Source organism: Janthinobacterium sp. SUN073, assembly GCF_030397665.1.
Classification (GTDB): domain Bacteria; phylum Pseudomonadota; class Gammaproteobacteria; order Burkholderiales; family Burkholderiaceae_D; genus Janthinobacterium.
On the sequence record NZ_JAPUBT010000012.1, the window covers coordinates 55,477 to 112,476 of the forward strand.

52 protein-coding genes and 1 riboswitch (1 of these 53 only partly in view) are annotated in these 57,000 nt (G+C 61.9%); of the genes, 16 read left to right on the forward strand and 36 right to left on the reverse strand.

Annotated features, from left to right (window positions below):
- Positions 1-56, forward strand: the final stretch of a protein-coding gene (locus tag O0882_RS24590) for a hypothetical protein (protein WP_289952309.1). 433 nt of this gene lie to the left of the window's left edge; only the last 56 of its 489 coding nucleotides appear in the window; its start codon lies off the left edge, out of view; it ends in the stop codon at positions 54-56.
- 64 nt (positions 57-120) lie between these two features.
- Here the strand turns inward: O0882_RS24590 and dxs are convergent, their stop codons facing one another.
- From dxs to O0882_RS24605, 3 genes are read right to left on the reverse strand one after another with little or no spacing between them, the layout of a single operon-like run.
- A complete protein-coding gene (gene dxs, locus O0882_RS24595) occupies positions 121-1,989 on the reverse strand; it encodes a 1-deoxy-D-xylulose-5-phosphate synthase (protein ID WP_289952310.1) in 1,869 nt (622 codons plus the stop codon).
- Positions 1,990-2,901 carry a polyprenyl synthetase family protein gene (locus tag O0882_RS24600; RefSeq protein WP_289952311.1) on the reverse strand — a complete coding sequence of 304 codons (912 nt, stop codon included), beginning with the start codon at positions 2,899-2,901 and terminating at the stop codon, positions 1,990-1,992.
- Complete coding sequence (locus tag O0882_RS24605; RefSeq protein ID WP_046683420.1) at positions 2,898-3,149, reverse strand: exodeoxyribonuclease VII small subunit; 252 nt, start codon at positions 3,147-3,149, stop codon at positions 2,898-2,900. Before O0882_RS24605 ends, O0882_RS24600 begins: the two co-directional genes overlap by 4 nt.
- A gap of 407 nt (positions 3,150-3,556) precedes the next feature.
- On the opposite strand from O0882_RS24605, the gene O0882_RS24610 reads away from it, so the two are divergent.
- The 3 genes from O0882_RS24610 to O0882_RS24620 are packed head-to-tail and all read left to right on the forward strand — an operon-like array spanning position 3,557 to position 6,505.
- Positions 3,557-4,657, forward strand: coding sequence for an aromatic ring-hydroxylating dioxygenase subunit alpha (locus O0882_RS24610; protein WP_289952312.1), 1,101 nt, complete (start codon positions 3,557-3,559; stop codon positions 4,655-4,657).
- 59 nt (positions 4,658-4,716) lie between these two features.
- Positions 4,717-5,640: a DMT family transporter gene (locus tag O0882_RS24615; RefSeq protein WP_289952313.1), complete on the forward strand. Its 924-nt coding sequence runs from the start codon at positions 4,717-4,719 to the stop codon at positions 5,638-5,640.
- A 13-nt stretch (positions 5,641-5,653) separates the two neighbouring features.
- Positions 5,654-6,505, forward strand: a complete 852-nt coding sequence (locus O0882_RS24620) for a sulfurtransferase (RefSeq protein ID WP_289952314.1) — start codon at positions 5,654-5,656, stop codon at positions 6,503-6,505.
- A 42-nt stretch (positions 6,506-6,547) separates the two neighbouring features.
- On the opposite strand, the gene O0882_RS24625 is transcribed toward O0882_RS24620, so the two are convergent.
- The 4 genes from O0882_RS24625 to polA form a co-directional block, all read right to left on the reverse strand.
- Complete coding sequence (locus O0882_RS24625; RefSeq protein WP_289952315.1) at positions 6,548-8,284, reverse strand: ATP-binding cassette domain-containing protein; 1,737 nt, start codon at positions 8,282-8,284, stop codon at positions 6,548-6,550.
- 284 nt (positions 8,285-8,568) lie between these two features.
- Complete coding sequence (locus O0882_RS24630) at positions 8,569-9,327, reverse strand: ZIP family metal transporter (RefSeq protein WP_052140365.1); 759 nt, start codon at positions 9,325-9,327, stop codon at positions 8,569-8,571.
- 242 nt (positions 9,328-9,569) lie between these two features.
- Positions 9,570-10,454: a dienelactone hydrolase family protein gene (locus tag O0882_RS24635; protein ID WP_289952316.1), complete on the reverse strand. Its 885-nt coding sequence runs from the start codon at positions 10,452-10,454 to the stop codon at positions 9,570-9,572.
- Positions 10,455-10,485: 31 nt separating this feature from the next.
- Positions 10,486-13,245 (reverse strand): DNA polymerase I, encoded by a 2,760-nt coding sequence (gene polA, locus O0882_RS24640; RefSeq protein WP_289952317.1) that lies wholly within the window; start codon positions 13,243-13,245, stop codon positions 10,486-10,488.
- A 292-nt stretch (positions 13,246-13,537) separates the two neighbouring features.
- On the opposite strand from polA, the gene O0882_RS24645 reads away from it, so the two are divergent.
- From O0882_RS24645 to O0882_RS24655, 3 genes are all read left to right on the forward strand, one after another.
- Entirely contained in the window at positions 13,538-13,933 is a 396-nt protein-coding gene (locus O0882_RS24645) for a hypothetical protein (protein ID WP_096233830.1), read from the forward strand.
- 83 nt (positions 13,934-14,016) lie between these two features.
- On the forward strand, positions 14,017-14,973 hold the full coding sequence (locus tag O0882_RS24650) for a homoserine kinase (RefSeq protein ID WP_289952318.1): 957 nt from the start codon (positions 14,017-14,019) through the stop codon (positions 14,971-14,973).
- 2 nt (positions 14,974-14,975) lie between these two features.
- On the forward strand, positions 14,976-15,761 hold the full coding sequence (locus O0882_RS24655) for a BPSS1780 family membrane protein (RefSeq protein WP_289952319.1): 786 nt from the start codon (positions 14,976-14,978) through the stop codon (positions 15,759-15,761).
- A gap of 87 nt (positions 15,762-15,848) precedes the next feature.
- Here the strand turns inward: O0882_RS24655 and O0882_RS24660 are convergent, their stop codons facing one another.
- Positions 15,849-18,158: a UvrD-helicase domain-containing protein gene (locus O0882_RS24660; protein ID WP_289952320.1), complete on the reverse strand. Its 2,310-nt coding sequence runs from the start codon at positions 18,156-18,158 to the stop codon at positions 15,849-15,851.
- A 109-nt stretch (positions 18,159-18,267) separates the two neighbouring features.
- On the opposite strand from O0882_RS24660, the gene O0882_RS24665 reads away from it, so the two are divergent.
- Positions 18,268-18,543, forward strand: coding sequence for a hypothetical protein (locus O0882_RS24665; RefSeq protein ID WP_289952321.1), 276 nt, complete (start codon positions 18,268-18,270; stop codon positions 18,541-18,543).
- Here the strand turns inward: O0882_RS24665 and O0882_RS24670 are convergent.
- The 12 genes from O0882_RS24670 to O0882_RS24725 all read right to left on the reverse strand — a co-directional run bounded on the left by O0882_RS24670 (position 18,540) and on the right by O0882_RS24725 (position 30,231).
- A complete protein-coding gene (locus tag O0882_RS24670; protein ID WP_289952322.1) occupies positions 18,540-19,394 on the reverse strand; it encodes a hypothetical protein in 855 nt (284 codons plus the stop codon). The genes O0882_RS24665 and O0882_RS24670 overlap by 4 nt on opposite strands.
- A 185-nt stretch (positions 19,395-19,579) precedes the next feature.
- Positions 19,580-20,686 (reverse strand): S-(hydroxymethyl)glutathione dehydrogenase/class III alcohol dehydrogenase, encoded by a 1,107-nt coding sequence (locus O0882_RS24675; protein WP_096233823.1) that lies wholly within the window; start codon positions 20,684-20,686, stop codon positions 19,580-19,582.
- A 26-nt stretch (positions 20,687-20,712) separates the two neighbouring features.
- A complete protein-coding gene (locus O0882_RS24680; protein WP_096233822.1) occupies positions 20,713-21,345 on the reverse strand; it encodes a response regulator in 633 nt (210 codons plus the stop codon).
- Between the two features lie 78 nt (positions 21,346-21,423).
- A complete protein-coding gene (gene thiE / locus O0882_RS24685; RefSeq protein ID WP_289952323.1) occupies positions 21,424-22,035 on the reverse strand; it encodes a thiamine phosphate synthase in 612 nt (203 codons plus the stop codon).
- Between the two features lie 10 nt (positions 22,036-22,045).
- Positions 22,046-22,813, reverse strand: coding sequence for a hydroxymethylpyrimidine/phosphomethylpyrimidine kinase (locus O0882_RS24690; protein WP_289952324.1), 768 nt, complete (start codon positions 22,811-22,813; stop codon positions 22,046-22,048).
- A gap of 8 nt (positions 22,814-22,821) precedes the next feature.
- The gene (locus tag O0882_RS24695; protein ID WP_289952325.1) at positions 22,822-23,616 is read right to left on the reverse strand and encodes a thiazole synthase; all 795 of its coding nucleotides are present in this window, start codon (positions 23,614-23,616) and stop codon (positions 22,822-22,824) included.
- A 15-nt stretch (positions 23,617-23,631) separates the two neighbouring features.
- Positions 23,632-23,844 (reverse strand): sulfur carrier protein ThiS, encoded by a 213-nt coding sequence (gene thiS, locus O0882_RS24700; RefSeq protein ID WP_170840567.1) that lies wholly within the window; start codon positions 23,842-23,844, stop codon positions 23,632-23,634.
- Positions 23,845-23,855: 11 nt separating this feature from the next.
- Positions 23,856-25,769, reverse strand: coding sequence for a phosphomethylpyrimidine synthase ThiC (gene thiC / locus O0882_RS24705; RefSeq protein ID WP_289952326.1), 1,914 nt, complete (start codon positions 25,767-25,769; stop codon positions 23,856-23,858).
- Positions 25,770-25,848: 79 nt separating this feature from the next.
- A riboswitch (TPP riboswitch) is annotated at positions 25,849-25,964 on the reverse strand.
- A 108-nt stretch (positions 25,965-26,072) separates the two neighbouring features.
- A complete protein-coding gene (locus O0882_RS24710) occupies positions 26,073-26,327 on the reverse strand; it encodes a hypothetical protein (protein ID WP_289952327.1) in 255 nt (84 codons plus the stop codon).
- Positions 26,328-26,366: 39 nt separating this feature from the next.
- The gene (locus O0882_RS24715; RefSeq protein WP_289952328.1) at positions 26,367-27,173 is read right to left on the reverse strand and encodes a response regulator; all 807 of its coding nucleotides are present in this window, start codon (positions 27,171-27,173) and stop codon (positions 26,367-26,369) included.
- A 28-nt stretch (positions 27,174-27,201) separates the two neighbouring features.
- Positions 27,202-29,445: a PAS domain-containing hybrid sensor histidine kinase/response regulator gene (locus O0882_RS24720; protein WP_289952329.1), complete on the reverse strand. Its 2,244-nt coding sequence runs from the start codon at positions 29,443-29,445 to the stop codon at positions 27,202-27,204.
- A gap of 45 nt (positions 29,446-29,490) precedes the next feature.
- Positions 29,491-30,231 (reverse strand): Crp/Fnr family transcriptional regulator, encoded by a 741-nt coding sequence (locus O0882_RS24725; RefSeq protein WP_289952330.1) that lies wholly within the window; start codon positions 30,229-30,231, stop codon positions 29,491-29,493.
- Positions 30,232-30,468: 237 nt separating this feature from the next.
- Here O0882_RS24725 and O0882_RS24730 point away from each other — a divergent pair, with 237 nt between their 5' ends.
- Positions 30,469-31,854 carry a diguanylate cyclase gene (locus tag O0882_RS24730; RefSeq protein WP_289952331.1) on the forward strand — a complete coding sequence of 462 codons (1,386 nt, stop codon included), beginning with the start codon at positions 30,469-30,471 and terminating at the stop codon, positions 31,852-31,854.
- The gene (locus tag O0882_RS24735) at positions 31,794-32,552 is read left to right on the forward strand and encodes an EAL domain-containing protein (RefSeq protein ID WP_289952332.1); all 759 of its coding nucleotides are present in this window, start codon (positions 31,794-31,796) and stop codon (positions 32,550-32,552) included. Before O0882_RS24730 ends, O0882_RS24735 begins: the two co-directional genes overlap by 61 nt.
- Here O0882_RS24735 and O0882_RS24740 read toward each other — a convergent pair.
- Both O0882_RS24740 and O0882_RS24745 read right to left on the reverse strand, forming a co-directional pair.
- Positions 32,549-33,619: a porin gene (locus O0882_RS24740; protein ID WP_289952333.1), complete on the reverse strand. Its 1,071-nt coding sequence runs from the start codon at positions 33,617-33,619 to the stop codon at positions 32,549-32,551. The genes O0882_RS24735 and O0882_RS24740 overlap by 4 nt on opposite strands.
- A 470-nt stretch (positions 33,620-34,089) precedes the next feature.
- The gene (locus O0882_RS24745) at positions 34,090-36,474 is read right to left on the reverse strand and encodes an ankyrin repeat domain-containing protein (protein WP_289952334.1); all 2,385 of its coding nucleotides are present in this window, start codon (positions 36,472-36,474) and stop codon (positions 34,090-34,092) included.
- Positions 36,475-36,644: 170 nt separating this feature from the next.
- Here O0882_RS24745 and O0882_RS24750 point away from each other — a divergent pair, with 170 nt between their 5' ends.
- The 4 genes from O0882_RS24750 (at position 36,645) to O0882_RS24765 (ending at position 42,980) form a co-directional block, all read left to right on the forward strand.
- Entirely contained in the window at positions 36,645-39,452 is a 2,808-nt protein-coding gene (locus O0882_RS24750; RefSeq protein WP_289952335.1) for a valine--tRNA ligase, read from the forward strand.
- Between the two features lie 113 nt (positions 39,453-39,565).
- Entirely contained in the window at positions 39,566-40,033 is a 468-nt protein-coding gene (locus O0882_RS24755) for a DUF2147 domain-containing protein (RefSeq protein ID WP_289952336.1), read from the forward strand.
- A gap of 276 nt (positions 40,034-40,309) precedes the next feature.
- Complete coding sequence (locus O0882_RS24760) at positions 40,310-41,827, forward strand: ice-binding family protein (protein WP_289952337.1); 1,518 nt, start codon at positions 40,310-40,312, stop codon at positions 41,825-41,827.
- Between the two features lie 13 nt (positions 41,828-41,840).
- A complete protein-coding gene (locus O0882_RS24765) occupies positions 41,841-42,980 on the forward strand; it encodes an OmpA family protein (RefSeq protein ID WP_289952338.1) in 1,140 nt (379 codons plus the stop codon).
- Positions 42,981-43,033: 53 nt separating this feature from the next.
- On the opposite strand, the gene O0882_RS24770 is transcribed toward O0882_RS24765, so the two are convergent.
- The 11 genes from O0882_RS24770 to tyrS form a co-directional block, all read right to left on the reverse strand.
- On the reverse strand, positions 43,034-43,501 hold the full coding sequence (locus O0882_RS24770; protein WP_102123182.1) for a YaiI/YqxD family protein: 468 nt from the start codon (positions 43,499-43,501) through the stop codon (positions 43,034-43,036).
- Between the two features lie 14 nt (positions 43,502-43,515).
- Positions 43,516-44,571, reverse strand: coding sequence for a Holliday junction branch migration DNA helicase RuvB (gene ruvB, locus O0882_RS24775; RefSeq protein ID WP_071079481.1), 1,056 nt, complete (start codon positions 44,569-44,571; stop codon positions 43,516-43,518).
- Positions 44,572-44,577: 6 nt separating this feature from the next.
- Positions 44,578-45,156, reverse strand: coding sequence for a Holliday junction branch migration protein RuvA (ruvA, locus tag O0882_RS24780; RefSeq protein ID WP_071079482.1), 579 nt, complete (start codon positions 45,154-45,156; stop codon positions 44,578-44,580).
- A gap of 31 nt (positions 45,157-45,187) precedes the next feature.
- The gene (ruvC, locus tag O0882_RS24785; RefSeq protein ID WP_289952339.1) at positions 45,188-45,727 is read right to left on the reverse strand and encodes a crossover junction endodeoxyribonuclease RuvC; all 540 of its coding nucleotides are present in this window, start codon (positions 45,725-45,727) and stop codon (positions 45,188-45,190) included.
- Between the two features lie 108 nt (positions 45,728-45,835).
- Positions 45,836-47,422, reverse strand: coding sequence for a bifunctional phosphoribosylaminoimidazolecarboxamide formyltransferase/IMP cyclohydrolase (gene purH / locus O0882_RS24790; RefSeq protein ID WP_102123178.1), 1,587 nt, complete (start codon positions 47,420-47,422; stop codon positions 45,836-45,838).
- 102 nt (positions 47,423-47,524) lie between these two features.
- On the reverse strand, positions 47,525-47,758 hold the full coding sequence (locus O0882_RS24795; protein ID WP_008445162.1) for a helix-turn-helix domain-containing protein: 234 nt from the start codon (positions 47,756-47,758) through the stop codon (positions 47,525-47,527).
- Between the two features lie 170 nt (positions 47,759-47,928).
- Positions 47,929-48,981: a tRNA dihydrouridine synthase DusB gene (gene dusB / locus O0882_RS24800; protein ID WP_289952340.1), complete on the reverse strand. Its 1,053-nt coding sequence runs from the start codon at positions 48,979-48,981 to the stop codon at positions 47,929-47,931.
- A 106-nt stretch (positions 48,982-49,087) separates the two neighbouring features.
- Complete coding sequence (locus O0882_RS24805; RefSeq protein ID WP_289952341.1) at positions 49,088-49,732, reverse strand: histidine phosphatase family protein; 645 nt, start codon at positions 49,730-49,732, stop codon at positions 49,088-49,090.
- A 3-nt stretch (positions 49,733-49,735) separates the two neighbouring features.
- Complete coding sequence (locus O0882_RS24810) at positions 49,736-50,374, reverse strand: YbhB/YbcL family Raf kinase inhibitor-like protein (RefSeq protein WP_289952342.1); 639 nt, start codon at positions 50,372-50,374, stop codon at positions 49,736-49,738.
- Between the two features lie 19 nt (positions 50,375-50,393).
- Positions 50,394-50,843: a D-aminoacyl-tRNA deacylase gene (dtd, locus tag O0882_RS24815; protein ID WP_141171706.1), complete on the reverse strand. Its 450-nt coding sequence runs from the start codon at positions 50,841-50,843 to the stop codon at positions 50,394-50,396.
- Positions 50,840-52,105, reverse strand: a complete 1,266-nt coding sequence (gene tyrS, locus O0882_RS24820; protein ID WP_289952343.1) for a tyrosine--tRNA ligase — start codon at positions 52,103-52,105, stop codon at positions 50,840-50,842. The genes dtd and tyrS overlap by 4 nt, the downstream gene beginning before the upstream one ends.
- 154 nt (positions 52,106-52,259) lie before the next feature.
- Between tyrS and O0882_RS24825 the strand changes: the two genes are divergently transcribed.
- Entirely contained in the window at positions 52,260-53,627 is a 1,368-nt protein-coding gene (locus O0882_RS24825; RefSeq protein WP_289952344.1) for a M23 family metallopeptidase, read from the forward strand.
- Positions 53,628-53,715: 88 nt separating this feature from the next.
- Complete coding sequence (locus tag O0882_RS24830) at positions 53,716-54,846, forward strand: anhydro-N-acetylmuramic acid kinase (protein WP_289952345.1); 1,131 nt, start codon at positions 53,716-53,718, stop codon at positions 54,844-54,846.
- Between the two features lie 67 nt (positions 54,847-54,913).
- On the opposite strand, the gene erpA is transcribed toward O0882_RS24830, so the two are convergent.
- The 3 genes from erpA to argC form a co-directional block, all read right to left on the reverse strand.
- Positions 54,914-55,276: an iron-sulfur cluster insertion protein ErpA gene (gene erpA, locus O0882_RS24835; RefSeq protein ID WP_029496047.1), complete on the reverse strand. Its 363-nt coding sequence runs from the start codon at positions 55,274-55,276 to the stop codon at positions 54,914-54,916.
- 94 nt (positions 55,277-55,370) lie between these two features.
- A complete protein-coding gene (locus tag O0882_RS24840) occupies positions 55,371-55,760 on the reverse strand; it encodes a polymer-forming cytoskeletal protein (RefSeq protein ID WP_289952346.1) in 390 nt (129 codons plus the stop codon).
- A 90-nt stretch (positions 55,761-55,850) separates the two neighbouring features.
- Positions 55,851-56,888, reverse strand: a complete 1,038-nt coding sequence (gene argC, locus O0882_RS24845; RefSeq protein ID WP_289952347.1) for an N-acetyl-gamma-glutamyl-phosphate reductase — start codon at positions 56,886-56,888, stop codon at positions 55,851-55,853.
- Positions 56,889-57,000 lie beyond the last annotated feature (112 nt).

Here is a 57,000-nt window from a genome sequence, read left to right on the forward strand (position 1 = left end):
CAGCGCATATTTACACGATTTACCTCTTACTCAAGTGTAAGCCGATGCGCAAATAGCAGGCCAACAGCCCAATGAAAAAGCGACGCATGGCGTCGCTTTTTCATTGGGGCAATATCAAGATCAACTGACCATGGCCAGGCGTGGCCCGGCGGACGGGAAACGCTGCTCGATCGAGGCGGCGATGCCGGTGGCGTCGAGGCCCACGCTTTTCAGCAGTTGCACGGGGTCGCCATGGTCGATGAAGACGTCCGGCAAGCCCAGCATCAAAATCGGCTTGACGATACCTTCGGCAGCCAGGGCCTCGGCCACGGCCGAACCGGCGCCGCCCATGATGCAGCCCTCTTCCACCGTCACCAGATAATCGTGGTCAAACGCCAGTTGTTTCACCAGCGCCACATCGAGCGGCTTGACGAAGCGCATGTTGGCGACCGTCGCGTCGAGCTTCTCGCCCGCCGCCACGCTCGGTGCCACCATGGAGCCAAAGGCCAGGATGGCGATGCGCTTGCCGTGGCGCTTGAGTTCGCCCTTGCCGATCTCGATGCTGGTCAGTTCCGGCACGATGGCCACGCCGGCGCCGGCGCCGCGCGGATAGCGAATGGCGGCCGGGCCCGGATAGTGGTAACCCGTCGTCAACATTTGACGGCATTCGTTTTCGTCGGACGCGGCCATGATGACCATGTTCGGGATGCAACGCAGGAACGCCATGTCGTAATTTCCCGCGTGCGTGGCGCCGTCGGCGCCCACCAGGCCGGCGCGGTCCAGCGCGAACGTCACGTCCAGGTTTTGCAGGGCCACGTCGTGGATCAGCTGATCGTAGGCGCGCTGCAGGAAGGTGGAATAAATGGCCACGACGGGTTTCAATCCCTCGCAAGCCAGGCCGGCGGCGAAGGTCACGGAATGCTGCTCGGCAATGCCCACGTCAAAGTAACGGTTCGGGAACTGCTGTTCGAACTTGACCATGCCCGAGCCTTCGCGCATGGCGGGCGTGATGCCCACCAGGCGCTTGTCGTGCGCGGCCATGTCGCACAGCCAGTTGCCAAACACTTCCGTGTAGGTCATCTTGCCCGGCGCCGTGGCCGGCTTGATGCCTTCGAGTGGATTGAACTTCGGCGTGCCGTGGTACAGGATCGGTTCGGCCTCGGCCAGCTTGTAGCCTTGCCCCTTCTTGGTGACCACATGCAGGAATTGCGGACCCTTCAATTGCTTGATATTTTGCAAGGTCGGGATCAGCGAATCGAGGTCGTGGCCATCGATGGGGCCGATGTAATTGAAACCGAATTCCTCGAACATGGTGGCGGGCACGACCATGCCCTTGGCGTGCTCTTCGAAGCGCTTCGCCAGTTCCAGCACGGGGCCGGGCAAGACAGATTTGCCGACATTTTTCGCCGCCGCATAGAACTGACCCGACATCAGCCGCGCCAGGTGGCGGTTCAGCGCGCCCACGGGCGGCGAGATCGACATGTCGTTGTCGTTCAAAATCACCAGCAGGTTGATGTCTTCTTGCACGCCCGCATTGTTCATCGCCTCGAACGCCATGCCGGCCGTCATTGAACCGTCGCCGATCACGGCGATCGCATGCAGCGGGTCGCCCTTGATCTTGGCGGCCTGCGCCATGCCCAGCGCTGCGGAAATGGACGTCGACGAGTGCGCCGTGCCGAAGGTGTCGTATTCGCTCTCGTCGCGCTTCGGGAAGCCGGAAATGCCATCCTTCTGGCGCAGGGTATGCATGCGCTCGCGCCGGCCCGTCAAAATCTTGTGCGAATAGGTCTGGTGGCCCACGTCCCAGACGATGCGGTCGTGCGGCGTGTTGAACACGTAGTGCAGCGCGACGGTCAGCTCGACCGTGCCCAGGTTGGACGACAGGTGGCCGCCCGTCTTGGAGACGGAATCGAGCAGGAAGCTGCGCAATTCCTGCGCCAGCGGCACCAGTTGCGAGCGGGCCAGCTTGCGCACTTGCGCTGGTTCATTGATAGTTTCTAACAGTTTCATTTATGCCTTCCGCTGCACGACCAGGTCTGCCAGCTCGCGCAGACGGCGTGCCTTGTCCCCGAATGGCGCCAGCGCCGCATGGGCGTCGCACCGCAATTGTTCTGCCAGGGCTCTCGATGGTTCCAGCCCCAGTATCGATACGTAAGTGGGCTTGTTGGCGGCCGCATCCTTGCCCGCCGTCTTGCCCAGGGTGGCCGAATCGGCCGTGGCGTCGAGCACGTCGTCAACCACCTGGAACGCCAGGCCGACGGCGCGCGCATACGCGTTCAGCGCCGTCATCTCGTCTGGCGTCAAGTCCTTGCCCGCCAGCGCTCCCAGGATCACGGCCGCGCGCAGCAAGGCGCCCGTTTTGAGTTGATGCATCTGTTCCAGCTGCGGCAAGGTCAAGGCCAGGCCGACGCTGTCGAGATCGATCGCCTGGCCGCCGCACATGCCGCTTGACCCGGAAGCGTGCGCCAGCAGCTTGATCATCGCCATTTGCCGCGCCGGCGGAATGGCCGCGCCGTCGGCCAGCAGCATGAACGCCTGCGATTGCAGCGCGTCGCCGACCAGCAGGGCCGTCGCTTCATCGTAGGCGATGTGCACGGTGGGCTTGCCACGGCGCAAGGCATCGTCATCCATGCACGGCATGTCGTCATGCACCAGCGAATACACGTGAATCATTTCCAGCGCGCAAGCGGCGCGCGCGAGGGTATCTTGATCGGCATCAAACAATTCACCGGCCGCCATCACCAGCAGCGGACGCACGCGCTTGCCGCCGCCCAGCAACGCATAGCGCATGGCCGCGTGCAACTTGTGCGGTACGGCGCCCGCCGCCGGCAGAAATTGCTCGAGCCGGCCTTCCACGCCGGACTGGGTCGCTTGCATCCAGTCGCCGAAGGTGACGCCGTCTTGTTGCACGCTGGCCATCATTGAGCGGCCTCGCCGGCATCCACGAACGGTTTCAACATGTCGCCTTCCAGTACTTTCACCTGAGCCTCGACGCTATCGAGCTGCGTGGCGCAATACTTGACCAGTTCCGAGCCGCGCTGATACGCCGCGACCGATGCTTCCAGCGGCAACTGGCCCGCTTCCATTTGCGTTACCAGCTGCGCCAGTTCCGCCATTGCCTCTTCAAACGAGGCCGGCGCTGCGGCAGCGGCAGTTAATTTCTTCGACATAGACTCAGATCTCTTCGTGGCACGAGGGGTATGTAGGGAGACGCCGGGGACTCCCGGCCAGCATAGAAGCGTTATTTTAGAACAAACCACACTATTAAGTGAAAACTAAAGCGCAATCGGCGTGCTCAAAGGGAAAGACGTTACCAGCTTGACAGTGAATTCTAGCGCAATCGCCCCCATCGGTCGGAAATTGCACGGTAAATGACAATGTTTATCATTAAAGTAGCCTATTTGCCGAAGGGGTTTGGCAATGCCGAGGCCGATACGCGCTATAATCGCCGGTTCTGTCCGAAATACCGTTTCAACAAATTTGAATTCAGGTCTTTGCGGATTCTTTCTCTCTGTAGCGGTTGCCCAGGGAATGGCCTGGGGCACTGCTGACCGTTGTACATTTATGGGGGGTTGGGATGTCCGATCTGGCTACTCACGCCAAGCTGGCGCGTTCAAACGCGCAACTTCCGGTCCACGTCTATTTTGACGAAACGCTGTTGCAGCGTGAAATGCAGCAATTGTTCCAAGCCGGCCCACGTTATGTCGGGCATGCGCTGATGGTGCCGGAAACCGGCGATTTTGCGACCCTGGCGTCTGAGAACGAAGGGCGTATGCTCGTGCGCAACGCCAATGGCATCGAAGTGCTGTCCAACGTGTGCCGCCACCGGCAGGCGCTGATGTTCAATGGCCGCGGCAATGCCAATAACATCGTCTGCCCGCTGCACCGCTGGACCTACGACCTCAAAGGTGAATTGATCGGCGCGCCGCATTTCCCCGAGACGCCGTGCCTGAACCTGTCGAAAACGCCGCTGCAAAGCTGGAATGGCTTGCTGTTCGAGCAAAATGGCTACAACGTGATGGAAAAATTGAAAGATTTGTCCGTCTCGAAAGACCTCGATTTTTCCGGCTATATGTTCGACCACGTGGAAATCCACGAGTGCGACTACAACTGGAAGACCTTCATCGAAGTCTACCTCGAGGATTATCACGTGGAACCGTTCCACCCGGGCCTGGGCAGCTTTGTCAGCTGCGACGACCTGCGCTGGGAATTCGGCAAGGATTACAGCGTGCAAACGGTGGGCGTGCACCGCGGCCTGCAGCAGGCCGGTTCGCCCGCCTACAAAAAATGGCAGGAGCAGGTGCTGCAATTCCGTGGCGGCGAAGCACCGCCGTATGGCGCCATCTGGCTGACCTTGTATCCGAACATCATGGTCGAATGGTATCCGCACGTGCTGATCGTCTCGACCCTGTGGCCCGACGGTCCGCAAAAGACGCGCAACGTGGTGGAGTTCTATTACCCAGAGGAAATCGTGCTGTTCGAGCGCGACTTCGTCGAAGCGGAACGGGCTGCGTACATGGAAACCTGCGTCGAGGACGATGAAATCGCCCTGCGCATGGATGCGGGTCGCAAGGCCCTGATGGCGCGAGGCGAGAACGAAGTGGGTCCTTACCAGTCACCCATGGAAGACGGCATGCAGCACTTCCACGAGTGGTACCGCAACAATATCGAACTGTAATTAGCAGAAGGGCCGCATTGCGCGGCCCTTTTTTTATCCCCGCGTTTTTCAGGAATCAAATGCAATCTTTGTGGATGCTGTTTGCCAGCTTTATGTTCGCCATCATGGGCGTGTGCGTGAAACTGGCGTCGGAGATGTATTCGACGTCCGAAATCGTCATGTACCGCGGCATCATCGGCATGACCGTCATGAGCTGCACGATTTTGTACCAGGGCGGCAGCTTTAAAACGACGATGCCGGGCCAGCATCTGTGGCGCGGCGTGGTAGGCGTGATCGCCCTGTGGCTGTGGTTTTATGCCATCGCCATCCTGCCGCTGGCCACGGCCATGACGCTCAATTACATGGCGCCCATCTGGATCGCCGTCATCCTGCTGGCCGGTGGCTGGTGGAAAGGCATGCAACAGGTCGAGTGGCCGCTGGTGGCGGCCATTGCCATGAGCTTTGTCGGCGTGACCCTGCTGCTGCAACCCGTGTTCGAGACGGACCAGCTGGGCGGCGCCATCACGGCATTGATTTCCGGCATGCTGTCGGCCCTCGCCTACCTGCAGGTGCGCAAGCTGGGCTTGCTGGGCGAACCCGAATACCGGGTCGTGTTTTATTTCTCGGTCGTCAACTTCCTCGCCGGCGTGATCGGCCACGTGGCCAGCGCCGGCGGCGGCCCCGTCGTCTGGCATGCGCACACGAGCGCCTATGGCATCGGCTTGCTGGCCGCCATCGGCCTGTGCGCCACCATGGCGCAGATGGCCATGACGCGCGCCTATCGCCTGGGCAAGACCCTCGTTGTAGCGAATTTGCAATACACGGGCATTATCTTTTCCAGCTTCTGGGGCGTGGTGATCTTTGGCGACCTGTTCGACTGGCACGGCTGGGCCGGCATCGGCATCATTCTCGCTTCCGGCATCGCGGCCACCTATTACAATACCCGCAACACGACCCGTGGCGCCGCCATCGCGCGCACGGATCCCATCGCCAGCGAAGTGTAAAGGAGCGTTCCTGATGTACACCACCTTGATCCAGGCCAGCGAACTGGCCAGCCACCTGAATGACAGCGACTGGGTCATCCTCGATTGCCGCCACGACTTGCTCAACGCCACGGCCGGCAGCGACGCGTTTGCCGCCGGCCACATCCAGAATGCGCAGTTCGCCGACATCGACACGGCCCTGTCCGGCCCCAAGACGGCGCGCGGCCCCCAATTTACCGGACGGCATCCCTTGCCCGACCGCAACGCCCTGCTGGCCACCCTGCGCGGCTGGGGCATCGACGACGACACGCAAGTGGTCGCCTATGACGGCCAGGGCGGCATGTTCGCCGCCCGTTTGTGGTGGCTGCTGCGCTGGCTCGGCCATCCAGCCGTCGCCGTGCTCGACGGCGGCCTGGCCGCCTGGCAGGCGCAAGGTTTGCCGCTGGTCACGCCCGTGGCGCCCCGCGCAATGGGCAAGCTCACGGAAAAAGCCAGCCTGACGCGCACGGTCAGCGTGCAGGACGTCATCGCCAACCTGGAAACACAGGCGCTGACCGTCATCGACGCGCGCGCCCCCGACCGGTATCGCGGTGAAAACGAAACCATCGACCCCGTGGGCGGCCATATCCCCGGCGCGAAAAACCGTTTCTTCAAGGATAACTTGCAGGCGGATGGCCGTTTCAAGAGCGCCGAGGAACTGCAGCGCGACTTCAGCGCCTTGATCACCTCACCGCAAGCAGCCATCCTGCAGTGCGGCTCCGGCGTGACGGCGTGCCACAACCTGCTGGCCCTGGAAGTGGCCGGCTTGCCTGGCGCGGCCCTGTATCCGGGCTCGTGGAGCGAATGGTGCGCCGACCCGGCGCGGCCCGTGGCGACGGGGAGTTAAAAAATGGCGGACCAACTGGTCCGCCATCTCACCTGTGGGTAACTACGACGTTATCCCCAGCGCCTGACTCAACTGTTCCAGTTCCGCCAGCCACGCCTGCTGGCTGGCCGGTTTCTGGTGGCGCGGTTTTCTCGCCAGGTCTTCCGCCAGCAATTGCTCCAGTTCGCACAAACGCTCCAGCTGCACGTCGATGTCCGTCAGCACCGCAGACACATGCTCCACGCGCGGCGCGGGCGTCAACGCCGGCCCATCCTCGGCGCTCAGCCGTGCATACGCGCTGGCCGCATCCGGCCACTCTTCCAGCTGGCCATCGGCCACCACCCAAAAACGGTTGCAGGCCGTCTCGATCAGGTCGCGGTCGTGCGACACCAGCAGGCAGCCGCCCGCAAAGCCGCGCAGCGCTTGCCCCAGCTCCCCCTTGCCCTGCATGTCCAGGTGGTTGCTGGGCTCGTCGAGCAGCAATAAATGATAGCTGGCCAGCGACAGCCCCAAGAACAGCAGCCGCGCCCGCTCGCCGCCGCTCAGAGTCGCCACCGTCTGGCCATGGCGCGCATATGGAAAACCGGCTGAAATCAAGGCTTGCTTGCGCGCCACCTGGCTGCGCGCCGCCTCGTTTTGCACGGCAAACGGGTACAGGGCGTCGGACAAATCCGCCTCGTCGGCCAGTTGCTTGAGCGACTGGTCGTAGTAACCGATGTTGGCCGCGTGGTGGTAGCGCAAGTCGCTGCGTTCCTCCTGTGCCTGGATCGCTTGCCAGCACAGGCGCAGCAAGGACGACTTGCCACTGCCGTTGGCGCCCAGCAAGGCGACCCGGTCACCCGGTTTCAGCCACAGCTGGCCCACCTGGAACAGCACGGGAGATTGCGGCACGGCGCGCACGTCCAGCCCGTCCAGCGCCAGCAACTGGTCGGCCGCCAGCGCCTTGCCGCGCAGACTCAAGCGCCAGGGCGCGCCATCGCTGACGAAGGACTGTTCATCCTGCAGCTTGTCGATGCGCCGCTGCATGCTCTTGGCCTTGCGCGCCATGCCGACGTTATCGTAGATCTTGCCCCACAAGGCCAGGCGGGTGCTGCTGACGGCCAGGCGGTCGATTTCCTTCTGTTCGGCCGCATGCCGGGCGGCAGCGGCCACGTCCGCCTCGGCCAGCGCCGCCAGCGCGGGGCCGCACGGCAAGTCGAAATCGTACAGGCGGCTATCGCGCAAGACCCAGCTGCGCGTGGCCACGTTGTCGAGCAGGCGCTGGTCGTGCGAGACGAGGACGAAGGCGCCGCGCCAGCTCAACAGGAATTGCTCCAGCCACAGCAGCGATGGCAAATCCAGGTGATTGCTCGGTTCATCGAGCAGCAGCACGTTCGGCTCCTGCAGCAGGGCACGCCCCAGCAGCAGCCGCGTGTGCTGGCCGCCGGACAAGGAATGCACGGGCACTTGCGCCGTCTCCAGGTCAAAACCCAGCTCGGCCAGCAGGCTGTCGATCCGCCAATGCAGTTCCGGCTGCTCCAGCACGGGCGCCAGCAAGGCGTCGTACAGGCTCAGGCTGGCAAGTTCGGCCGGCAAGTGCTGTTCCACGTGCTGCAAACGGCAGGCACGAGCGACATGGATGGTGCCGGACGTGGCTTCCCGCGTACCGCTGAGCAAGCCCAGCAAGGTGGATTTGCCGCAGCCATTGTGGCCAATCAGGCCGATGCGGTCGCCCTGGCGCAAGGTAAAGGCGAGTTCATTGAAGAGGAAACCGTCGTGGGTGTCCAGCTGTAAAGCTTGGGTAGAGATAAGGGTAGTCATGGCTCTTGTCTTTGTTCGGGATGCAAGCATCCGCGTTAACAGGAGCGCTAACGAAAACCGTGAGCCGAGAAAGGACTCTAGAGAAAAACTCTATTTATGAGGGTGGCTTTGCTCTGGCCAGGTTATCGCAGCGCGATAGAACGTGGGCAAGAGCGGGAAAATGCGCTTAAAGAACGCGCATCCCATAGGGCGAGCATAAAAATTTCCATATTTTCCTCCTTTCTGTTCAAGTTAGTCAAAAAGGCAATATAGCATAGGTGGCACTGCGCCGGTAAAACGGCGCCTCAACCGCCGTGGCGCTTATGCGTCAGGAACAGCACGATACACACGCCCAATGCGATCAGCAGCACTTGCGGAATCGTTTCGCGCAGGGTGGCGCGGCGCTGCATCTGCGGCATCAGGTCGCTCAAGGCGATATAGATGAAGCCGGACGAGGCGAACACGAGCACATAAGGAATCAGATTGCTGGCGCGGTCCAGGGTGAAATAGCCGAGCAAACCACCGGCCACCGCCATCAGGCTGCACAGCAGGTTGAAGATGTAGGCACGCAGGCGCGAAAAGCCGGCATTGAGCAGTACGATAAAATCGCCGATTTCCTGCGGGATTTCATGCGCGATGATGGCCAGGCCCGTGACCAGACCCAGCTTCGGGTCGGCCAGGAAGGCGGCGGCGATCAGGATGCCGTCCGTAAAATTGTGCATGCCGTCGCCGACCAGGATCATCCAGCCGGCCTTGCCCGCCTCGTGCTTGTCGTGGCCGTGGGCATGGTGGTGGCCATCGCCTTCGTGGTGGTGCGAATGGCGCAGAATGGCGAATTTTTCCAGCATGAAGAAGGCCAGCAAGCCCGCCAACAGCGTGGCAAACAGGCTGCGCGGGTCCGCTTGCGACTCGAACGCTTCCGGCAAGGCATGCAGCAATGACGTCGACAGCATGATGCCGACGGACAAGCTGACCATGCGCTCGACCACCTTGGACAGGAATGCAAACGAAAAGATCGCCGCCGCGGTAATGCTGAACACGCCCGCGATCGTGGTCGCGAGCAAAATGGATATAAGGACGGGATCGATGATTTTCTTACCTCAAAATGGCGCCGGGTCACTGGCGCCGCGATGCTGGCGTCTGGCCTGATGAATGCGTTGTTATCTATTATTTACATTTGCGCGTTTGGCGGCAGCGTAGCGCGATGAAGATGCAATTGTACTGCATTGACGCGAACCGGGCATTTTACAGCCCGGTGCGCCTTTCGCGTTAACTTCTGGGAAATGCGGTGTTTTTCTGCTGCAGATCACGCCACACCGTGGCTCCTGAACCAAGCTAAACAACGCGCATAGCCGTCTTTTGCATCGGCCGCCACATAGCTGGGGCGGTAATCGGCGTTGAAGGCGTGGCCCGCATCGGGATACACGACGAATTCCGACTTGTTGCCGCCCTTGGCCAGCGCGTCCTTCATCTTGGCGATCGATTCCTGCGTGATGCCCGTATCCTTGCCGCCATACAAGCCCAGCACGGGGACCTTCAAGGTCGGGGCGATATCGATGGGGTTGCTCGGCTGCAAGGCAGTCGCTTCGCCCACCAGGCGGCCATACCAGGCCACGCCCGCCTTGACGGCCGGATTGTGCGCCGCGTACAGCCAGGTGATGCGCCCGCCCCAGCAAAAGCCCGTGATGCCCAGGCGGCTCGTGTCGCCGCCATTCTGTTTCGCCCACGCAACAACCGCATCGAGGTCCGCCATCACTTGCGCGTCCGGCGTCCTGGCGATGATGCCTTTCATCAACTCCGGGATGCTGGCCACCTTGGTGGGATCGCCCTGACGCACGAACAGGTCGGGCGCCAGCGCCAGGTAGCCCTGCTTGGCGAAGCGGCGCGCCATGTCGGCGATATGTTCATGCACGCCAAAGATTTCCGAAATGACCAACACGACGGGCAAACCCGTCTTGCCCTCCGGCTGGGCCGCATACACGGGCACGGCCTGGCCATCGACCATCACCGACATGCTGCCCGTGACGAGCCCGGCGGCATCCGTCTTGATGACGTTTTGCGCCGCCACGGGCAGCACGGCCACGGCAAAACCCGTGCCTAGCGCCACCTTCAGGAAACCACGCCGGCCGTCCGGCCCGGACAAGCTGCTCTGGCCCAGCAAACTCTCACAATCGGTGATCATGTCGCTCATGCGCTTCTCCTGAAAATGTTGCGTTTATAAATTAGTGCGCTTCGTCCCAATTTTTTCCAATTCCTACCTCGGCCGTCAGCGGCACCTTCAACGCGGCCACGCCCGCCATCAGTTCCGGCAGCTTGCGCTTGACCAGTTCCAGTTCCGCGTCCGGCACTTCCAGCACCAGTTCATCGTGCACCTGCATGATCATTTTTGTTTGCAAGCCGTCCGTTTCCAGCCAGCCTTGCACGGCAATCATGGCCAGCTTGATCAGGTCGGCGGCCGTGCCCTGCATGGGCGCATTGATCGCAGCCCGTTCCGCGCCCTGGCGGCGCGGGCCGTTCGGCGAATTGATTTCCGGCAGCCATAAACGGCGGCCGAACACGGTTTCCACGTAGCCGCGCGCCTTGGCTTGCTGGCGCGTGTCTTCCATATACTGTTTCACGCCCGAGAAACGGGCAAAGTAGCGGTCGATATAGCTTTGCGCTGCCGTGCGGTCCACACCCAGGTTACCGGCCAGGCCGAATGCGCTCATGCCGTAGATCAAACCGAAGTTGATGACCTTGGCGTAGCGGCGCTGCTCGCTCTGCACTTCTGCGGCCGGCACGCCGAAGATCTCGGCGGCCGTGGCGCGGTGAATGTCGATACCGTCGGCAAATGCGCGCAACATGGCTTCATCGCCCGAGATGTGCGCCATGATGCGCAATTCGATCTGCGAATAGTCGGCCGAGACGATATGGCTGCCCGGAGGCGCGATGAACGCTTCGCGGATGCGGCGGCCTTCCGCGCTGCGGATGGGAATATTCTGCAGATTCGGATCGTTCGACGCCAAACGCCCCGTCACGGCCACGGCTTGCGCATAGTTCGTGTGCACCCGGCCCGTCGTGACGTTGATCATCTTTGGCAATTTGTCCGTGTAGGTCGATTTCAGCTTGGCCATGCCGCGGTATTCCAGCAGCACTTTGGGCAGCGGATAATCCTCGGCCAGCTTTTGCAGCACTTCTTCATCCGTCGAGGGCGCTCCCGTCGGGGTTTTTTTAATTACCGGCAACTTCAACTTTTCAAAGAAGATTTCGCCGATCTGCTTGGGCGAGCCTAAATTAAACGGCTGCTCGGCCAGTTCATACGCCTTCTTTTCCAGCTCGAGTATCTTCACGGCCAGTTCGGCCGACTGGATGTTGAGCAACTCGTCGTCGATCAGCACGCCGTTGCGCTCGATCTTTTGCAAGACCACGGCCGTCGGCATCTCGATCTTTTCATAGATGAAGGTGAGTTTTTCATCATTCGCCACATTGCCCCACATGGCATTGTGCAAGCGCAAGGTGACGTCGGCATCCTCGGCCGCATACCTGGCCGCCTGCTCTACCTCGACTTGATTGAACGTGATCTGCTTGACGCCCTTGCCGCACACATCCTCGAACGGGATCGTCGTATAGTTCAGGTGGCGCAGGGCCAGGCCGTCCATGTCGTGCTTCTTGTGCGACTCGAACACATACGATTCGAGCAAGGTATCGTGGGCGATGCCGCGCAACGTCACGCCATGGTTGGCGAAGATGTGGCTGTCATATTTCAGGTTCTGGCCCAGCTTGGGTTTAGTCTCGTCTTCCAGCCACGGGCGCAGTTTCGCCAGCACGTGCTCGCGGGTCAGCTGATCCGGCGCGCCCGCGTAGTCGTGGGCCAGCGGGATGTAGCAGGCGGCGTGCTCGGCCACGGAAAGGGAAATGCCAACCATTTTCGCCGTCATCGGTTCCAGCGAGGTGGTTTCCGTGTCGACGGCCGTCAACGGCGCCGCATCGATCAGGGCAATCCATTTATCCAGCTGTACGTCGGTCAGGACGGTTTCATACTCGGCTTCCACCGCTGGTGCGGCATCGGCAAACATGTCGCCTGTCGTGTTGGCAGCGGCGCCACCGGCCACAGGTGCACCGACGGGCGACATCGGCGGCGGCGCCGCACCCAGTTCGCGCAGCAGGGCCTTGAAGCCGTAGCGGTTGAAGAAGGCCAGCAGCGCTTCCTTGTCTTCGTGTTTCGCCACCAGCGAATCGGCGATCGTTGTCATATGCTCGGACAAATCGCAATCGGTCTTGACGGTGATCAAGGCGCGCGCCTGCGGCAGCCAAGGCAGGGCCGTGCGCAGGTTTTCCCCCACGGCGCCACCCACATTGGCCGCGTTTTGCATCACGCCTTCCAGGCTGTCGTACAGGGTCAGCCACTTGACGGCCGTCTTCGGGCCGCATTTCGATACGCCCGGCACGTTGTCGACCGTATCGCCGATCAGCGACAAATAATCGATGATGCGGTTCGGCGGCACGCCGAACTTGGCCAGCACGGCCGCTTCGTCGAGCTTTTCATTGCTCATGGTATTGATCAGGGTCACCTGGCTGTTGACCAGCTGCGCCAGGTCCTTGTCGCCGGTGGACACCACCACGTTCATGCCGGCGCTAGCGGCCTGCACGGCCAGGGTGCCGATCACGTCATCGGCTTCCACGCCGTCGACCATCAAAATGGGCCAGCCCATGGCCCGCACGGCTTCGTGGATCGGTTCGATCTGCAGGCGCAGGTCGTCCGGCATCGAGGCGCGCGTGGCCTTGTACTCGGGATACATATCATCGCGGAAAGTTTTACCCTTGGCATCGAACACGCAGGCGATGTAGGCGGCCGGATAATCGGCGCGCAGGCGGCGCAGCATGTTGACCATGCCGTGCATGGCGCCCGTGGGATAACCGTCCGGGCTGCGCAGGTCGGGCAGCGCATGGAAGGCGCGATAAAGGTAACTGGAACCGTCGACTAACAGCAGGGTGTTTTGCATAATGCCAATAAAATAAGGTGAGCCGCGCCAGCCGGGAAGAAACAGCGGCGGGCGGGTGGAAGTTCGCCCAATTATCGCAGAGTTTAGGCCCACGCCACCGGCCGCAACGCGTCTCGTTCCTGGCGTTTTTGCCACTCTGGCGGCCCCGTGCGGGCGCGCGGGCTGCCGCTGCCAGCCATTTCGCCTCATTTAAACAGCATTGCCTACCAGTTTGTTACAATGCCTTATAGATAAATTGACGGCAATACAGCACTGCACGCGCTGCAGTCCCACACATGGAAGCGAACCCATCATGATGCGTACATCGACACTCTGGACATTCCTCGCCCTGCCCCTGCTGGCATGTTCGGCCATCGCCAGCGCCCAGACGCCGGCCAAACCGAGCGAAGCGCCGCCACAGCTCGAACGTATCGAGGAAATGGGCGAAGCGCCCATCACCGTGGCGCCGGCCGCCGCCAAGCAGCAGATTACCGAAAAACGCGAAGCGGGTGTCACCAGCGAAGTGAAAGTCACCACGGGCGGCAGCACCTATTACATGAAGCCGGCCGCCGGCGCCGACCAGGCCAACGGCAATGCCCTGCGCGGCCCGCAATGGAAAGTGCTGGAATTCGACCTGGGCAAGAAGAAACAGAAACAACGCGACGAAGAGGCAGCAGACGCGCCAGCACCACCCGCAGCAGCGAAGTAAGCAGCCACTCTCTTCTGCCCTGCCCCGGCCACCTGCGGGGCAGCCGGCTTTTTTTGACCTTTTAGACCATTTCTCCCTTTCCCATGGCAGTTTTTACCGCGCTACACCTGGACGATATCGGCCAGTGGCTCACGCAGTTTCCACTCGGCAAACCTCTGGCGCTCAAGGGCATCGCGTCCGGCATCGAAAACAGCAATTTCTTCCTGAGCACGGAGCGCGGCGAGTACGTGCTGACGATCTTTGAAAACCTCAGCTTCGAGCAATTGCCGTTCTATCTGCAACTGATGCGCCATTTGGCGGACCGGGGCATCCTGGTGCCCGCGCCGATCGCCAATGCGGACGGCGAACTGGTGACGGCCCTGCAAGGCAAGCCGGCCGCCATCGTCAGCAAACTCGACGGCAGCTCGCAGATGGCGCCGCAAGCCGTGCATTGCGCGGCTGTCGGCGCCATGCTGGCGAAGATGCACCTGGCGGCGCAGGACTTCCCCCTGCAGCAGCCGAATTTGCGGGGACTGCAGTGGTGGAACGCCACCACGCCGCTGGTCTTGCACCACCTCGACGATGCCAGGGCGCATTTGCTGCGTGCGGAAATCCATTTCCAGGATGCCTTTGCTGCCTGCGATACCTATAAAGCCATCCCGCGCGGTCCCGTGCATGCCGACTTGTTCCGCAACAACGTCATGTTTGACGGCGAGCAACTGACGGGCTTTTTCGACTTTTACTTTGCCGGCTGCGACACCTGGCTGTTCGATGTGGCCGTCACCGTCAACGACTGGTGCGTGGACCTGGCCACGGGCGTGCTCGACAAGGCGAGAGTGCGCGCCCTGCTGGACGCCTACCGGGCCGTACGCCCGTTCACGCACGAAGAACAAACGGCATGGCAAGCAATGCTGCGCGCCGCCGCACTGCGCTTCTGGCTGTCGCGTCTGTATGATTATTACCAGCCGCGCGAAGCGGAAATGCTGACCCCGCACGATCCCACGCATTTCGAACGCATTCTGCGCGAACGTATCGCCACACCTGCCCCGGAACTGTTTTAAACATGGAAAAATTACCTGCAAGTACAGGTTGGCAATGGGTGAAACAGGGCTTCTCCCTGTTTCGCCAGCAACCTGGCGGCATGTCGATGCTGTTTCTCGGCTATATGTTCTGCATGCTGGCCGTCAGCATCGTGCCCGTACTGGGTCAGATGCTGCCCGTCATCCTCGTGCCCGTGTTTTCCATCGCCTTCGTGCAAGGCTGCCTGCATATCGACCAGGGCAAGCGCGTACTGCCCAGCCTGTTGATTTCGGGCTTCCGCAAGCCCGCGCTTCCTTCCCTGCTGGGCCTGGGCGTGCTGTACATCCTGATGGCCATCGTTGCCATCGGCGCCTCGAGCCTGGTGGACGACGGCTTGCTGTGGCAACTGGTCACGGGGCAATTGACGGAAGAAGCGGCGCGCGCCGCCATCCCCGAATCGCGCCTGGGTTTGGGCATCCTGCTGGCCATCGTGCTGTATGTGCCGGCCGCCATGGCCTTCTGCTTTGCCGCGCCGCTGATCTACTGGCAGCAAGTCAGCCTGGGCAAGGCGCTGTTCTTCAGCTTTTTCGCCGTCTGGCGCTCGCTGTCGGCCTTCATCGTCTTCGCTTCCACCTGGTTCGCCATCAGCGTCGTCACCAGCCAGTTGCTGGCCGTCATCTTTGGCCGCACGCCGCTGATGATGCAGCTGATGATGCCGCTGTCGATGATACTCACCATCATCATGCATTGCTCGTTTTACGCCGCCTACCGCCAGATCTTCGGCGTGCCCGCCGATGAGAGCAAGACGGTGTCGCTGGACAAAAATTGAAGCTGGGGTCAGACCCTCAACACCGCTAACGCAAAGCTTGGCGCCAACATGACCGGGGGTCTGACCCCGGTATTTTGACCCCGGCAATCAACGCCCTAATCTCTCCAGCTTGGCAATCCCCAGGTCCAGCACCTTCATGCCATGCTGTCCGAAGTTGATTTGCGCGCGCGCATTGCCGCCGCCGCCTTCGATATTGACGATCACGCCTTCGCCGAACTTGGCGTGCGCCACCGATTCGCCGATGCGCCAGCCACCGCCCGTGGCTTTTTGCGCGATCTTTTGTGCAATCGCATTATCCGAACCCAGACTGGCCACCTTGGGCGCCTCGTCCCAGGCCGACTTGCGGTTGCCGAACCAGTTGGCCTGCACCTTTGGCGACAGCCATTTCAGGGCTTCTTCCGGCAATTCATCGAAGAAGCGCGACTTCATGTTGTAGCGCGTCTGGCCATGCAGCATGCGCGTCTGCGCAAAGCTCATGTACAGCCGCTTGCGCGCGCGCGTGATGGCCACGTACATCAGACGGCGTTCTTCTTCCACGCCATTGTCTTCCTTCGAGCTGCTTTCGTGCGGGAACAAGCCTTCTTCCAGGCCGGTAATGAACACGTTGTCGAATTCCAGGCCCTTGGCCGAGTGCACCGTCATCATCTGCAACGCATCCTGGCCCGCCTGCGCCTGGTTGTCACCCGCTTCCAGCGACGCGTGCGATAAAAACGCGGAGAGCGGCGACATGACGGCAGGCAACGGCGCATCGGCATCGAGTATCTCGATGCCATCCTGGTTCACGACGGGCGCGCCCGACTGCGCCTGGGCGGCTGGCCCCAGATGGGCCGGTGCCGCCTGGCCGAAACCCTCCTCGGAAACGAACTGGCTGGCCGCGCTGACCATCTGCTCCAAGTTTTCGATGCGGTCGGCGCCCTCTTTTTCATTTTGATAGTGTTGCAGCAAGGTACTCGCTTCCAGCACCACCCGCACCATTTCCGGCAGCGACAATTGCTGCGTTTCGAAACGCACGCCTTCGATCAGCTTGACGAAGCCGGCCAGCACGCTGCCCGCCTTGCCTGCCACATACGGCACGGAGGCGTACAGCGAAATACCGTATTGCTCGGACGCTGCCTGCAATTGCTCGATCGAGCGCATGCCGATGCCGCGCGTGGGGAAGTTCACCACGCGCAAGAAAGCGGAGTCATTGTGCGGATTGTCCATCAATTGTAAATAGGCAATCGCGTGCTTGACCTCGGCGCGCTGGAAGTAGCGCTGGCCGCCGTACACGTGGTACGGAATGTTGGCTGAAAACAGCGCATGTTCGATCACGCGCGACTGGGCATTCGAGCGGTACAGAATCGCGATTTCGCTGCGCGAGGCGCCATCGGCGATCAGGCTTTTCGCCTCTTCGATGATCCACTGCGCTTCCTGCAAGTCGGAACTGGCTTCATACACGCGCACCTGCTCGCCATGGCCCGCATCCGTGCGCAAATTCTTGCCCAGGCGCTTGCTATTGTTCGCGATCAACACGTTAGCGCTGTCGAGGATGTGGCCGTGCGAGCGGTAGTTCTGCTCCAGCTTGATCAAGTTCTTCACCTGGAACTCATGCTCGAAGGCGCTCATATTGCCGACATTCGCGCCGCGAAACGCGTAGATGCTCTGGTCATCGTCACCGACGGCAAACAGGGCGCCGCCATCGCGGCTGCCGTGGCCGGCCAGCAATTTCAACCAGTTGTATTGCAGATTATTCGTATCCTGGAACTCGTCCACGAGGATGTGGCGGAAGCGCGCCTGGTAGTGTTCGCGCAGGGGCTGGTTGCGGCTGAGCAATTCATACGTGCGCAACAGCAATTCGGCAAAATCGACGACGCCTTCGCGCTGGCACTGGTCGTCGTACAGCTGGTACAGCTCGACCATCTTGCGCTCGTGCGCATCGTACGCTTCCACGTCCGTGGCGCGCAAGCCCTGGTCCTTGGCGTTGTTGATGAAATACATCACCGTCTTCGGCGGGAATTTTTCATCATCGATATTATTCGCCTTCAACAAGCGCTTGATCACGGACAATTGATCCTGCGAGTCGAGGATCTGGAACGTTTGCGGCAAGGCCGCGTCGCGGTAATGCGTGCGCAGCAAGCGGTTGCACAGGCCGTGGAAGGTGCCGATCCACATGCCGCGCGTGTTGATTGGCAGCATGGCCGACAGGCGCGTGAGCATTTCCTTGGCGGCTTTATTCGTAAACGTCACGGCCAGGATGCCGGGCGGCGATACCTGCTGGGTCTGGATCAGCCACGCGATGCGGGTGGTCAGCACGCGGGTCTTGCCCGAACCGGCGCCCGCCAGGATCAGCGCATGCTGGGCCGGCAAGGTGACGGCGGCGTATTGTTCGGGATTGAGGTTGTGAAGAAGATTTTGCATCCCGTGATTATACCGGCATGGCTAAAAATACTGTGCATTTGTCCAGCGGTCGCGCCAGTTTTCCATGTGCGCGCTACAATCGGCATCCCGACACAGCGGCCTGTATCCCATGACACCACCCACTCACCTCGACGGCGCCCGCGTACTGGCCTGGGCCTGGTCCGACCTGCCGTTCGGCCACGTCACCGACGAGCATGGCGCCGCCCCCGTCGCCATCCACGGCCTGGCCGTATGCCGCTACGGCGACGAGGCGCGCGTGTACCGTTTCAGCTGCGACTCTCGCTGGGAAACCGTGCAGGATGAGGTATATGCCGGCGAGGACGAGGCCAGAGGGCAACTGCCGGCGCAATACCGCGCCGTGGCTGCCGTGTGGAACCAGGCCTAGCGCACCAGCCTGGCCTTGCCTTCGCTGAGCGCCTGGGCGATCACCTGGCGCGTGGTCTTGTCGGCCGCTTTCGATGCCTTTTCCTGCCGGCGTCCCAGTGCTTCCATTTGCTTGCCCAGCGTTTCCATCGGCTTGCCGCGCTGATCCATCTGGCGCGACAGCACATCCACCTTGTCCGCCTCGCGCTCGTGCGCGGCGGCAATGCGATCGTTAACCTCTTCCATCGCGTCCTGCGCATCTTCCATCTGCTGCTGCAGGCGTTCCACCTCGCGCCCGGCCGCGCGGCGCGCCGTCTCCGTGGTCGCCTGCGCCTGGCGGCGTGCCGCCTCGCCCATCTTGCGGCCCAGTTCCTGCTGCTGGCGGCCCAGCGCCTGCAGTTGCGCCACATCGCGCGCGCCGACGTTCGCCTGCGCTGCGCCATGGGCGCCCATCTTGCTGCCCAGTTCGCCCATCGCCTTGCCATGCTCGCTCATCTGCTTGCCCAGGCCACTCATCTGAAAACCCAGATCTTGCGACGGCTTCCAGGCGTCGCGCACGCGGGCCAGCAGCGCGGCGTCCTGCGTCACATAGCCCTTGCCCTGGTCGCGGAACCACAGGAACTGCCCCTTGAGCGAGCGCTGCAGATGCTTGATCTGCTGGCCATCGACATCGGTGCCGGCCATGGTGACGCTATCCTCGCTGCTGTCGACGAGCGCATAGCCATCGCCGCTGCCCATGGAAATATTAATCTGCTTGCTCGGTGCGGCCGGTGTGGCCGGTGGCGCGGGCGGCTGCGGCGGCTGCACGGCCAGCGCGCTGCCGCCAAGCAGGATACCGGCCAGGCTGAGGATCAAACGGTGGGAAATGGACATGGCTGCCTCGTCGCAAAAGTAGTGGAGCGTTGACTGTAGCGGCAACCGAACCTGGCCTCCAGCGCGCTGCGACAGGCCGCAAAAAGCCCTGCCTGGACGGCAAGCATGGACGATGGATGGAAGCAGGGCAAAAAAAAACGGAGGCCGCAACCTCCGCAAAAACGCCGTGGTACGGCGTATTTCAATTAATACAGCACGACGGAGCGGATCGATTCGCCGCTCTTCATCAAGTCGAAACCCTGGTTGATATCGTCCAGTTTCAAACGGTGCGTGATCAAATCATCGATATTGAGCTTGCCTTCCATATACCAGTCAACGATCTTCGGCACGTCCGTGCGTCCCCGCGCGCCACCGAAGGCGGAACCTTTCCATACGCGCCCCGTCACCAGCTGGAATGGACGTGTGGAAATCTCCTGGCCGGCCGCCGCCACGCCGATGATGATGGACTGGCCCCAGCCCTTGTGGCAGCACTCGAGCGCCTGGCGCATGGTGGTGGTGTTGCCGATGCATTCGAAACTGTAATCGGCGCCGCCATCGGTCAGTTGCACGATGGTGTCGACCACGTTGTCCACTTCGTTGGCGTTGACGAAATGCGTCATGCCGAACTTGCGCGCGATGGCCTGGCGCGCCGGATTGATATCAACGCCGATGATTTTATCGGCGCCGACCATCTTGGCCGCCTGGATCACGTTCAGGCCGATGCCGCCCAGGCCGAAGACCACCACGTTGGCGCCCGCCTCGACCTTGGCCGTAAACAGCACGGCGCCCACGCCCGTCGTCACCCCGCAGCCGATATAGCAGACCTTGTCGAAAGGCGCGTCTTCGCGGATCTTGGCCAGGGCGATTTCCGGCACGACGATGTAGTTCGAGAAGGTGGACGTGCCCATGTAGTGGAAGATGGGTTTACCGTCGATGGAAAAACGCGAGGTGGCGTCCGGCATCAGGCCGCGGCCCTGGGTCGAGCGGATCGACTGGCACAAGTTCGTTTTTTGCGACAGGCAGAATTTGCACTGGCGGCATTCCGGCGTGTACAGGGGAATGACGTGGTCATCCTTTTTCAGGCTTTTCACGCCCGGCCCCACGTCAACGACGATGCCGGCGCCTTCATGGCCGAGGATGGACGGGAAGATGCCTTCCGGGTCGGCGCCCGACAGGGTGTAGTAATCGGTGTGGCAAATGCCCGTGGCCTTGATCTCGACCAGCACCTCGCCCTCGCGCGGGCCGGCCAGGTCGACTTCTTCAATCGTCAGCGGTGCGCCCGCCTTCCATGCAATCGCTGCTTTGGTTTTCATGTATGTCCTGTGTATGGTTGAAACGCTTACTTGGTTTTCGCCCGGTTCAAAAAGGCGCCGTGCAGGCCATTCAGGGTTTCCTCGGCCAGCAGCAACTGGCTGGCGATTTCATTGATCTTGCGGCGGCTGGAGCGGGCGTGGTCGCGCAGCACTTCGAACGCCGTGTTGCGGTCCGTCTGGAACTTGCCCATCAGCAAGCCGACGGCCAAACTCGTTTCGCGTCCCGCAGCCAGGGCCGCGTTCAGGTTCAGCTCGGTACGCCGCAACTGGCGGATCTCGTCGGCACGCGCCAGGCCCGCTTCGAAGGCGGGCATCAAGCGGCCTTCATCGACGGGTTTCACCACATAGCCGACGGCGCCGTAGGCGGCCGCCTGCTTGCCCGATTCGCTGTCACCGCTGCCGGACAGGAACATGAATGGCACGCCCGTCTCGCCATGCAGGCGCTTGGCCAGTTCCAGGCCGGACATGCCCGGCATGTGGATGTCGAGCAAGGCCAGGTCCGGCTCGCGCTGGGCGACCATTTGCAGCGCCACTTCGGCCGAATTGGCCAGGGCCGTCTCGTAGCCGGCATGGCGCAGGATTTCGCCGAGGAATTCCAACAGGAGCTGGTCATCGTCAACGATCAGGATAAGGCGTTTCGCGGCGGCTGGCTGACTCATGGGTGGGGGACCTCGGTAATGAATGATGTTCTTATTATATGCCGATTATTCCCCCAAATCAGCCTTCCATTCCCGTGCTCATGCCGCAAACAATTGATTGAATTGCTGCACTGCAATATCTATATCGTCCGCTTGATAGACGCTCGTGATGGCTGCCACCATGTCGGCGCCGCGCGCCACCAGCGGCGCCGCGTTTTCCGGCGTCATGCCGCCGATCACCACGCACGGCAAGCTGATCTCGCGTTTGGCTTGCAGCACGATATCGAGCGGCGTGGTAACCGGGTACTTTTTCACCTGCGACGGATAAAAGCCGCCGAAGGCCACATAGCTGGCGCCGCCCGCCTCGGCCGTCCGTGCCAGGGCCATGTCGCCATAACAGGAAGCGCCGACGATCTTGTCCTTGCCCAGGCGCGCGCGCACCTGCGCCACGGAGGCGTCCGTACCGCCCACGTGCACGCCGTCCGCGTCGAGCTCTTCGCACAGCTCGATAAAATCGTTGATGATGAAGGGCACGCCATACTTGCGGGCCAGCGCCAGCAAGGCGCCGGCCTGTTCGCGCCGTTGCTCCGCCTCGGCGCTCTTGTGGCGGTATTGCAGCAGGGCCACGCCTTCCTGCAGGGCTTGCTCGCTCACGTCGAGCAGGCGGTCGGTGTCGTCCCAGTTCGGGGTGACCAGATACAGTCCACGCATGATGATTTCCTTATTGAATGAATCGTTGCGGCATGAGTTGACCTGGCGCAATCGCATACGCATCGGCCAGGGCCGCATGGCAATAGCTTTGCGCCAGATCCAGCGCTTCGGGCAGTGCCTGGCCCAGTGCCAGGCGCGCCGCGATGGCCGAGGCCAGAGTGCAGCCGCTGCCGTGGAAGGCGCCCGGCAAACGGGGCCAGCGCCACTCGCGCTCGCCGCCCTCGGCATCAAACCAACGGTTGAGCACTTCCTCACCGTCGCCATGCCCGCCCGTCACCAGCACGTGCTGGCAGCCTTGCGCGCGCAGGTTTTCTGCGCCACCGAGGGCCAGCGCTTCCGGCCCGTTCGGCACGATCACGGTCGTCAGCGGCAGCAAGGGCGCCAGCGCCAGCACGGCGTCGTCCCGGCTGAGCACGTCGCCATGGCCGCTGGCCAGTACGGGGTCGAGCACCACGGGCAAATCGGGCCGCGCCTGCCGCAATTGCGCGATCAGTTGCGCGATGACGGCCGCATTCGCGGCGCTGCCAGGGATGCCGATCTTCACGGCATGAATCTCCATTTTGTCGCTCAGGGCCAGCGCCTGGCGGCGCAGCAATGCCGGCGCCACCGGTTCGACAGCAAACACGCGGTCATTGTCCTGCACCGTCAGCGCCGTGATCACGGGCAGCGCATGCGCACCCTGCGCCGCAATGGATAAAATATCGGCGGCCAGGCCGGCGCCGCCCGAAGGATCGAGGCCGGCAAACACCAGCACAACCGGACGACACGGCGGACGCATCGGCACCATCACGCCAGGCGGCCCGCCATCGGCGACGAAGGCGAGGCGGAAAATTTGCGCGGCATGCGCCCCGCCAGGAACGCTTCGCGCCCGGCCCGCACGGCCAGCTTCATCGCACGCGCCATGCGCACGGGGTCGCGCGCGCCGGCAATCGCCGTATTCATCAGTACGCCATCGCAACCGAGTTCCATGGCAATGGCCGCATCCGACGCCGTGCCCACGCCCGCATCCACCAGCACGGGCACCTTGGCTTGATCGATGATCAGCGACAGATTCCACGGATTCAAAATGCCCATGCCCGAGCCAATCAAAGAGGCCAGCGGCATGACGGCCACGCAGCCGATGTCTTCCAAAATCTTTGCCTGGATGGGGTCGTCGCTGCAGTAGACCATCACGTCAAAGCCATCCTTGACCAGGGCTTCGGCCGCGATCAGGGTTTCTGGCATGTGCGGAAACAGGGTCTTCTCGTCGCCCAGCACTTCCAGTTTCACCAGATTGCGTCCGCCCAGCAGCTCGCGCGCCAGCTGCAGGGTGTAGACGGCATCTTTCGCGTTGTAGCAGCCGGCCGTGTTCGGCAAAATCGTGTACTGGTCCGGCGGCACGAAGTCGAGCAGGCTGGGCGCGTTCGGGTCTTGCCCGATGTTGACCCTGCGGATGGCCACCGTGATGATTTGCGCCTCGGCCGCGTCCGTCGCTTCGCGCGTCTGCGGCAAGTCCTTGTACTTGCCGCTACCGACCAGCAAGCGCGATTGATACTGTTTGCCTGCGATGGTCAGCAGGTCGTCGTTGTTATTACTTGTCATTGCTTTTTCCTTAGTCTAGCCGCCGCCGATGGCGCGTACGATTTCCACTTGGTCTTGCACCTGCAAGACCTGTCCCGGCCACGCCTTGCGCGGCACCACATTGCGGTTGACGGCCAGCGCCAGCGCCTGGTTTTCCAGCGACAGCGCGGCGATCAATTGATCGAGGGTTTGCCCCGGCGGCACCTGGTGCGGTGCGCCGTTGAGCGTGATGGATATCAATGCAGGCATCACGCTCTCCTTCAGACCTTGCGGTACAGCTCGGCGCCGTTCTTGACGAATTCGATGGCTTTCACCTCCATTCCCTGCTGGAGCGCCTTGTCTTCCGCGATGCCCATGCCGGCCGCGTATTCACGCACTTCCTGCGTGATCTTCATCGAACAGAAATGCGGGCCGCACATGGAGCAAAAATGCGCCACCTTGGCCGAATCCTTGGGCAAGGTTTCATCGTGGAATTCGCGCGCCTTGTCCGGATCCAGGCCGATGTTGAACTGGTCATCCCAGCGGAATTCGAAACGCGCTTTCGACAGGGCGTTGTCGCGGATTTGCGCGCCCGGATGGCCTTTCGCCAGGTCGGCCGCATGCGCCGCAATCTTGTAGGTGATGATGCCGTCCTTGACGTCCGCCTTGTTGGGCAGGCCCAGGTGTTCCTTCGGCGTCACGTAACACAGCATGGCCGTGCCATACCAGCCGATCATGGCCGCGCCGATGCCGGACGTGATGTGGTCGTAGCCGGGCGCGATGTCCGTCGTCAACGGTCCCAGGGTGTAGAACGGCGCTTCGCCGCACTGTTCCAGCTGCAAGTCCATGTTTTCCTTGATCAGCTGCATGGGCACGTGGCCTGGCCCCTCGATCATCACCTGTACATCGTGCTTCCAGGCAACTTGCGTCAGCTCGCCCAGGGTTTTCAGTTCACCCAGCTGCGCTTCGTCGTTGGCATCATAGATGGAACCGGGGCGCAAGCCGTCGCCCAACGAAAACGACACGTCATACGCTTTCATGATTTCGCAGATGTCTTTGAAATGCGTGTACAGGAACGATTCCTGGTGATGCGCCAGACACCATTTCGCCATGATCGAGCCGCCGCGCGAGACGATGCCCGTCAAGCGCTTGGCCGTCATCGGCACGTAGCGCAACAACACGCCCGCATGGATGGTGAAGTAGTCGACGCCCTGCTCGGCCTGCTCGATGAGGGTATCGCGGAAGATTTCCCAAGTTAAATCTTCGGCCTTGCCGTTGACCTTTTCCAGCGCCTGGTAGATGGGCACGGTACCGATGGGCACGGGGCTGTTGCGCACGATCCATTCGCGCGTTTCATGGATATGCTTGCCGGTAGACAAGTCCATCACGTTGTCGCCGCCCCAGCGGATGGCCCAGGTCATCTTCTCCACTTCCTCGCCGATGGAAGACGTGACGGCCGAATTGCCGATGTTGGCATTGATTTTCACCAGGAAATTGCGGCCGATGATCATCGGTTCCACTTCCGGGTGGTTGATGTTGGCGGGAATGATGGCGCGGCCACGCGCGATTTCCTCGCGCACGAATTCCGGCGTGATTTCGGCCGGGATGCTGGCGCCAAACGACTGGCCCGGGTGCTGGCGGCCCATCAGGTCGGCCAGGCGTTCGCCCATGGGGCCGGAAGCTTGCAGTTCGCGCAAATACTCCTGGCGGCGCATGTTTTCGCGGATGGCGACGAATTCCATTTCCGGCGTGATGATGCCGCGCTTCGCGTAATGCATTTGCGTGACGTTCTTGCCGGCAATGGCGCGGCGCGGCTTGCGGTGCAAGTTGAAACGCAGCTCGGCCAGTTTCGGGTCCGCCAGGCGGGCGATGCCGTAATCGGAGGTAGGGCCAGGCAATTCTTCCGTGTCGGCACGCTCCATGATCCACGGCAGGCGCGGCGTATCGAGGCCCGAGCGGATGTCGATCTGCACGTCCGGGTCCGTGTAGGGGCCGGAGGTGTCGTACACGTAGATCGGTGGATTCTTTTCGCCGCCGAACGACGCTTCCGTGTCGGACTGGCTGATTCTGCGCATGGGCACGCGGATGTCGGGGCGGCTGCCTTCGACATAGATCTTGCGCGAATTGGGCAGCGGCGCGATGGCGGCTTCGTCGACCGTGGCGGTGGCGGAGAGGAATTTCGGGTTGGCGTTCATTTTGGCTCCTTGGCTAGACTATTTTTAAGCCTGGAGCCAGCTAAGGAGGTTCGGCTGTGCGCACGTGGAAAGGCGGGGTGCGTTCATCCTAAAGCTTCCCTTCGCTGGCATTATCCAGATCAGGTTCGGAGGGTATTTCTCACCCGCGCTTGCACTGTATTTCCACAGTGAAAGGCAGGACCCCTAGCGTTTGCCGCCTTGCGGCAGCGAGCCAATTATACGCGGTTCACGCCGCGTGGCCAGATGATTTCTTGCAGCTGTCGTCTTTGCGCATCTGCTGCAATGCAGCAGATACCGTCACGCTTATTTCTTCTTGCCCCAGCGCCAGGCGGTCGGTTCGCCCTTCAGCTGGCAGATGAAAATGAGCGCGGCAACGATGGCCACTTCATACACGATGTAGCCGACCAGCATGGTTTGCGGCGGGAACAGGAAGGCGCCGCAGGCGAACAGCGCCAGCGCGGCCAGAAACACCAGCCAGCCTTGCCAGGTGATGGGCAAACCCCAGCCCCAGCCATAGGTCTTGGCGGGAAACCAATAAGAGGGAGATTTTTCAGCCATGATGCATTCCTTGTCGATGTCGATGACACCAAGTATAAATCACGCTCCCCGCAAGCGCTCCGTGACATCAAGGCCGATGCCGCGGTAGCCGATGAAGCGGCTGCCATTGTCGAACATCGGTTCGCCGCTGACCTGCAGATACTGCGTGCTGCCGTCCAGGTTGGCGCGGCTGTAGATGAAGTCAAGAAACGGTTCGCGCGCGGCGATCTTGGCGTCGAGCAAGGCGCGCTCGGTGGCGTTCCAGCGCTGCGGTTCGTCCTCGCTGCCGATGCCCAGCATTTCAGCCACGGGGCCGGAAAAGCGCGTCAGCTTGCCCTGTGCATCCTGTTCCCAGTACCAGTCGGACGACAGTTCCGTGAAACGCTGGAAGCGCGCTTCGCTTTCGCGCAACTCCGCCGTGCGTTCTTCCACCATCTGTTCCAGCGACTTGTTGTATTCGGCCAGCTTCTGGTACAGCAAACGCACTTCCAGCATGTTGTGGATGCGTGTTTTGACTTCCACCAGGTCGAAAGGCTTGCTGACGAAGTCCTTGGCGCCCGCTTGCAGCGCGCGCAGCTTGTGGCCGGGCTGGGCCGTGATTACCAGCACCGGCAGATAGCTGCCCGCCTCGATGTCGCGCAAGCCTTCCATGACTTCGAAGCCATCCATTTCCGGCATTTGCAAGTCGAGCAGGATCAGGTCGTAGCGGTGCTGCTGGTGCAGCGCGTGCACGGCTTGCGGGTCCATGGTGGAGGTGATGCGCGTATAGCCGGCATTGCGCAGCACCTGCTCCAGCAACATGACGTTGGCCTCCTGGTCATCGACGATGAGGATGCTGGCGTTCAGGATCTCGGTGGCTTGAAGCATGGCGGTATTCCTAAAATTAAATGCTGAATTAGCGTACTGTGTGAGTGTCGTCGGCCAGGCCGTGCGCGGCCGCATGGTGCAGGGCCACGTCGAGCGCGTCCATGAATTCGACGACCTTGATGGGCTTGGTCAGATAGCGGAAGAAGCCCGCTTCCAGGCCCTTCTCGATGTCGCGCGGCACGGCGTTGGCGGACAGGGCCATCACGGGAATATGGCTGGTGAGCGGGTCGTCGTGCAGGATGTGCAGGGCGCCATAGCCGCTGATGCCGGGCAGGTTGATATCCATCAAGATCACGTCCGGCTGATACGTGCGCGCCAGGTCGATGCCCAGGTGCGCATCGATGGCCGTCAGCAGTTTCAAATCGCTGCGACGGGCGATCAATTGCTCTACCAGTGCCAGGTTGGCGGGATTGTCTTCCACGTACAGCAAGGTGCGCTGGCTTTCCTGGTCTTCCTGCACCACGGGCAGCACTTCCCCCTGTTCCAGGTGCAGTTCGGGTGCGCGCGACGCCTTGAATTCCACCCAGAAGGTGGTGCCCACGCCCACCGTGCTGTCGACGCCGATGGTGCCACCCATCAGTTCGACCAGCTGCTTGGTGACGACCAGGCCGATGCCCGTGCCCTCTTCCGTGCTGCTTTCCTGGCCCAGGCGGTTGAAGGGCTGGAACAACTGGCTCATCTGTTCGGCATTCAAGCCGGCGCCGCTGTCGGTGACGCTGGTGCGTACTTTGTCGCCGCGCTGGCGGCATTCGACCTTCACGCTGCCGCCGCTCTGGTTGTACTTGATGGCGTTCGACAACAGGTTGATCATCACCTGTTTCACGCGCGTGCGGTCGGCATGCACATAGAAAGCCTTGCCGCAGCGGGGGAAATGCATGCTGATGCCGCGTTTTTCCGCCTGCGGCGCGATCATCGCCTGGCAATCCTGCAACACGTCGAGCAAGGACATCGCCTCTTCCGACATGGTGACCTTGCCCGACTCGATCATGGCCAGGTCGAGGATTTCATTGATCAACCGCAAAAGATACCAGCCGCCCTTGAGGATCTGGTCGATCGAGCGCTGCTGCGGCAAGCTCGGTGCCGGCGTCTCGGACGCCATCAGCTGGGCAAAGCCCAGCACGGCATTCAAGGGCGTGCGCAACTCATGGCTCATGCTCGACAGAAACTCGGACTTGGCCAGATTCGCTTTTTCCGCCGCCTGGCGGGCCTTTTCCATTTCGATATTCGTGTCTTGCAGCGCTTGCTCGAACTGCTTGCGTTCCGTCACGTCGCGGGCGGCGGCAAACACGCCCTGCAGCTTGCGGTCGCGGTCGTGGAAGGTCGAGGCGTTGTACGACACCACCGTCTGCTTGCCGTCGCGCGCCAGGGCCGTCAGCTCGTAATTGGTCAACTTGCCTTCACGCAACACGCGCGCGATGGCTTCCTCGGCCCGTTCCGGTTCCGTAAAGTAATTCTTGCACGGTGCGCCGATCAATTCGTCACGCGTGCAACCCGTCAGCGCTTCCATCTGTTGATTGACGTCGCTGATGATGCCGCGCGGGTCCGTCGTCATCAGGGCGTCGATATTCGACTCGATCAGCGAGCGCGTGTAGAACTGCTGTTCGCGCAAGCGCTGGTCCAGCAGCGCCTGTTCCGCCTCGACCTGCTTGCGCGCCGTGTTGTCGGTGCCGATCAGCAAGTAACCGATGACCTTGCTCTGCGCGTCGCGCAAGGCCGTCACGGAGACGATGGCGGGGAAGCGGCTGCCATCCTTGCGGATATACGTCAATTCGTAGATGTCTTCGATGCCGCGCGTGGCCTTGAACACCAGCGCTTCCACACCCGGCGTGATGACCGTGTCGAGTTCGGCACTGAGGGCGGCGGCGCGCGCGATGATTTCTTGCGCATCGGAAATACCGGCCGGGGTCAGCTTGTCGACCACGTCGCTCGCTTCATAGCCGAGCATGCGCTCGGCGCCCACATTGAAAATCTGGATCACGCCCTGCGCATCGGTGGCGATGCACGAGAAATTGGCGCTATTGAAAATGGCATCCTGCAAGGCGCCCGCCTTGAGCAACTGGCGCGGCAGGCTGGCCGACAGCGTGCGCCGGTACAGCGCCACGAGCAGCATCAGCAGCAAAAAGACCAGCGCATCGATGACGCAGGCCGTCTCGAACGGTGCGCGCCAGGCCAGCACGCCGACAGCCAGCAGCGCGACGGCACTGAACGTAAACGCCAGCGCCATGGGCCAGCGCGCCGCGACGCCGGTGGGAATTTTTTCAACAGATTGCATGAGGTAGCCTGGGCTGTGACAACGATAAGAAAATGGATGCGGTGTTCAGGAACCTTGGCGCTGGCGCACGTCCGACAGCAGGCGCGTGAATTCTTTTTTGACCACGCCATAGCATTCGCACACATGGCCTTCGAGACCGGCGCGATCCAGCACGGAAATATGACCGCGCCGGTAACTGATGAAGCCGCGCTGCTGCAAGCGCCCGGCCGCTTCCGTCACGCCTTCGCGGCGCACGCCCAGCATGTTGGCAATCAACTCCTGCGTCATGGTCAGCTCGCGGTTCGGCAGGCGGTCCATGGTCAGCAGCAGCCAGCGGCACAGCTGCTGCTCCACCGTATGGTGGCGGTTGCACACGGCCGTCTGCGACATTTGCGTGATCAGGGCTTGCGTATAGCGCAGCAGCAAGCGCATGACAGGGCCGGCCCGGTCGAATTCTTCCATCAGCAAATGCGCCTTCAGCCGATAGCCGACGCCACCCGTCTGCACCACGGCGCGGCTGGGGGTAGAGTTGCCGCCCATGAACAGCGACACACCCACCACGCCTTCGTTGCCCACGCCGGCGATCTCGGACGAGCCGCCGTTTTCCAGCAGGTAGTGGATGGAAACGATGGCGGTGGTGGGAAAGTGCACATGCTGCAGCTTGTCGCCCGAATCGTAGATCACGTCACCGAGCAACATGGAGACTTGCTCCAGATGGGGGGCCAGGCGCGCGAAATCGGCGTCGAGCATGGCGGCGAGCAAATAGTTTTGATTCGGGTTGTGCAGCTGGGCATGCGGACTCGACATGGGCAGTTTTCCTGGTTTCCAGTCGTCAGCTAGGGGATAGATAAAAAACGTCCGAACGAGGGGCGCCATATGCCGGAGCGTAACACAGCGCCTGCACAGTACCGCCACTATATTTCTTGCTGGCATGGCGGTCTGTTCGGCAGCGAACGGACGGCCACGTGTCCCGCGCCCTACAGTCAGTCACTGTCAGGGCTGCCGTATCACGGATCGGCGCCGGCACTGCTACCGGATGCCATCATGCAATCATTCTTCAAACGTATCTCCATTTCCGTGTCTACCTCGGCCCTGATCACGCTGGCGGTCGGGCTGTGCCTGACGGCGCTATGCTATGTCTCGGCGCGCCAGATCGAGTCGGAAAGCACCCGGCTGCTGCTGCAGTACCACGCCAGCGGTCACACGCTGCGCGCCGCCATGCTGCCTGCCAACGGCATGAGCCTGGATGCGAACCATCGCGGCTCCCTGTATGTGCTGCTGGGCGGACTGCTGTCGAGCCTGCTGGCAACGGCGTATGTCTTTCAGCTGGTCACGCGCAATTCCGTGATTGCCCGCATCACGGGCGAACGCACGGCGGCGCTGCAGTTTGCCAATTTGCGCCTGTCCGAAGACATCGCCGCGCGCATGCATACTGAACAGTCGCTGCGTTTGCGCGAACGCATCATCGAAGTGTCGGCCAATGCCATCATCCTGTGCAGCGCCGACGCGCCCGGCTACCTGATCGAATACGTCAATCCCGCTTTCGAGCGCATCACCGGCTATGCGGCTGGCGAAGTCATCGGCCAGCGCCTGGAAGACTTGCAGGGTCCCGAACAGGGGCGACAAGACATGCATGAGATTACAGCGGCCCTGCGCGAACAGCGCGAAGGCAAGGCCATCGTGCGCAATTTCCGCAAGGATGGCAGCTGCTACTGGAGCGAGCTGTTCGTCGCGCCCGTGCGTGATGATGGCGATGGCCCCGTCAGCCACTTTGTCGTGGCGCAATACGACATCAGCACCGTCATGCGCTTCGAACAGGAACTGGAATTCCAGGCCAGGCATGACATCCTCACGGGCCTGGCCAACCGGGCCCTGCTGCGCGAGCGGCTGGAGCAGGCCATGGCCGTGACGCGGCGCAGCGGCCTGCCGCTGTGGGTGGTGTTCATCGACCTCGACCGCTTTAAATTCGTCAACGATACGCTGGGCCACGATGCGGGCGACACTGTGCTGAAAAGCGTGGCCGAACGCCTGCGCGACGCCACGCGCGAAGTCGACACGGTGGCGCGCCTGGGCGGCGACGAATTCGTGCTGCTGCTGCCGCAGCATGGCAATGGCGAACCGGGCACGGCCATCCTGCAGCGCATCCAGGACGCCGTGGCGCAGCCGTTGCAATTCGGCGAATATGAATTTTTTCTCAGCTGCTGCATGGGCGTGGCCGTGTATCCCGACGATGGCCAGGACGCCGACACCCTGATCAAGCACGCCGACATCGCCATGTACCGCGCCAAGGAACTGGGACGGGGCCACTGGCAATTCTATGCATCGAGCATGAAGCGGGCACCCTGGAGCGGCTGGGACTGGAGAGCGAGTTGCGCCATGCCCTGGAACGGGGCCAGTTCCACCTCGAATACCAGCCCCAGCTGGACTTAGCCAGCGGCAAGGTGGTGGGCATGGAAGCGCTGCTGCGCTGGCAACATCCGCAACTGGGGCGCATCGCACCGGCCAGCTTCATCGGCCTGGCCGAGGAAATGGGCTTGATCATCCCCATCGGCGACTGGGTGCTGCGCACCGCATGCGCCCAGGCGCGCGCCTGGCAGCTGGCCGGCCATGGCCCGCTGCGCCTGGCCGTCAACCTGTCGGCGCGGCAATTCAAGCAAAGGAATCTGCTGCATGCGGTGGCGCAGGCGCTGGCTGAAACGGGGCTTGCCGCCGCCCATCTGGAATTGGAATTGACCGAAAGCATGGTCATGCATGACGTGGAACAAGCCACGGCCATCATGGCCAACCTGAAGGCGCTGGGCGTGCAACTGTCCATCGACGACTTCGGCACTGGCTATTCCAGCCTGGCCTACCTGCGCCACTTTCCCATCGACGTACTCAAGATCGACAAAACCTTCGTCAGCGACATCACGCACGACGACGACGCAGCCATCGTGCGCGCCATCATTTCGCTGGCGCACAGCCTGCGCCTGAAAGTCATCGCCGAAGGCGTGGAAACAGTGCAGCAGCTGGCCTTCCTGCGCCAGCACGGCTGCGACCAGATGCAGGGCTATCTGTTCAGCCGTCCGCTGACCGCGCCCGCCTTTGAAGCGCTGTTGCACGAAGGCAGCATGCTGGCCGCTGCTTAAAACGCGTGGCGCAGGCCGACGTTGAAGGCGCGGTTGCCCGTGCCCACTTCCGTCGCATTGCCCACCATGTAGGCGGCGTCGTTGCGGTTGCGGATGTGCGCGTAGGCAACATAGATCTTGCTGCGCTTGGACAAGGCATACGTGGCGCCGATGGCCAGCTGCTGCGCGTCGCGGTTGGCCGCATTGCGGTCATCCTTGCGCACGTACGAGGCCAGCACGGTGGTCGCGCCGAGTGGCACGGACACGCCGACGATGGCGTCGCGGCTGTCCGTGGACTGGGCCGGCGCCTGCGCCGCGCCATACGGGTTTTCCGCAAAGAACATGGTGCTGCCATCGCCCGTGTTGCGGCCATAGCCGGCAAACGCCGTGGCCACGCCGAAGTTGTAGTTGCCGGCCAGAATGGTGTTATTGGCGGCGGCCTTGCCCGGCTCGCCAGCACGGCTCTGGCGCGCCAGGCGCAAGGTCAATGGACCGTTGACATAGCCCAGGGCCAGGCCCAGCGAACGCTGATCTGCCACCACACCCGTATGTTCGCCAAAGCCATACATCACCGTGGCGGTGACGCCGCGCAGCTCGGGCGAGGTATAGCGCACGGTATTGTCGATGCGCGTGGCCGAATAGCCGGCCAAGTTGGTCGCCGCGCCGGCAAAGCCGCCCTCGAAAGGATCGGCCACGTCCGTCAGCGCCTGGCTTTGCAGGTTGTACTGGCGGCCCATGGTCAGCATGCCCAGCGGGCTATTGAGGCCGACAAAAGCCTGACGGCCGAACAATTGTCCCGCCTGGTCGGAGCGACCCGTGTCGCTCAGGACACCGGCTTCCAAGGTGAACACGGCTTGCCAGCCATTGCCCAGCGATTCCGTGCCGCGCAAGCCCAGGCGCGAACCGGCCGACACGCCACTGGTGAGCTTGCTGACGCCGCCTTCCTGCACCAGGCCCGCATCCATCAAACCATACATGGTGACGGAAGACGGGGGGACGGAAGACGGATCGACGGACGACTGGGCGTGTGCGGCAGGCAAGGCGCCCAGGGTGGTGGCAAGGCCGGCAAAGATGGCGATTTTTTTCATGATGATTTCCTTGTAAAAGCGAAACCAGGAAAGCGGCGGCCACGGCGAGGCCACAAGCGGCAAGGCGCCATGCGGGGGATGCCGTATCAAAAGACGACGCGCCGGACAAAAGATCCTGGCTAAGCTGTGACGGCAGCGGCGTGCAATGGACGCGCCGCTTTGATTCCGCCGTGAATGGTGCACCGCTGGCGGTGCGCGTGGCTCAGGCGCCCGGCCCGAAGGGGACGCTCTGAAGGTGGCTGGCATCGCGGATGCGCTGGCCTTGAGACGCGGACGAGTGCTGGATATGAAGCATTAATACAACCGCGTCTGCTGGCGCCGTCCGCAAGGATGGGGCAGGAGGCGCCGAGGCCGGCATTATAGCATCGGCGACACCACTATCTCCGTTCTGTTGCAGGAAAACGACTCGCCAGGCCGCTAAAACACAGCGTTGTCGCCGGGCAAGATGACGCATGCCGACCAGACAAACGCTATTGCGGCAACGGTGCGGCTGCCGCAGGCTTGCGCGCTGCGGCGGCCGCCTTCAGCAAGCTCAGCACGGCTTTACTTTCCGGCGTCGACGCCCGTTGCTGCGCCATCTTCAATACGGGGAATTCCCCGCCCATCGGATCGGCGCCCAGGCTCAGCAACAACTTGACCATCGCCGCGTCGCTATTTTCGACGGCCGCCAGCAAGGGCGGCAGATAACCGCCGGTGACGATGGGCGCGCCCATCGCGGCCAGGCGGGCGACCCAGTCGTGCCGCTGGCTGCGCACCGCATGCCACAGCAGCGTCTCCTTTTCCAGGCGCCGCGAATCGAGCGCCGCCTCCTGTCCCTTGTAAGACTCTTCGGCGGCGGGGCCGACTTGCTGCCATGGCATGCCGGGCACCACCAGTTGGCGCAGCACGTCTTCGGACGCCGGTTGATGGTTGTACATGGCGCGCATCGCGGCGTCGAGCCAGCGGTCCTTACCCTTCGCGTCATGCCGGGGCACGCGCTGCTTGAGCCAGTCCAGCGCGCCGGCGTTGCCCGCTTCGGCGGCATAGGCGTACAGTGACTTTTCCTGCTCATCAGTATTCGGCGTGGTGCCGGTGGCCAGCATTTTGTCGAGCACTTCGGTGCCGCGCGTCAGGCGCAGCAAGCGCCCCCATGTCAACGAATCGGCCAGCGGCCGTTCCGCTGGCTGCGCAGCCCCGCCTTTCTTGGCTTTTTTCTCTGCCAGATACTGATCTACCAGCAAATATGGCCGGCCCGCGCCTGCGTCGAGCAAGGCGATCATGCTGGCTGTCCGTTCATTCGCATCGATCAATTCCGGCAAGATGCCCGCATCCTCCTGCTGCAAGGCGTATTCCAGCGGCGCCATCGTTTGGTTTTCGCCGCCGTATTGCCGCGCATCGGCGCCATGGGCCAGCAACAGGCGCACCATCGCGGCATTGCCATACAGGGCAGCCAGATGCAGGGGCGCGGCGTGGTACAGCGTATCGCCTTCGCCGAGCGGCACGCCGCGTTGCAACAGCAGCGTCATCATGCGCAGCTTGGTGGGCAACAGCGCGGCGTGCCCCTCACGCAGCGCCTGGCGGCGCGCCTGCAGCGACGCCTGCGCCAGTCGCTGCTGATCGTCGTCCTGCCAGGTTTGCGCCTTCAGCCATGCCGCTTCGGCTTTGAACATGCCGGATGGGGGCAAGATCAAATAGTTCAGCAAGGGAAGCCTGTCGATCGCATAGTTGCCCGGCTCGGCGACACCGGCAAGCAGCTTGCCGAAGGCCGCTTCATCGCCCTCTCTGGCAGCCTTGAACAGCGCCGTCACCTCTGGCGTCGGCGGCAGCTTGTTGCGTGCCTCGTGCACATAATTGATCAGGCGCTCCATGCCGTGCACGGAGACCTGCGGCAATGGCATGCCCACCTTCCATGCCCGCGCCAGCTGATCCGCCTCGGCGTGTTGCGCCGCATTCAATTTCTTTGTCCAGCGGGCCACGACGTCGCCGGCCTCCGCCGCGCCGCCCGCCGCCGCCAACTGGCTCAGCATGGAAGCGAGCACATAGTCCTGCGGCACGCCCGCCTCCTCTCCATACAGCACGGCCAGCTGCAACTGGGCCTTGGCACTGCCGCTTTCGGCAGCCTTGCGCAGCCAGCGGGCGGCCTGCGGTTCATCCAGGCCGCCCGTGCCTTTCCAACACAGCAAGCCCAACTGGTAGGCGGCTTCCATGTCGCCGCCCTCGGCGGCGCGGCGGTACCAGTCCTGCGGCGAACGCTGTCCCGTCAGCGACGTCACCGGCAGGGGCGCGCCCCGCTTCCAGCTGGCAGCAAGGCGCACGGCTTCATCGACCTGGTCCGGCGACATCCTGCCACGCTGCGCCGGCAGGGACTTCTCCATCGCGGCCGCACCGCTCCACTCCTTGTCTTGCAGCGCCAGCAGGTTGAGCGCATACGACAGCACCCTGTCGACCGGCCCGCCTTCGCCCCGCTCATACATTTGTGCCAGGTCCTGCAGCGGCTTGCCCTCACCCTGCGCGGCCATGACGCCCAACCAGGGCCGCGCGCGCGATGGATTGAGCATGCGGCCCGGCGCGTATGCATACATGAAAACCAGCGCCTCCTGCGCGGCGCGATCGCCGCCCTTGGCCGCCAGCAGATACCAGCGCTCCGCTTCGGTCTCGCTGAGCTCCACGTCCCGGCATCCTTTCTCGCCCATGTAGATATCGGCGAGGACTTTTTGCGCCTCGACATCGCCACCTTGCGCCGGTCCGCGCAATTGCGCCACGGCCTTGCCGCAGCGCCCATCCTGCAGAGCCGCCATCCCCTCCGGAACGCCGGCGCACGCGCCACCGGCAGCCAATCCGGCGCCGAGCACAGCCAATTGCCACAATTTTTTCATGATTATCTAAGTTTTCAAATAATGTTGCAAAGATGATAGCTTAGAAAAAATACAATGCAGCAATAATGCGCAATCGTGCGCGGCTTTTCGGGCCATCCCACCCCGCTATTTGCTGCGCATGCTTTATGCACCCCTTATAATGGTTCCTTTTGCCAATCACACGCCAAATCATGGAATTAGCCAAGTCTTTCGAGCCCGCCGACATTGAACAATTCTGGCGCACCGAGTGGGAACAGCGCGGTTACTTTACCGCCACCCTCGATGCCGGAAAACCTTCCTTCAGCATCCAGTTGCCGCCGCCGAACGTCACCGGCACCCTGCACATGGGCCATGCGTTCAACCAGACCATCATGGATGGCCTGACACGCTACCACCGCATGCTGGGCCACAACACGGCCTGGATTCCCGGCACCGACCACGCGGGCATCGCCACGCAAATCGTCGTGCAACGCCAGCTGGACGCGCAAAAGATTTCACGGCATGACCTGGGCCGCGAGAAGTTCGTGGAAAAAGTATGGGAATGGAAAGAAAAATCCGGTTCCATCATCACCGGCCAGATGCGCCGCCTGGGCGCCTCGGCCGACTGGCAGCGCGAATACTTCACGATGGACGAGCCGCGCTCGAAAGTCGTCACCGACGTCTTCGTGCGCCTGTTCGAGCAAGGCCTGATCTACCGCGGCAAGCGCCTGGTGAACTGGGACCCCGTGCTGGGCACGGCTGTGTCCGACCTGGAAGTGGTGTCCGAGGAAGAAGACGGCTCCATGTGGTACATCAAGTACCCGCTGGTCGACGGCAGCGGTTTCCTGACGGTGGCCACCACGCGTCCTGAAACCATGCTGGGCGACGTGGCCGTGGCCGTCGATCCGACGGACGAGCGCTACGCAGCGCTGGTGGGCAAGATGCTCAAACTGCCGCTGACCGACCGCGAAATCCCCATCATCGCCGACGAATACGTCGACAAGGAATTCGGCACCGGTTGCGTCAAGATTACCCCGGCGCACGACATGAACGATTACGCCGTGGGCCAACGCCACAAGCTGGCGCAAATCGTCATCCTGACCCTGGACGCGAAGATCACCGACGACGCGCCGGCAGCCTACCGCGGCATGGACCGCTTCGCCGCGCGCAAGCAAATCGTCGCCGACCTCGACGCGCAAGGCTTGCTGGAACAGGTCAAACCGCACAAGCTGATGGTGCCGCGCGGCGACCGCACGGGCGTCGTCATCGAGCCGATGCTGACGGACCAGTGGTTCGTCGCCATGAGCAAACCGGCCCCGGAAGGCACGTTCTTCCCCGGCAAGTCGATCGCGGAAACGGCGCTGGACAAGGTTGCCAATGGCGAAATCAAGTTCGTGCCGGAAAACTGGAGCACCACCTACAACCAGTGGCTCAACAACATCCAGGACTGGTGCATCTCGCGCCAGTTGTGGTGGGGCCATCAAATTCCGGCGTGGTACGACGACGCGGGCAATATCTTCGTTGCCAAGACCGAAGCGGAAGCCATCGCCAAGGCCCTGGCCGCCGGCAGCACGGGCCCGTTGAAGCGCGACGACGACGTGCTCGACACGTGGTTCTCGTCAGCCCTGGTGCCGTTCTCGACCATGGGTTGGCCGGAAGAAACGCCGGACATGAAGGCGTTCCTGCCGTCGTCCGTGCTGGTGACGGGTTTCGACATCATCTTTTTCTGGGTCGCGCGCATGGTCATGATGACGGCGCACTTCACGGGCAAGGTGCCGTTTGAAACCGTCTACGTGCACGGCCTGGTACGCGATTCGACGGGGCAGAAAATGTCCAAGTCGAAGGGCAACACGCTGGACCCGATCGACCTGATCGACGGCATCGACCTGGAAGGCTTGATCGTCAAGCGCACCACGGGCCTGATGAACCCGCGCGACGCGGAAAAGATTACCAAGGCAACGCGCAAGGAATTCCCGGACGGCATTTCGGCCTACGGCACGGACGCCGTGCGCTTCACCATGGCCAGCTATGCCTCGCTGGGCCGCAACATCAATTTCGACCTGGGCCGCTGCGAAGGCTACCGCAACTTCTGCAACAAGATGTGGAATGCCACCCGTTTCGTCATGATGAATACGGAAGGCAAGGATTGCTCGCCGAACGAGGCCGACCTGTCGCAAGCGGACAAGTGGATCATCTCCTTGCTGCAACGCGCTGAACTGGACGTGGCCAAGGGCTTTGAAGACTTCCGTTTCGACAATATCGCCGCCACCATCTACAAATTCGTCTGGGACGAGTATTGCGACTGGTATCTGGAAGTAGCCAAGGTACAAGTCCAGCAAGGCACGGAAGGCCAGCAGCGCGCCACCCGCCACACCCTGCTGCGCGTGCTGGAAGTGGTGCTGCGCCTGGCCCATCCGATCATTCCCTTCGTCACGGAAGCGCTGTGGCAAACGGTAGCGCCGCTGGCCGGCAAGACCCTGAAGGCGGAAGGTGATTCGATCATGATGCAGCCGTATCCGATCGCCAACACCGACAAGATCGACGAGTCGGCCGAAGCGTGGATGCAGCAGCTGAAAGCCTTGACGGACGCGACGCGCAACCTGCGCGGCGAAATGCAGATCTCGCCTTCCGTGCGCGTGCCGCTGATCGTCGAAGCGGGCAATGCCACGGAAAAAGCCGCGCTGGCCTCGTACGCACCGTACATCCAGTCGCTGGGCAAGCTGGCCGAGATGCAGATCGTCGATGCGCTGCCGGACTCGCCTGCGGCTGTCGCCATCGTCGGCACCACCAAGCTGATGCTGAAAGTGGAAATCGACGTGGCCGCCGAACGCGAGCGCCTGGGCAAGGAAATCGCCCGTATCGAAGCGGAAATTGCCAAAGTAAATAGCAAATTAGGCAATGAAAGCTTCGTCGCGCGCGCCCCGGCCGCCATCGTTGCGCAAGAAAACGAGCGTTTGCTCAGTTTTTCGGCCACAATTGAAAAATTGCGCGAACAGTTTGCTAAACTAGCCAGCGCATAAGGCAAGTTTGGAAGGATTGCGCGGCCGTCCCAGTGACGCCGCGCAGTACCGCTGGTCTTGCCTTGGTATATAACTGTTCGTGCCCCGATCAAAAAAACCATTGGAGACTGGCAATGCATACACTATTCAAAACAAGCATCACAGCAAGCATCATGGTGGCCGCCCTGGCCATCGCCGGCAGCGCCACCGCGCGCGACGATAACCACACCCCCGTGGGCACGTGGAAAACCATCGACGACGCCAGCGGCAAGCCGAAATCGCTCGTCGTCATCACGGAAAACAACGGCGTCTTGCAAGGCAAGATCGACAAGCTGTTCCGCGGCCCGAATGAAGATCAAAATCCCAAGTGCGACAAGTGCACGGGCGCCAACAAGGACCAGCCCATCATCGGCCTGGTCATCCTGTCCGGCCTGAAATATGACGGCAAGGAATGGACGGGCGGCGAAATCACGGACCCGGCCACCGGCAAGGTCTACAAGAGCAAGGCCGAACTGACGGAAGGCGGCACCAAGCTGCAAGTGCGCGGCTATGTCGGCGTGCCGATGTTTGGCCGCTCGCAGACCTGGGTGCGCGAAGAGTAATCAACGCACGCCCTGCCCTGATGAAGCCGGCCCTGCGCCGGCTTTTTTGCGTCGTCTTCCCGCATACGCCGTTGTTTTTCAGGCCGAATCGTTCCTTTTTGAACAGTTTTCCAATTGCTGACAAGCTAAGCGCGCCAGCGCACATACCTCCAGTTTCCTAAATGAAATAGTGCATGCCTGTGACGCCATCGCCCTGTAGCGAAGGGCGGCATGGCTCTGCCGGATGACCTCATCCGCGGATGCCCGGCAGTGACTGCCATGCACAAAGGAACACACATGAATCTCTTCAAACGATATCTGAACCCACTGCTCGTCTCGGCAGGGCTGCTGGCCATGGCCGCCCTGGCCGGTTGCGGCGGCGGCGACCAGGGACGCGATCCCATCCTCGGCTTGCCGGCTGCCACCTTGTCCAGCCTGGCCGTCACGCCAGCCACGGCGACGGTCGCCATCGGCGCCGGCCAGCAATTCACGGCCATCGCCACGTATAGCGACGGTTCCGCGCAAGACGTCAGCGCCAAGGCGGCCTGGACGTCGGCCACGCCGGCCAGCGCGACCGTCAATGCCGCCACGGGCTTGAGCACCGGCATTGCTGCCGGCAACAGCAACATCAGCGCCGCGTTCGGCGGCAAGAGCGCCAGCGCCGTGCTGACCGTCAACCCGGCCACCTTGCTGGCTATCGCCGTCACGCCGCAGAACCCCATCGTGCCCGTCGCTGCGACGCGCCAGCTGGCAGTGCTGGCCACGTATTCGGACGGCAGCAGCGTCAACGTCACGAGCGGCAGCAGCTTCGTTTCAGTCACGCCCGCCTCGGTCACCGTCGCCAGCGGTGGCCTCGTCACCGGCGCTGCCTTTGGTAGCAGCGTCATGAATGCCAGCTTCAACGGCAAGACGGCCAGCACCACCGTCACCGTCCCTGCCGCCACCATCGTCAGCATCGCCGTCACGCCCACCACCGCCAGCATCGCTGTCGGTGCTCAGCAGCAATTCGTTGCCACCGCAACGTATTCGGACAATTCGAAGGCCATCGTCACGGCCGGTGCCAGCTGGACCTCGGGCACCGTCGCCAATGCCACGGTATTGAACACGGGCGTGGCCACCGGCATCGCCGTCGGCACCAGCAACATCACGGCCACGGCCGGCGGCCAGTCGGGCAGCGCGCTGCTGACTGTCACGGCAGTGGCCATCCCGCCCGTGCTGAACCCGATCATCCTGGGCCGCGCGGCGCCATTCGGCGTGCTGGCCGGCACCTCGATCACGAACAATTCGGGCGGCACCACCCTGATCACGGGCGACGTCGGTGCACCTTCGCAGACCACTGATCCGACCCAGGCGGCTGGTTTTACCAACTACAAATCGGGTGCCATCCTGGCCGGCGCCATGACGGACCTGCAAGCGGCGATCACGGACGGCAATAGCCGGACCTGCGACGTCAGCTTTGCCGGCGGCATCGACCTCGGTGGCCAAACCTTCGGCCCCGGCGTGTATTGCTATGCGGGCGCCATCAGTATCACGGGCACCCTGACCTTGAACGGTCCCGGCGTGTACATCTTCCGCACGGCATTGACCCTGGATTCGACTGTCAACTCCATCGTCGCCCTGAACAATGGCGCCACAGCCGACAACGTCAGCTGGCTGCCCGTCGGCCCCACCACCCTGGCCGCGAACAGCGTCTTCAAGGGCAATATCCTGGGCCAGTCGGCCGCCATCACGGTGGGCGACAACACGACCCTGCTCAATGGCCGCGTGCTGACGGCCGCTGCCGTTACCCTGCGCAACAACCAGATCACCAAATAAACGGGACATGACCATGACGATCGCACACACACTGGGCGCCCTGAGCGTGATGACGGCTTCCCTGCTGGCAGCGCAAGCGGCGCAGGCGCAGGACAACACTTTCATCAACCCGGACTGGGCCAACAGCGCCTGGTACATCGGCGCGGGCGTGGGCCAGTCGCGCGCCAATATCGACGAACCGCGCCTGCGCGCCAGCCTGGCCGCCAACGGCGAGACCGTCACCGGTTTTACCAAGGACCAGCGCGACACGGGCTATAAATTGTTTGTTGGCCGGCAACTGAACCAGTATTTCGCCGTGGAAGCCGGTTACTTTGACCTGGGCAAGTTCGATTTCAAGTCGAGCACCAGCGGCAATGGCGTGCTCAACGGTGAAGCGGGTTTTCGCGGCGTGAACCTGGACTTGCTGGGCCAGCTGCCGCTGTCGCAGCGCCTGTCCTTGCTGGGCCGGGTCGGCATGCATTACACCAAGACCAACACGGAATTCAGCGGCAACCGCCTGCTGGGTTCAACCAATACGCATGCCAGCGAGCGCAAACTCAACGCCAAGCTGGGCCTGGGCCTGGAATACAAGTTCAGCGAAGCGCTGGCCCTGCGCGGCGAAGTCGAGCGTTATCGCCTGAACGACGCCGTCGGCAACCGCGGCGATGCGGACCTGTATTCCGTCAGCCTCGTGTATAAATTGGGCCGCCCGGCCAGCGCCACGCCCGCCTACCAGCCGGCGCCCGAAGTCGCCCCTGTCGTCGCCATGCCGGCGCCCGTCGTCGTGGCCGCACCGGCACCGGCACCCGTGGCGGAAAAAGTGTCGTTTGCGTCGGAAGCGCTGTTTGACTTCGATCAATCGACGCTCAAGCCGCAAGGCAAGGCAGCACTGGACCAATTACTGGGCCAGTTGACCGGCATGGACCTGGAAGTCATCGTCACGGTCGGCCATACGGATGCCGTCGGTTCCGACGCCTACAACCAGAAGCTGTCGCAGCGCCGCGCCGAAGCCGTCAAGGCCTATCTGGTGACGCAAGGCGTGGAAACGAACCGCGTCTACACGGAAGGCAAGGGAGAAACGCAGCCCGTGGCCGACAACACGAGTGCCGCCGGGCGCGCCAAGAACCGCCGCGTGACGGTGGAAGTGGTGGGCACGAGAAAAGTCATGCGCTAAGCTGCATGCACACGTAAAAAACCGGCTTGCGCCGGTTTTTTTTCGTCCACAGGTTATTGCGCTGGCGCCGGCTTGCGGTGATGCTTGCTCAGATGCCGGTCCAGGCTGTTGGCGAACTGCTGCCGGTCGGATTGGCTGAAGGCAGCGGGGCCGCCCGTATCGACGCCGCCGCTGCGCAATTCTTCCATGAAGGCGCGCATCGTCAGTTGCTGGGCGATATTGTCCTTCGTGTAAAACTCGCCGCGCGGATTCAAGGCATAGCCGCCCTTGGTCAAGACATCGGCGGCCAGCGGAATGTCGCCCGTGATGACCAGGTCGCCGGGATTCAACAGCCGCACGATTTCCTGGTCGGCCACGTCGGCGCCGGACGGCACTTGCACGGTACGGATAAAGCGCGACGGCGGCACGCGCAAGCCCTGGTTCGCCACCAGGGTGAGCGGCAACTCCAGGCGGTCGGCCACGCGGTACAGAATTTCCTTGATGACGACGGGACAGGCATCGGCGTCGATCCAGATTTGCATACCCTCTTGCGCCATCACAGTTCCCACGCTTCGCCGCCGGGACCGATGCGCGGCGCGCTGACGCCGAAGTGCAGGTAGGCGGCCGGCGTGGCGACACGGCCACGCGGCGTGCGCTGCAAGAAACCTTGCTGTATCAGGTATGGTTCCAGCACGTCTTCGATGGTATCGGCCGCTTCGCCGATGGCCGCCGCCAAATTGCCGATGCCGACGGGGCCGCCGCCGAACTTGAACAGCACGGCTTCGAGCAGCTTGCGGTCCATCACGTCGAAGCCGGCGGAATCGACGTCGAGCATGGCCAGTGCGCGGTCGGCCACCACCTTGGTGATCTCACCATTGCTTTTGACTTCCGCGAAATCGCGCACGCGGCGCAGCAGGCGGTTGGCGATGCGCGGCGTGCCGCGCGCGCGCTGGGCGATCTCGTGCGCGCCCTCCGGATCGATCGGCGCTTTCAGCAAGGCGGCGCTGCGCGTGACGATCTTCGTCAATTCGCTCGTGTTATAAAACTCCAGCCGCGCGACGATGCCGAAGCGGTCGCGCAGCGGATTGGTCAGCATGCCGGCGCGCGTGGTGGCGCCGACCAAGGTAAACGGTTGCAGATCGAGTTTCACGGAACGGGCGGCCGGGCCTTCGCCGATCATGATATCTATTTGATAATCCTCAAGCGCCGGATACAGAATCTCTTCCACCACAGGCGACAGCCGGTGGATTTCATCGATGAACAGGACGTCGTTCGCTTCCAGGTTCGTCAGGATCGCCGCCAGGTCTCCCGGGCGCTCCAGCACGGGGCCGGAGGTCTGGCGCAGATTGACGCCCATTTCGCGCGCGATGATGTGCGCCAGCGTCGTCTTGCCCAGGCCCGGCGGGCCGAACAGCAAGGTATGATCGAGGGCTTCCTTGCGCTGGCGCGCGGCCGTGATGAAGATTTCCAGCTGGTCGCGGATCTTTTCCTGTCCCACATACTCGTCGAGTTGCTTCGGGCGCAAGGCCCGTTCGATGGCCTCTTCGTTATGCGAGATGGGCGCCGCGTCGATGATGCGCTGCTCCGTGAAGATATCGGTCTGGATGCTCATGCGTTATCAACCTTTCGACAGCGCTTTCAGCGCCAGTTTGATGCCGTCCGACACGCCACTGCTGGCCGGCACGTTTTTCACGGCCGCCATTGCTTCCTTGTCCGAGTAACCCAGCGCCAGCAGGGCATTGAGGATATCGGACTGCGCATCGGGCGCAGCGTGTGCGCCAAGCGGGCCGAGATCCGCACCGATCTTGCCCTTCAGTTCCAGCAGCAGGCGTTCGGCCGTCTTCTTGCCGATGCCGGGCACTCTGACCAGGCGGCCCGAATCCTGCAAGGTGATCGCTTGCGCCAGGTCGGCAATCGTCATGCCGGACAGAATGGACAAGGCCATGCGCGCGCCCACGCCAGTGATCTTGATCAACTGGCGGAACACGGCCCGCTCGGCCGCATTGCCGAAGCCAAACAGCAGATGCGCATCTTCGCGGATGGCCTGGTGCGTGAACAGCACGACTTTTTCGCCCACGTGGGGCAAGTTGTAAAAAGTGCTCATAGGCACGTCGACTTCATAGCCGACGCCCTGGCAATCGACCAGCAATTGTGGCGGATTTTTTTCAAGCAAAATACCGGAGAGACGGCCTATCATCGCGTGTTCCTAATGTTAAATTTGAGAGTGATTATCCAACTAAACGGCCGCGTTTCATGCGCAGACCCTGCAGTTGCGGCGCCAGCGCGCCGAGCATGGCCAGCGCATCGATGCTGTTGGCGTGGCAAATGGCCACGCCCAGCGCATCGGCCGCATCCGTGCCGGGCAAGCCGGGCAGTGACAGCAGCCGCGCCACCATCTCCTGCACCTGCTCCTTGGCCGCCTTGCCATGGCCCGTGACGGCCTGTTTCACTTGCAGCGCCGTATATTCGGCCACCGACAGGTCGGCGTGGACCAGCGCGCAAATGGCCGCGCCGCGCGCCTGGCCCAGCAGCAAGGTCGATTGGGGATTGACGTTGACAAACACTTTTTCGATGGCGGCGCAGTCGGGATGATAGGTGCCGACGATTTCGCTCACGCCCTGCAGGATGATCTTCAGGCGCGGCGGCAATTGTCCTTCGGAACCCGTCTTGACGGTCCCCGACGCGATATAGCGCAGCTTGTTGCCGTGTTTTTCAATGACCCCAAAGCCGGTCGTGCGCAGGCCAGGATCGATGCCAAGAATAATCATCGCCAGATTCTATAATGAATACGGCAGGCACCGGTGAATAACCGGTGCCTGCCGTTTAAGTTACCGCTCGCTTGGGGTCGGACCCGACGGGTCGGACCCCAGCCTTCATTAATGACGGAAGTGACGCGTGCCCGTGTACAGCATGACCACGCCGCGCTCGTCCGCCGCATCGATCACTTCCTGGTCGCGCATGGAGCCGCCCGGGTGGATCACGCAAGTAGCGCCCGCATCGACGACGACGTCGAGGCCGTCGCGGAACGGGAAGAAGGCGTCCGACGCCACCACGGAACCGGTCAGCGACAGGCCAGCGTTTTGCGCCTTGATCGAGGCGATGCGGGCCGAGTCGATACGGCTCATCTGGCCAGCGCCCACGCCCAGGGTCATGTTATTGCCGCAGAAGACGATGGCGTTCGACTTGACGAATTTCGCCACTTTCCAGGCGAACATCAGGTCGGACAATTGCTGCGGTGTAGGCTGCAGCTTGCTGACCACGCGCAAGTCGCCGATACCGACGTTTTTCGCGTCCGGCGATTGCACCAGCAAGCCACCACCGACGCGCTTGAAGTCCATGGCGTTGACGCCGCTGCCCAGCGGGATTTCCAGCATGCGCACGTTTTGCTTGCTCGACAGAATCTGTTTCGCTTCGGCGGAGAACGATGGGGCGATCAGCACTTCGACGAACAGCTTGGCGATTTCGCCGGCGGTAGCTCCGTCCAGTTCGGTATTAAACGCGATGATGCCGCCAAACGCGGAGGTCGGGTCCGTCTGCAGCGCGCGCGCGTACGCTTCGGCCGCATTCTTGCCCAGGGCGACGCCGCATGGGTTCGCATGCTTGACGATGACGCAGGCGGCGCTTTGCTCGAAACCGCCCAAGCTCTTCACGCATTCCCAGGCCGCATCGGCATCGGCGATGTTGTTGTACGACAATTCCTTGCCTTGCAGCTGGCGGTAGTTGGCCAGCGCGCCATCGATGGTGACCAGGTCACGGTAGAAGGCGGCGCTCTGGTGTGGATTCTCACCGTAGCGCATGTCTTGCACTTTTTCAAATGCAACATTCAACACTTGCGGATAAGCGCCGCGCTCGGCGTGCACTTTCGTCGGGCCCAGGCTGGTCAGGTAGTTGGTGATGGCGCCATCGTATTGCGCCGTGTGCGCAAAGACTTTTTTCGCCAGCATGAATTTGGTGTCGTAGCTGACCGTGCCGGCCGTGCCGTCGGCCGAGCGCAGCTCCGCCAGCACGGCGTCGTAGTCGGTCGGATCGCAAATGACGACCACGTCCTTGTGGTTCTTGGCCGCCGAACGCAGCATGGTCGGGCCGCCGATATCGATGTTTTCGATCGCGTCTTCCAAGGTGCAATCGGCCTTGGCGACCGTGCCCTGGAACGGGTACAGGTTGACCACCACCATGTCGATGGTCGGCATGTCGTGCTCGACCAGTTTCGACATGTGCTCAGGGAAATCGCGGCGCGCCAGAATACCGCCGTGCACTTTCGGGTGCAGGGTCTTCACACGGCCATCGAGCATCTCCGGGAAACCCGTGTAATCGGCAACTTCCGTGACGGGAACACCGTTGTCTGCCAGCAATTTGGCGGTGCCGCCGGTGGACAGGAGGTTGACGCCGAGGGCGGACAGGGCACGGGCGAATTCGAGAACGCCGGTCTTGTCGGAAACGGAGAGGAGAGCTTGTTTGATCATGGCTGTGGCTAGGTGGTTAAGTGTTCTTGGCGAATGGCACCGCTCGGTCATCTGACCGAAGCGGCGGCGGATTCAAATCTTGGCGTCACTTGCATGCCGGCATTACAGCAAACCGTGCTCCTGCAATTTCTTGCGCAGGGTATTGCGGTTGATGCCCAGCATCTGCGCGGCGTGCGACTGGTTGCCATCGGCGCGTGTCATCACGACTTCCAGGATGGGCTTTTCCACGGTCAGCACGACCATGTCATAGATATTCGACGCTTGCTGTTCGCCCAGGTCATTGAAGTAATCTTCTAGACTTTTCTGTACGACTTCCTGAATGCTTTCTTTGCTCATTTTTATGCTTCAACCGGCTGAACACCTGGCCATCCGGCGCCGCGCCGCTCATGCGGTCCGCGTGCTGCCCTCTAGCCTCGGTGTTGTAATTAATATTGCATGACGCTCTGTATATAGGCGCTCGCCCTTGTACTGCCGCTAACTGATTTACCCTGCTTGTTGCTATCTGCTCATGCTGCCGTGGCCGTAGGTTTGATCACATCGATCAGGCCACTTTCACTGGATTCGGAGAGGCGGTATTGTAACCGTTCGCCAAATTTCCATTGCGACTCAAAAAATTGATCCACGGCCAGCAATTGCGCGTCCGTCGACTCCAGCAAGTTCATTTGTTGTCGGAATGCCTCGCCGCCTTCCAGATCCTTGACATACCAGCCGATGTGCTTGCGCGCCGTGCGCACGCCGAGAAATTCGCCATAAAACGCGTAATGGGCGCGCAAATGCTCGTCCATCAGGGTGCGCACTTCATCCACGTACGGCGCCGGCAGCAAGGTGCCGGTGCGCAGGAAATGCTCGATCTCGCGGCAAATCCACGGCCGGCCCTGCGCCGCGCGGCCGATCATGACGGCATCGGCGCCCGTTTGATCGAGCACAAAGCGGGCCTTTTCCGGGCTGGTAATGTCGCCGTTGGCCACGACGGGGATGCCCACCGAGGCTTTCACGGCGGCAATGGTTTCATATTCGGCATCGCCCTTGTAGCCATCGGCGCGCGTGCGCCCGTGCAAGGTCAGCATCTGGATGCCGGCCTGCTCGGCGATGCGGGCGATGGTCAGTGCATTCTTGTTTTCGCGGTTCCAGCCCGTGCGAAATTTCAGGGTGACGGGCACGTCGACGGCATTGACGACGGCGTGCAGTATCTTTTCGACCAGGCTTTCATCTTGCAACAGGGCCGAACCGCACCAACTGTTGCACACCTTCTTCACGGGGCAACCCATGTTGATGTCGATGATCTGCGCGCCCCGGTCTACGTTGAACCTGGCGCAATCGGCCAGGTCTTGCGGATCGGCGCCGGCGATCTGCACGGCTTTCGGCTCCATTTCGCCGTCGTGGTCCGTGCGGCGTGCGCTTTTTTCCGTTGCCCACAGGCGCGGATTCGACGCCGCCATCTCCGACACGGCGTAGCCGGCACCCAGCTGCTTGCACAACTGGCGGAAAGGCCGATCCGTCACGCCCGCCATGGGAGCGACGAAAACGTTGTTGCGCAGAATGTGAGGGCCGATTTGCACTGAAGAACCTGGAATGGACGGAGTAACCTGCTATTTTAACCGATTCCCTGCCTAATTAATAAGCACTATTTTTCGATCAGTGCGCCAGAGTGGCGCCGGCCAGCCCCTAGCCCAGCTCGTCCATCGCGGGTGCGCTCAGGTGTTCGATATTTCCCCAGTGCACCAAATGCAGCTTGCCGTCCGCATACGAAAAACGGTTGATGCTGGCATTCTTGACCTGGAAGTCGCGCGGACTGTCGAGCGTCATGCCGACCGCCTCACGGTAGGCGCATTCGAGCACGCCGCCATGCGCGACGATGGCGATCGTCTGGCCGTCATAGCGTTCGGCCCAGCGGGCAATGGCGCCATTCGCGCGCGCATAGAACTGGCGGAAGCTCTCCGCGTCGCGCTCGCCGGACGGCATCACGGCGTCGATCTGGCGCGATTGCCATTGCGCATACTCGTGCGGATAGCGCGCGGCAATGTCGGCATACAGCAAGCCTTCGAAGGCGCCATAGCAGCGTTCGCGCAGCAAGGGGTCCGTCTGCACGGGCAAGTCTTTCACGTCGGCCACGGCTTGCGCCGTTTGCTGCGCGCGTTGCAGATCGCTGGCGAGGATGGCGGCCAGCGGCTCATCGGCCAGCGCCTGCCCCAGCGCGCAAGCTTGCGCCAGGCCCGCCTCGTTCAGGGCGATGTCGATATGGCCCTGCAGGCGGCGGCCCGCATTCCAGGCCGTTTCGCCATGGCGTATCAATAAGATCGTGGTGCTCATGCGTTATTTCTTCAGGGTAAGTGCCAACTCGGGATTGAGCGAATAGGCGACGACGAGCTGGGCTTCGTCGAGGATGTGGCCGTAGAGCGCGGCATGGGCTTGCTGCCCCGTAAAACGCTCGGGCAAGATCAATTGCGGCACGTCGAGCGCATACAGGCGGAAAATGTAATGATGGATGCGCTCGTCATTCCACGGCGGGCACGGGCCATCATAGCCGTAGTAATCGCCGGCCATGGCGGCATCGCCGGCAAACCAGCCCGTGTAGTCGTTGATGCCCTGGCGCAACCCGGTAGCAGTCCCGGCGGCCTTGCCGCGCGGCGTGATGCCGCTGGAAAATTCACCGGCGGCAATCGAACGCATGGCCGGCGGCAAGTCGAGCAAGCTCCAGTGATAAAAATCGCCGCGCGGCGCCGTCAACGGCAGGCATTGATCGTCGCGGTTGACCAGGCTGGCGTCTTGCGGCGCATCGGGGTCGATGCAGAACAGGGCCAGCGACTCGGTGCCGTTCGGCACCTCGTCCCAGGCCAGATGGGGATTGCGGTTGCCGGCGAGGCGCACGCGGCTGGCCGGATCGATCTCGGCAAAGGCATATTCGGCCGGCATCAGGCCGCCATCACGAAACGTCTCGCTCCACAATTTCATCGCTTGCTCCCCTTTATCGTTATTGCTTTGCATTTACTTGCAGCCAGAACGTGACGGGCCCGTCATTCGTCAGCGACACCTGCATGTCGGCGCCAAACTGTCCCGTTTGCACGCTCGCATGGCGGTGGCGCGCCTGCTCCACGAAATGCGTGAACAGGCGCAAGCCGTCCTGCGGCGCGGCTGCCGGCGTGAACGACGGACGCGTGCCGGACTTGGTATCGGCCGCCAGCGTAAACTGGGGCACCAGCAGCAAGCCGCCGGCCACGTCCGTCACGCTGCGGTTCATCTTGCCCGCTTCGTCGGCAAACACGCGATAGCCGAGCAGCTTGGTCAGCAAGGCGTCCGCCTCCTTCTCCGTATCGCCCCGCTCGGCGCACACGAGCACCATCAGGCCGGCATCGATGGCGCCGATGGTGGCGCCGGCGACATCGACTTTCGCCTGCGTAACGCGTTGCAGCAGCGCGATCATGCCGCCAGGGTGACGCGCGCAAATTTGCGCTTGCCAACTTGCAACACGAATTCGCCTGCCGCCACTTGCAGCGCCTTGTCGCTGATGACGGTGCCGTCGATGCGCACGCCGCCCTGCTCGATCATGCGCATGGCTTCCGACGTGGATGGGCACAGGCCAGCCTGTTTGAGCAATTGCGGGATGCCCAGCGGCGCGCCAGCCAGGCTCACTTCGGGGATGTCGTCGGGAATGCCGCCCTTCGAACGGTTGACGAAGTCGGCCAGCGCATCTTCCGCTGCTTGCTGCGAATGGAAACGGGCGACAATTTCTTGCGCCAGGGCAACCTTGGCATCGCGCGGATTGCGCCCGCCTTCCACTTCGCTCTTCAGCTGCGCCAGTTCGGCGATCGAGCGCCACGACAGCAGCTCGTAGTAGCGCCACATCATGACGTCGGAAATGCTCATCAGCTTGGCGAACATGGTGTTGCCCGGTTCCGTGATGCCGATGTAGTTATTCTTCGACTTGGACATTTTTTCCACGCCATCCAAACCTTCCAGCAGCGGCATGGTCAAAATACACTGCTGCTCCTGTCCATACTGCTTTTGCAGTTCGCGGCCCACCAGCAGGTTGAACTTCTGGTCCGTGCCACCCAGTTCCAGGTCCGATTTCAGGGCCACCGAGTCGTAGCCCTGCATCAGCGGGTACAGGAATTCATGTACGGAAATAGGAATGCCGCCCTGGAAGCGCTTGGTGAAGTCGTCGCGCTCGATCATGCGCGCCACCGTGTAGTGGGAAGCGAGCTGGATGATGCCGCGCGCGCCCAGCGGATCGCACCACTCGGAGTTATAGCGGATTTCAGTCTTGCTGGCGTCCAACACTAAAGATGCTTGCGCGAAATACGTCATCGCGTTAATCTCGATCTGTTCCTTGGTCAGCGGCGGGCGCGTGACGTTGCGGCCCGACGGGTCGCCGATCATGGAAGTGAAGTCGCCGATGAGGAAAATGACTTGATGGCCCAGGTTTTGCAACTGGCGCATCTTGTTCAGCACGACAGTGTGGCCCAGATGCAAGTCGGGTGCAGTCGGGTCCAGGCCCAGTTTGATGCGCAGTGGAACACCGGTTTTCTCGGAGCGTGCTAATTTTTGCGCAAATTCGCTTTCGATCAAGAGTTCGTCGACGCCACGCTTGGTAATCGCGAGGGCTTCTTGTACTCTGTCCGACAGTGGAAGTGCGGTCTGAGCGGCGTTAGCCTTGGCAGGCGATGCGGTGGTGTTGATTTCCATAAAATTTGACTGTAGATCTCAAAATGGTAGTAGGTTTGCGGAGTTTGCTATAATGCTCGATCCCATCAATCTTGCCGTATGAAAACGAACCAAAATAACAATAACAAAGAGCATTAGTTCAGGTCACGTTCAAGGGCAAATTTTAACTGATTGCATGAACCCTATACATAAAATCACAGGCTCACGCTTGTACACACAGCTGACGACGACACGCAAGGCACGCATTATCGGCGCGTCGGCAGTGCTGCTCGCCGTTGCCGCCTTCGGCGCGGTCGCTGTGTCGCCCATGGCACCCGACGCATCCGACTTGCCGGTCACGTCCATCGCCCAGAACCTGGAAATGCCTGATCTCGCCTCGCAAATTTCCGCGATGGAACAGGTAGACCAGAATTTCACCCACGAAGAAAAAGTCCGCGCCGGCGATACCCTCGCCACCCTGCTGACCCGTCTCGGCGTGGATGATCCGGCGGCCGCCAATTTCATCAAAACCGACAAGATCGCGCGCGGCGTGATGTTGCTGAAATCGGGCAAGCGCGTGCAAGCGCAAACGACCGAAAACGGCGACCTCAACTGGATGCGCGCCACCCTCGTCGATGGCACGGACAAATCGGTCAAGAACATCCTGATCACCCGCAAGGGCGACAAGTTCGTGGCCACGGAAGTGGCAGCCCAGCTGGAACGCCGCGTTGAAATGCACGCGCGCAAGATTACCTCCACCCTGTTCGCCGCCACTGACTCCAGCCTGGACGGCACCCGCCTGCCAGACTCGATTTCCGCGCAAATCGTGGAAATGTTCTCCACCAATATCGACTTCCGCTCCGACCTGAAACGCGGCGACGCATTCAATGTCGTCTACGAAACGTTCTGGCAAGATGGCGAATTTGTCCGAGCGGGCCGCATCCTGGCCGGTGAATTCACCAACCGCGGCACGACTTACCAGTCCGTTTGGTTCGAAGACCCAGCCAGCAAGCAAGGCGGCGGTTACTACAGTTTCGACGGCAAGTCCCTCAAAAAAGCCTTCCTGAAATCCCCCCTCGAATTCTCCCGCATCTCGTCCGGCTTCTCCATGCGCGTGCATCCGATTTCCGGCAACTGGAAAGCGCACAAGGGCATCGATTTCGCCGCAGCAACGGGCACCCCTATCCGCGCCTCGGGCGACGGCGTGGTCGATTCCGTCGGCAGCCAAAACGGCTACGGCAATGTTGTTGTCCTGAAACACTGGGCCAACTACACCACGGCCTACGCCCACATGAGCCGCTTCGCTTCGGGCTTGAAAAAAGGTCAAAAAGTCAGCCAGGGCGATGTGATTGGCTATGTCGGCACCACCGGCTGGTCCACGGGCGCCCATTTGCACTATGAGTTCCGCGTCGGCGGCGTGGCACAAGATCCAAGCAAGCTGAATGTACAAGCCCAGGCGCCGCTGACGGCATCCGAGCTGAGCCGCTTCCGCATGGTCTCGGCCGACATGATGCACCGCTTCACCCTGCTGCGTCCGAACGACACGGCATTGGCGTCGCGCTAAGCAACACTGCCTTCGGGCAATAGTCAAAGGCACCGCCCATGCAGATGGCCGGTGCCTTTATTTTATGTGCACAGGAAAATGCGGCACAATGCACACCATCACTGACGCCTTCAAGGAAACACCCATGCTGTATATCGGTTTGATGTCGGGCACCAGCCTGGACGGCGTCGACGGCGCCCTGGTCGATTTTTCCGACGATGGCAGCGTGCGCAGCCTGGGCGACGCGTATATTGCCTTTCCCGCCAGCCTGCGCGCCGACCTGATGGCATTGCAAAGTGCTGGCCAGAATGAAATCGAGCGCGAAGCGCTGGCGGCGAATCAACTGGTGCGCCATTACGCCGACTGCGTCGCCATGCTATTGAGCAACGCGGGCATCGTCGCGGACGCCATCGCCGCCATCGGCGCGCATGGCCAGACCATCCGCCACCGCCCCGAGCTGGGCTTTACGCGCCAGTTGAACAACCCGGCTCTGCTGGCCGAACTGACGGGTATAGATGTCATCGCCGACTTGCGCAGCCGCGACGTGGCGGCCGGTGGCCAGGGCGCGCCGCTGGTGCCCGCTTTTCACCAGGCCATTTTCAATTTGCCCGGCCACACGCGCGTGCTGGCCAATATCGGCGGCATCAGCAATATCAGCGTGCTGCACGCGGACGGCACGGTGACGGGCTACGACACGGGCCCCGGCAATGCGCTGATGGATGGCTGGGCCCTGCGACACCTGGGTCAGCCGTACGATGCCAATGGCGCCTGGGCCGCCACGGGCAAAGTCTTGCCTGCCCTGCTGGCGGAATTGCTCAATGAAGCCTATTTTGACTTGCCGGCGCCGAAAAGCACGGGCCGTGACCTGTTCCATGCCGACTGGTTACAGGGCAAGCTGAGCAACTATCAGCACGCCACACCTGCCGACGTGCAGGCCACCCTGACCCAGCTGACGGCCGCCAGCCTGGCGCATGCCATCGCGCGCGATGGGGCGCAGGCGGAAAACGTGTATGTATGTGGCGGCGGCGCGCAGAACGCGAGCCTGATGGCGGCGCTGGCGCGCGCATTGCCGGGCATGGCGGTGGAGTCCACGCAAGCGCTGGGCGTGGCGCCCAGCCAGGTCGAGGCGCTGGCGTTTGCCTGGCTGGCCTGGCGCTTTACGCAGCGTAAACCAGGCAACTTGCCGGCGGTGACGGGCGCGGCGGGCTTACGCGTGCTGGGTGCGCTGTATCCGCGTTGAGCAGATGTAGAAACACAAATAGCGGATCAATGATCCGCTATTTTCTTGCTTTCCCCGTGTAGTGTGCTTAAACGGAGAAGGACGAGCCGCAACCGCAGGTGGACGTGGCTGTCGGATTCTTGATCACGAACTGCGCGCCTTCCAGGTCATCCTTGTAGTCGATTTCCGCGCCGACCAGGTACTGGTAGCTCATGGAATCGATCAACAGCTGGACGCCATTCTTGACCATGGTGGTGTCATCTTCATTGACGATTTCGTCGAAGGTGAAACCGTACTGGAAGCCGGAACAGCCGCCACCCTGCACGAAGACGCGCAATTTCAGGTCGGGATTGCCTTCTTCCTCGATCAGCTGCGCGACTTTTTCGGCGGCGCTATCGGTAAAGATGATAGGCGAAGGGATCACATCTTGCATTTCAGCGACTGCATTCATTTCAGACTCCTCAGAAAACATAGCCTCATTATAGACTGTTGGCACAACTCGCGCTGCGGCCGCCGCTGATGCCGCTGGGCGGTGTTGTTCCTGCTCACATTTCCGACACGGCCAGGTGCAGCACGGGGTCGGTGCTGTCGTGCCTGCTCAGTTTGCCTTGCACCAATGCGCCACTGTGCATTTCCAGCACCTTGTAATACACCTCTCCTACAATGCGGGCTTTTGGCTGTATTTCAAGCATTTCGGACACATACACGGGGCCATTGATCTCGCCGCTGACGACCAGGCTGGAGCAGCGCACCTCGCCATCGATGCGGCCCGCCTCGCCCAGCACCACATGCGTGGGTTCGCCCGGCTCGCCCGTGACGTTGCCGCGCACATGACCATCGATGCGCAAACCGCCGCAAAACAGCAAGTCGCCCTCGATCCGCGTGGAGGCGCCGATCAGGGTATCGATGGGGTTTTTAGCGTTGCGTTCGAACATGAACGTCATCCTGTCGGGGTAGGTGGCAGTCCAATTTATCACAGGTCCGGCAAAAAGGCGCCGGACCTGCGCAAGCACGCCTGCCTATTTTTACGGCAGCAGGGCGATATGTTGCAAACCGGCTGTTTCTTTCAGGCCAAACATCAAGTTCATGCACTGCACGGCCTGGCCCGATGCGCCCTTGACCAGATTATCCTGCACCACCAGCACGATGACGGTATTGCCGCCTTCGGGACGGTGCAAAGCCAGGCGCAGCATGTTCGAGCCGCGCGTGGAGCGGGTTTCCGGATGCGAGCCGAATGGCATCACATCGACGAATGGCTCATCTTTGTATTGCTCTTCGAACAAGGATTGCAATTCTTCATTGCTGACATCCTTGTTCAGCTGCGCGTACAGGGTCGAATGCATGCCGCGGATCATCGGCACCAGGTGCGGCGTGAAGGTCAGCGCCACTTTGTCGTCCGTGAAACGCTGCAATTGCGCCGTCGTTTCCGGCAGATGGCGGTGACCGGCCACGCCGTAGGCCTTGAAGCTGTCGCTGCTTTCCGAAAACAGGATGCCGATTTCCGCCTTGCGGCCGGCGCCGGACACGCCCGACTTGCAGTCGGCGATCAAGCCGCCCGTGTTGACCAGGCCCGCCTTGAGCAGCGGGTAAAAGCCCAGCTGCATGGTGGTCGGGTAGCAACCGGGGTTGGCGATCAGGCTGGCTTTTTTAATGTCTTCGCGGTTCAGTTCCGGCAAGCCATACACGGCCTGCTCGATCAGCTCGGGTGCCGTATGGGGAATCTTGTACCACTGCTCGAACTTGGCCTGGTCTTTCAGGCGGAAGTCGGCGGCCAGGTCGATGACTTTCACGCCGGCGGCCAGCAAGGCTGGAGCTTGCGCCATGGCAACACCATGCGGGGTGGCAAAGAAGACCACGTCACACTGTTCCAGATTCGCCTTGTCCGGCGAGGAAAACGCCAGTTTTACGTGGCCACGCAGGGAAGGATACATGTCAGCAACGGGCAAGCCATCTTCCTTGCGCGAGGTAATCGCCGTCAACTCGACATCTGGATGGGTAGCGAGCAAGCGCAGCAATTCCACGCCCGTGTATCCAGTGCCGCCGACGATGCCAACTTTGATCATGTTCTTTCCTTGTGTATAGATTGAGATTGCATAAAGATGAAGGGAAACGCTGCCCTTGCGGGTTTTCCGCGTATTTTACAGCGCAACGCAGAGTCACGCTGAAATGCAAAAA

What these genes read in the sequence shown, in the direction of transcription:
- O0882_RS24715 (WP_289952328.1), bottom strand. Translation starts at nt 27,173, where the DNA reads ATGCTTCAAGCCACCGAGATCCTGAACGCCAGCATCCTCATCGTCGAT.
- O0882_RS24750 (WP_289952335.1), top strand. Translation starts at nt 36,645, where the DNA reads ATGGAATTAGCCAAGTCTTTCGAGCCCGCCGACATTGAACAATTCTGG.
- O0882_RS24695 (WP_289952325.1), bottom strand. Translation starts at nt 23,616, where the DNA reads ATGACAAGTAATAACAACGACGACCTGCTGACCATCGCAGGCAAACAG.
- O0882_RS24745 (WP_289952334.1), bottom strand. Translation starts at nt 36,474, where the DNA reads ATGAAAAAATTGTGGCAATTGGCTGTGCTCGGCGCCGGATTGGCTGCC.
- O0882_RS24635 (WP_289952316.1), bottom strand. Translation starts at nt 10,454, where the DNA reads ATGAGCGACATGATCACCGATTGTGAGAGTTTGCTGGGCCAGAGCAGC.
- O0882_RS24710 (WP_289952327.1), bottom strand. Translation starts at nt 26,327, where the DNA reads ATGGCTGAAAAATCTCCCTCTTATTGGTTTCCCGCCAAGACCTATGGC.
- O0882_RS24650 (WP_289952318.1), top strand. Translation starts at nt 14,017, where the DNA reads ATGGCAGTTTTTACCGCGCTACACCTGGACGATATCGGCCAGTGGCTC.
- O0882_RS24805 (WP_289952341.1), bottom strand. Translation starts at nt 49,732, where the DNA reads ATGAGCACCACGATCTTATTGATACGCCATGGCGAAACGGCCTGGAAT.
- thiE (WP_289952323.1), bottom strand. Translation starts at nt 22,035, where the DNA reads ATGCGTGGACTGTATCTGGTCACCCCGAACTGGGACGACACCGACCGC.
- O0882_RS24625 (WP_289952315.1), bottom strand. Translation starts at nt 8,284, where the DNA reads ATGACTACCCTTATCTCTACCCAAGCTTTACAGCTGGACACCCACGAC.
- O0882_RS24610 (WP_289952312.1), top strand. Translation starts at nt 3,557, where the DNA reads ATGTCCGATCTGGCTACTCACGCCAAGCTGGCGCGTTCAAACGCGCAA.
- O0882_RS24810 (WP_289952342.1), bottom strand. Translation starts at nt 50,374, where the DNA reads ATGAAATTGTGGAGCGAGACGTTTCGTGATGGCGGCCTGATGCCGGCC.
- O0882_RS24615 (WP_289952313.1), top strand. Translation starts at nt 4,717, where the DNA reads ATGCAATCTTTGTGGATGCTGTTTGCCAGCTTTATGTTCGCCATCATG.
- purH (WP_102123178.1), bottom strand. Translation starts at nt 47,422, where the DNA reads ATGATCAAACAAGCTCTCCTCTCCGTTTCCGACAAGACCGGCGTTCTC.
- O0882_RS24665 (WP_289952321.1), top strand. Translation starts at nt 18,268, where the DNA reads ATGACACCACCCACTCACCTCGACGGCGCCCGCGTACTGGCCTGGGCC.
- dtd (WP_141171706.1), bottom strand. Translation starts at nt 50,843, where the DNA reads ATGATCGCGCTGCTGCAACGCGTTACGCAGGCGAAAGTCGATGTCGCC.
- O0882_RS24680 (WP_096233822.1), bottom strand. Translation starts at nt 21,345, where the DNA reads ATGAGTCAGCCAGCCGCCGCGAAACGCCTTATCCTGATCGTTGACGAT.
- ruvA (WP_071079482.1), bottom strand. Translation starts at nt 45,156, where the DNA reads ATGATAGGCCGTCTCTCCGGTATTTTGCTTGAAAAAAATCCGCCACAA.
- O0882_RS24655 (WP_289952319.1), top strand. Translation starts at nt 14,976, where the DNA reads ATGGAAAAATTACCTGCAAGTACAGGTTGGCAATGGGTGAAACAGGGC.
- O0882_RS24765 (WP_289952338.1), top strand. Translation starts at nt 41,841, where the DNA reads ATGACGATCGCACACACACTGGGCGCCCTGAGCGTGATGACGGCTTCC.
- tyrS (WP_289952343.1), bottom strand. Translation starts at nt 52,105, where the DNA reads ATGGAAATCAACACCACCGCATCGCCTGCCAAGGCTAACGCCGCTCAG.
- ruvC (WP_289952339.1), bottom strand. Translation starts at nt 45,727, where the DNA reads ATGATTATTCTTGGCATCGATCCTGGCCTGCGCACGACCGGCTTTGGG.
- O0882_RS24795 (WP_008445162.1), bottom strand. Translation starts at nt 47,758, where the DNA reads ATGAGCAAAGAAAGCATTCAGGAAGTCGTACAGAAAAGTCTAGAAGAT.
- O0882_RS24755 (WP_289952336.1), top strand. Translation starts at nt 39,566, where the DNA reads ATGCATACACTATTCAAAACAAGCATCACAGCAAGCATCATGGTGGCC.
- O0882_RS24725 (WP_289952330.1), bottom strand. Translation starts at nt 30,231, where the DNA reads ATGTCGAGTCCGCATGCCCAGCTGCACAACCCGAATCAAAACTATTTG.
- O0882_RS24690 (WP_289952324.1), bottom strand. Translation starts at nt 22,813, where the DNA reads ATGCGTCCGCCGTGTCGTCCGGTTGTGCTGGTGTTTGCCGGCCTCGAT.
- O0882_RS24825 (WP_289952344.1), top strand. Translation starts at nt 52,260, where the DNA reads ATGAACCCTATACATAAAATCACAGGCTCACGCTTGTACACACAGCTG.
- O0882_RS24670 (WP_289952322.1), bottom strand. Translation starts at nt 19,394, where the DNA reads ATGTCCATTTCCCACCGTTTGATCCTCAGCCTGGCCGGTATCCTGCTT.
- thiS (WP_170840567.1), bottom strand. Translation starts at nt 23,844, where the DNA reads ATGCCTGCATTGATATCCATCACGCTCAACGGCGCACCGCACCAGGTG.
- O0882_RS24740 (WP_289952333.1), bottom strand. Translation starts at nt 33,619, where the DNA reads ATGAAAAAAATCGCCATCTTTGCCGGCCTTGCCACCACCCTGGGCGCC.
- O0882_RS24720 (WP_289952329.1), bottom strand. Translation starts at nt 29,445, where the DNA reads ATGCAATCTGTTGAAAAAATTCCCACCGGCGTCGCGGCGCGCTGGCCC.
- O0882_RS24620 (WP_289952314.1), top strand. Translation starts at nt 5,654, where the DNA reads ATGTACACCACCTTGATCCAGGCCAGCGAACTGGCCAGCCACCTGAAT.
- O0882_RS24830 (WP_289952345.1), top strand. Translation starts at nt 53,716, where the DNA reads ATGCACACCATCACTGACGCCTTCAAGGAAACACCCATGCTGTATATC.
- erpA (WP_029496047.1), bottom strand. Translation starts at nt 55,276, where the DNA reads ATGAATGCAGTCGCTGAAATGCAAGATGTGATCCCTTCGCCTATCATC.
- O0882_RS24675 (WP_096233823.1), bottom strand. Translation starts at nt 20,686, where the DNA reads ATGAAAACCAAAGCAGCGATTGCATGGAAGGCGGGCGCACCGCTGACG.
- O0882_RS24770 (WP_102123182.1), bottom strand. Translation starts at nt 43,501, where the DNA reads ATGCAAATCTGGATCGACGCCGATGCCTGTCCCGTCGTCATCAAGGAA.
- ruvB (WP_071079481.1), bottom strand. Translation starts at nt 44,571, where the DNA reads ATGAGCATCCAGACCGATATCTTCACGGAGCAGCGCATCATCGACGCG.
- thiC (WP_289952326.1), bottom strand. Translation starts at nt 25,769, where the DNA reads ATGAACGCCAACCCGAAATTCCTCTCCGCCACCGCCACGGTCGACGAA.
- argC (WP_289952347.1), bottom strand. Translation starts at nt 56,888, where the DNA reads ATGATCAAAGTTGGCATCGTCGGCGGCACTGGATACACGGGCGTGGAA.
- O0882_RS24660 (WP_289952320.1), bottom strand. Translation starts at nt 18,158, where the DNA reads ATGCAAAATCTTCTTCACAACCTCAATCCCGAACAATACGCCGCCGTC.
- O0882_RS24730 (WP_289952331.1), top strand. Translation starts at nt 30,469, where the DNA reads ATGCAATCATTCTTCAAACGTATCTCCATTTCCGTGTCTACCTCGGCC.
- O0882_RS24840 (WP_289952346.1), bottom strand. Translation starts at nt 55,760, where the DNA reads ATGTTCGAACGCAACGCTAAAAACCCCATCGATACCCTGATCGGCGCC.
- O0882_RS24760 (WP_289952337.1), top strand. Translation starts at nt 40,310, where the DNA reads ATGAATCTCTTCAAACGATATCTGAACCCACTGCTCGTCTCGGCAGGG.
- O0882_RS24605 (WP_046683420.1), bottom strand. Translation starts at nt 3,149, where the DNA reads ATGTCGAAGAAATTAACTGCCGCTGCCGCAGCGCCGGCCTCGTTTGAA.
- O0882_RS24645 (WP_096233830.1), top strand. Translation starts at nt 13,538, where the DNA reads ATGATGCGTACATCGACACTCTGGACATTCCTCGCCCTGCCCCTGCTG.
- O0882_RS24600 (WP_289952311.1), bottom strand. Translation starts at nt 2,901, where the DNA reads ATGATGGCCAGCGTGCAACAAGACGGCGTCACCTTCGGCGACTGGATG.
- polA (WP_289952317.1), bottom strand. Translation starts at nt 13,245, where the DNA reads ATGCAAAACACCCTGCTGTTAGTCGACGGTTCCAGTTACCTTTATCGC.
- dxs (WP_289952310.1), bottom strand. Translation starts at nt 1,989, where the DNA reads ATGAAACTGTTAGAAACTATCAATGAACCAGCGCAAGTGCGCAAGCTG.